Origin of the sequence: Candidatus Accumulibacter sp. ACC012 (assembly GCF_907163155.1) — a bacterium.
Classification (GTDB): Bacteria; Pseudomonadota; Gammaproteobacteria; order Burkholderiales; family Rhodocyclaceae; genus Accumulibacter; species Accumulibacter delftensis.
In genome coordinates this window covers 1-56,690 of the sequence record NZ_CAJQUC010000001.1, presented here as the reverse complement: position 1 = coordinate 56,690, position 56,690 = coordinate 1, and the positions used below count along the sequence as shown (strand labels likewise).

The 56,690-nt window shown below is 62.0% G+C and carries 49 protein-coding genes, 1 rRNA gene and 4 pseudogenes (1 of these 54 running past the window's edge); 20 read left to right on the top strand and 34 right to left on the bottom strand.

Features of this window, described 5'->3' with window-relative positions; all coding sequences use genetic code 11:
• Nucleotides 1–1,155: the 5' portion of an IS4 family transposase gene (locus tag QZ648_RS00270; protein WP_291995780.1), read on the bottom strand. Its footprint begins 174 nt before the window's first position; 1,155 of the gene's 1,329 nt are visible here — the first part of the coding sequence; it begins with the start codon at nt 1,153–1,155; the stop codon falls past the left edge of the window.
• A 99-nt stretch (nt 1,156–1,254) separates the two neighbouring features.
• Here QZ648_RS00270 and QZ648_RS00265 point away from each other — a divergent pair, with 99 nt between their 5' ends.
• A complete protein-coding gene (locus QZ648_RS00265; RefSeq protein ID WP_291995779.1) occupies nt 1,255–1,497 on the top strand; it encodes a hypothetical protein in 243 nt (80 codons plus the stop codon).
• Between the two features lie 739 nt (nt 1,498–2,236).
• On the opposite strand, the gene QZ648_RS00260 is transcribed toward QZ648_RS00265, so the two are convergent.
• Nucleotides 2,237–2,716, bottom strand: a complete 480-nt coding sequence (locus tag QZ648_RS00260; protein ID WP_169065601.1) for a PEP-CTERM sorting domain-containing protein — start codon at nt 2,714–2,716, stop codon at nt 2,237–2,239.
• Nucleotides 2,717–3,177: 461 nt separating this feature from the next.
• Here QZ648_RS00260 and QZ648_RS00255 point away from each other — a divergent pair.
• From QZ648_RS00255 to djlA, 3 genes and pseudogenes are all read left to right on the top strand, one after another.
• Nucleotides 3,178–3,900, top strand: a pseudogene (locus QZ648_RS00255) (ribonucleoside-diphosphate reductase, adenosylcobalamin-dependent); the annotation flags it as partial.
• 355 nt (nt 3,901–4,255) lie between these two features.
• Nucleotides 4,256–4,825, top strand: coding sequence for a PEP-CTERM sorting domain-containing protein (locus tag QZ648_RS00250; RefSeq protein WP_291995778.1), 570 nt, complete (start codon nt 4,256–4,258; stop codon nt 4,823–4,825).
• Between the two features lie 648 nt (nt 4,826–5,473).
• Entirely contained in the window at nt 5,474–6,247 is a 774-nt protein-coding gene (djlA, locus tag QZ648_RS00245; RefSeq protein ID WP_169065602.1) for a co-chaperone DjlA, read from the top strand.
• Between the two features lie 60 nt (nt 6,248–6,307).
• Here the strand turns inward: djlA and QZ648_RS00240 are convergent, their stop codons facing one another.
• The 3 genes from QZ648_RS00240 to QZ648_RS00230 form a co-directional block, all read right to left on the bottom strand.
• A complete protein-coding gene (locus QZ648_RS00240) occupies nt 6,308–6,433 on the bottom strand; it encodes a hypothetical protein (protein WP_272873632.1) in 126 nt (41 codons plus the stop codon).
• 53 nt (nt 6,434–6,486) lie between these two features.
• On the bottom strand, nt 6,487–7,263 hold the full coding sequence (locus QZ648_RS00235) for a DUF4239 domain-containing protein (protein WP_169065603.1): 777 nt from the start codon (nt 7,261–7,263) through the stop codon (nt 6,487–6,489).
• Between the two features lie 96 nt (nt 7,264–7,359).
• Nucleotides 7,360–7,551, bottom strand: coding sequence for a hypothetical protein (locus QZ648_RS00230; protein WP_291995777.1), 192 nt, complete (start codon nt 7,549–7,551; stop codon nt 7,360–7,362).
• A gap of 391 nt (nt 7,552–7,942) precedes the next feature.
• On the opposite strand from QZ648_RS00230, the gene QZ648_RS00225 reads away from it, so the two are divergent.
• The 6 genes from QZ648_RS00225 to QZ648_RS00200 all read left to right on the top strand — a co-directional run bounded on the left by QZ648_RS00225 (nt 7,943) and on the right by QZ648_RS00200 (nt 15,730).
• Nucleotides 7,943–9,301, top strand: coding sequence for an outer membrane protein transport protein (locus QZ648_RS00225; RefSeq protein ID WP_291995776.1), 1,359 nt, complete (start codon nt 7,943–7,945; stop codon nt 9,299–9,301).
• 134 nt (nt 9,302–9,435) lie between these two features.
• Nucleotides 9,436–11,664 (top strand): DUF3604 domain-containing protein, encoded by a 2,229-nt coding sequence (locus QZ648_RS00220; RefSeq protein WP_291995775.1) that lies wholly within the window; start codon nt 9,436–9,438, stop codon nt 11,662–11,664.
• Complete coding sequence (locus tag QZ648_RS00215; protein ID WP_169065608.1) at nt 11,661–12,599, top strand: peptidylprolyl isomerase; 939 nt, start codon at nt 11,661–11,663, stop codon at nt 12,597–12,599. The genes QZ648_RS00220 and QZ648_RS00215 overlap by 4 nt, the downstream gene beginning before the upstream one ends.
• Entirely contained in the window at nt 12,596–13,618 is a 1,023-nt protein-coding gene (locus QZ648_RS00210; protein ID WP_291995774.1) for a HupE/UreJ family protein, read from the top strand. Before QZ648_RS00215 ends, QZ648_RS00210 begins: the two co-directional genes overlap by 4 nt.
• A gap of 141 nt (nt 13,619–13,759) precedes the next feature.
• Nucleotides 13,760–14,863 carry a diguanylate cyclase gene (locus tag QZ648_RS00205; RefSeq protein ID WP_169065610.1) on the top strand — a complete coding sequence of 368 codons (1,104 nt, stop codon included), beginning with the start codon at nt 13,760–13,762 and terminating at the stop codon, nt 14,861–14,863.
• 327 nt (nt 14,864–15,190) lie between these two features.
• The gene (locus QZ648_RS00200) at nt 15,191–15,730 is read left to right on the top strand and encodes a flavodoxin (protein WP_169065611.1); all 540 of its coding nucleotides are present in this window, start codon (nt 15,191–15,193) and stop codon (nt 15,728–15,730) included.
• Nucleotides 15,731–15,950: 220 nt separating this feature from the next.
• On the opposite strand, the gene QZ648_RS00195 is transcribed toward QZ648_RS00200, so the two are convergent.
• On the bottom strand, nt 15,951–17,588 hold the full coding sequence (locus QZ648_RS00195) for a DUF1254 domain-containing protein (protein WP_169065612.1): 1,638 nt from the start codon (nt 17,586–17,588) through the stop codon (nt 15,951–15,953).
• A 539-nt stretch (nt 17,589–18,127) separates the two neighbouring features.
• On the opposite strand from QZ648_RS00195, the gene QZ648_RS00190 reads away from it, so the two are divergent.
• Together QZ648_RS00190 and mepA are read left to right on the top strand one after the other, a co-directional pair.
• Nucleotides 18,128–18,757: a class I SAM-dependent methyltransferase gene (locus QZ648_RS00190; protein WP_169065613.1), complete on the top strand. Its 630-nt coding sequence runs from the start codon at nt 18,128–18,130 to the stop codon at nt 18,755–18,757.
• 162 nt (nt 18,758–18,919) lie between these two features.
• A complete protein-coding gene (gene mepA, locus QZ648_RS00185) occupies nt 18,920–19,774 on the top strand; it encodes a penicillin-insensitive murein endopeptidase (protein WP_169065614.1) in 855 nt (284 codons plus the stop codon).
• 402 nt (nt 19,775–20,176) lie between these two features.
• Here mepA and QZ648_RS00180 read toward each other — a convergent pair whose 3' ends face one another.
• The 3 genes from QZ648_RS00180 to QZ648_RS00170 all read right to left on the bottom strand — a co-directional run bounded on the left by QZ648_RS00180 (nt 20,177) and on the right by QZ648_RS00170 (nt 22,687).
• Nucleotides 20,177–20,917 (bottom strand): DUF47 family protein, encoded by a 741-nt coding sequence (locus tag QZ648_RS00180; RefSeq protein WP_291995773.1) that lies wholly within the window; start codon nt 20,915–20,917, stop codon nt 20,177–20,179.
• Nucleotides 20,918–21,021: 104 nt separating this feature from the next.
• Entirely contained in the window at nt 21,022–22,035 is a 1,014-nt protein-coding gene (locus tag QZ648_RS00175; RefSeq protein WP_169065615.1) for an inorganic phosphate transporter, read from the bottom strand.
• A 13-nt stretch (nt 22,036–22,048) separates the two neighbouring features.
• On the bottom strand, nt 22,049–22,687 hold the full coding sequence (locus QZ648_RS00170; RefSeq protein WP_169065616.1) for a DUF47 family protein: 639 nt from the start codon (nt 22,685–22,687) through the stop codon (nt 22,049–22,051).
• A 1,246-nt stretch (nt 22,688–23,933) separates the two neighbouring features.
• Between QZ648_RS00170 and QZ648_RS00165 the strand changes: the two genes are divergently transcribed.
• A complete protein-coding gene (locus QZ648_RS00165; protein WP_366144036.1) occupies nt 23,934–24,254 on the top strand; it encodes a methyltransferase domain-containing protein in 321 nt (106 codons plus the stop codon).
• 519 nt (nt 24,255–24,773) lie between these two features.
• On the opposite strand, the gene QZ648_RS00160 is transcribed toward QZ648_RS00165, so the two are convergent.
• The 8 genes and pseudogenes from QZ648_RS00160 to QZ648_RS24765 all read right to left on the bottom strand — a co-directional run.
• Nucleotides 24,774–25,064 carry a putative quinol monooxygenase gene (locus QZ648_RS00160; protein ID WP_169065618.1) on the bottom strand — a complete coding sequence of 97 codons (291 nt, stop codon included), beginning with the start codon at nt 25,062–25,064 and terminating at the stop codon, nt 24,774–24,776.
• A 73-nt stretch (nt 25,065–25,137) separates the two neighbouring features.
• Nucleotides 25,138–26,052, bottom strand: coding sequence for an oxygenase MpaB family protein (locus tag QZ648_RS00155; RefSeq protein ID WP_291995772.1), 915 nt, complete (start codon nt 26,050–26,052; stop codon nt 25,138–25,140).
• 707 nt (nt 26,053–26,759) lie between these two features.
• Nucleotides 26,760–29,453, bottom strand: coding sequence for a DEAD/DEAH box helicase family protein (locus QZ648_RS00150; protein ID WP_291995771.1), 2,694 nt, complete (start codon nt 29,451–29,453; stop codon nt 26,760–26,762).
• Nucleotides 29,450–29,629 carry a hypothetical protein gene (locus tag QZ648_RS00145; RefSeq protein WP_169065621.1) on the bottom strand — a complete coding sequence of 60 codons (180 nt, stop codon included), beginning with the start codon at nt 29,627–29,629 and terminating at the stop codon, nt 29,450–29,452. Before QZ648_RS00145 ends, QZ648_RS00150 begins: the two co-directional genes overlap by 4 nt.
• A pseudogene (locus QZ648_RS00140) lies at nt 29,626–30,156 on the bottom strand (zeta toxin family protein). The gene QZ648_RS00145 and the pseudogene QZ648_RS00140 overlap by 4 nt, the downstream one beginning before the upstream one ends.
• A gap of 103 nt (nt 30,157–30,259) precedes the next feature.
• Nucleotides 30,260–31,888: a site-specific DNA-methyltransferase gene (locus QZ648_RS00135; protein WP_291995770.1), complete on the bottom strand. Its 1,629-nt coding sequence runs from the start codon at nt 31,886–31,888 to the stop codon at nt 30,260–30,262.
• A gap of 27 nt (nt 31,889–31,915) precedes the next feature.
• On the bottom strand, nt 31,916–32,125 hold the full coding sequence (locus QZ648_RS00130) for a hypothetical protein (RefSeq protein ID WP_169065624.1): 210 nt from the start codon (nt 32,123–32,125) through the stop codon (nt 31,916–31,918).
• Between the two features lie 52 nt (nt 32,126–32,177).
• Nucleotides 32,178–32,330 (bottom strand): annotated as a pseudogene (locus QZ648_RS24765) (hypothetical protein); the annotation flags it as partial.
• Nucleotides 32,331–33,130: 800 nt separating this feature from the next.
• Between QZ648_RS24765 and QZ648_RS00120 the strand changes: the two are divergent.
• The 3 genes and pseudogenes from QZ648_RS00120 (at nt 33,131) to QZ648_RS00110 (ending at nt 35,740) form a co-directional block, all read left to right on the top strand.
• Complete coding sequence (locus QZ648_RS00120) at nt 33,131–33,787, top strand: NAD(P)H-binding protein (protein WP_291995768.1); 657 nt, start codon at nt 33,131–33,133, stop codon at nt 33,785–33,787.
• Nucleotides 33,788–33,889: 102 nt separating this feature from the next.
• Nucleotides 33,890–34,548, top strand: a pseudogene (locus QZ648_RS00115) (DUF998 domain-containing protein).
• Nucleotides 34,549–34,897: 349 nt separating this feature from the next.
• A complete protein-coding gene (locus QZ648_RS00110) occupies nt 34,898–35,740 on the top strand; it encodes a putative RNA methyltransferase (protein ID WP_291995767.1) in 843 nt (280 codons plus the stop codon).
• A 97-nt stretch (nt 35,741–35,837) separates the two neighbouring features.
• On the opposite strand, the gene QZ648_RS00105 is transcribed toward QZ648_RS00110, so the two are convergent.
• The 4 genes from QZ648_RS00105 to QZ648_RS00090 form a co-directional block, all read right to left on the bottom strand.
• Entirely contained in the window at nt 35,838–36,362 is a 525-nt protein-coding gene (locus tag QZ648_RS00105; protein WP_291995766.1) for a peroxiredoxin, read from the bottom strand.
• 114 nt (nt 36,363–36,476) lie between these two features.
• A complete protein-coding gene (gene gor / locus QZ648_RS00100) occupies nt 36,477–37,835 on the bottom strand; it encodes a glutathione-disulfide reductase (protein WP_291995765.1) in 1,359 nt (452 codons plus the stop codon).
• 96 nt (nt 37,836–37,931) lie between these two features.
• Nucleotides 37,932–39,017 (bottom strand): hypothetical protein, encoded by a 1,086-nt coding sequence (locus tag QZ648_RS00095; RefSeq protein WP_291995764.1) that lies wholly within the window; start codon nt 39,015–39,017, stop codon nt 37,932–37,934.
• A gap of 103 nt (nt 39,018–39,120) precedes the next feature.
• Nucleotides 39,121–39,597: a TerB family tellurite resistance protein gene (locus QZ648_RS00090; RefSeq protein WP_291995763.1), complete on the bottom strand. Its 477-nt coding sequence runs from the start codon at nt 39,595–39,597 to the stop codon at nt 39,121–39,123.
• A 119-nt stretch (nt 39,598–39,716) separates the two neighbouring features.
• Here QZ648_RS00090 and QZ648_RS00085 point away from each other — a divergent pair, with 119 nt between their 5' ends.
• The gene (locus QZ648_RS00085) at nt 39,717–41,954 is read left to right on the top strand and encodes a thioredoxin domain-containing protein (protein ID WP_291995762.1); all 2,238 of its coding nucleotides are present in this window, start codon (nt 39,717–39,719) and stop codon (nt 41,952–41,954) included.
• A gap of 337 nt (nt 41,955–42,291) precedes the next feature.
• Here the strand turns inward: QZ648_RS00085 and QZ648_RS00080 are convergent, their stop codons facing one another.
• From QZ648_RS00080 to QZ648_RS00030, 11 genes are all read right to left on the bottom strand, one after another.
• Nucleotides 42,292–43,188 (bottom strand): metal ABC transporter substrate-binding protein, encoded by an 897-nt coding sequence (locus tag QZ648_RS00080; RefSeq protein WP_291995808.1) that lies wholly within the window; start codon nt 43,186–43,188, stop codon nt 42,292–42,294.
• Between the two features lie 27 nt (nt 43,189–43,215).
• Nucleotides 43,216–43,809, bottom strand: coding sequence for a DUF3299 domain-containing protein (locus QZ648_RS00075; protein ID WP_291995761.1), 594 nt, complete (start codon nt 43,807–43,809; stop codon nt 43,216–43,218).
• Between the two features lie 3 nt (nt 43,810–43,812).
• Nucleotides 43,813–45,087 (bottom strand): ABC transporter permease, encoded by a 1,275-nt coding sequence (locus QZ648_RS00070; RefSeq protein ID WP_291995760.1) that lies wholly within the window; start codon nt 45,085–45,087, stop codon nt 43,813–43,815.
• A complete protein-coding gene (locus QZ648_RS00065; RefSeq protein ID WP_291995759.1) occupies nt 45,084–45,797 on the bottom strand; it encodes an ABC transporter ATP-binding protein in 714 nt (237 codons plus the stop codon). The genes QZ648_RS00070 and QZ648_RS00065 overlap by 4 nt, the downstream gene beginning before the upstream one ends.
• Before the next feature lie 2 nt (nt 45,798–45,799).
• A complete protein-coding gene (locus QZ648_RS00060; protein WP_291995758.1) occupies nt 45,800–46,342 on the bottom strand; it encodes a DUF2796 domain-containing protein in 543 nt (180 codons plus the stop codon).
• 191 nt (nt 46,343–46,533) lie between these two features.
• On the bottom strand, nt 46,534–47,316 hold the full coding sequence (locus QZ648_RS00055) for a metal ABC transporter permease (protein ID WP_291995757.1): 783 nt from the start codon (nt 47,314–47,316) through the stop codon (nt 46,534–46,536).
• Nucleotides 47,313–48,218: a zinc ABC transporter substrate-binding protein gene (locus QZ648_RS00050; protein WP_291995756.1), complete on the bottom strand. Its 906-nt coding sequence runs from the start codon at nt 48,216–48,218 to the stop codon at nt 47,313–47,315. Before QZ648_RS00050 ends, QZ648_RS00055 begins: the two co-directional genes overlap by 4 nt.
• A gap of 24 nt (nt 48,219–48,242) precedes the next feature.
• Nucleotides 48,243–49,646, bottom strand: coding sequence for a hypothetical protein (locus QZ648_RS00045; RefSeq protein ID WP_291995755.1), 1,404 nt, complete (start codon nt 49,644–49,646; stop codon nt 48,243–48,245).
• A gap of 73 nt (nt 49,647–49,719) precedes the next feature.
• Nucleotides 49,720–50,001 (bottom strand): hypothetical protein, encoded by a 282-nt coding sequence (locus QZ648_RS00040; protein ID WP_291995754.1) that lies wholly within the window; start codon nt 49,999–50,001, stop codon nt 49,720–49,722.
• An 85-nt stretch (nt 50,002–50,086) separates the two neighbouring features.
• Nucleotides 50,087–50,542, bottom strand: a complete 456-nt coding sequence (locus tag QZ648_RS00035) for a transcriptional repressor (protein ID WP_291995753.1) — start codon at nt 50,540–50,542, stop codon at nt 50,087–50,089.
• Between the two features lie 522 nt (nt 50,543–51,064).
• Entirely contained in the window at nt 51,065–52,681 is a 1,617-nt protein-coding gene (locus QZ648_RS00030; protein ID WP_291995752.1) for a 4-hydroxyphenylacetate 3-hydroxylase N-terminal domain-containing protein, read from the bottom strand.
• 93 nt (nt 52,682–52,774) lie between these two features.
• On the opposite strand from QZ648_RS00030, the gene QZ648_RS00025 reads away from it, so the two are divergent.
• From QZ648_RS00025 to QZ648_RS00015, 3 genes are all read left to right on the top strand, one after another.
• Nucleotides 52,775–53,455 carry a TetR/AcrR family transcriptional regulator gene (locus tag QZ648_RS00025; RefSeq protein WP_169065634.1) on the top strand — a complete coding sequence of 227 codons (681 nt, stop codon included), beginning with the start codon at nt 52,775–52,777 and terminating at the stop codon, nt 53,453–53,455.
• Nucleotides 53,456–53,557: 102 nt separating this feature from the next.
• Nucleotides 53,558–54,211, top strand: a complete 654-nt coding sequence (locus QZ648_RS00020) for a DsbA family oxidoreductase (RefSeq protein ID WP_291995751.1) — start codon at nt 53,558–53,560, stop codon at nt 54,209–54,211.
• Nucleotides 54,212–54,234: 23 nt separating this feature from the next.
• A complete protein-coding gene (locus QZ648_RS00015; protein WP_169065636.1) occupies nt 54,235–55,155 on the top strand; it encodes a transglutaminase family protein in 921 nt (306 codons plus the stop codon).
• A 58-nt stretch (nt 55,156–55,213) separates the two neighbouring features.
• Here the strand turns inward: QZ648_RS00015 and QZ648_RS00010 are convergent, their stop codons facing one another.
• Nucleotides 55,214–55,987, bottom strand: coding sequence for a hypothetical protein (locus QZ648_RS00010; protein WP_169065637.1), 774 nt, complete (start codon nt 55,985–55,987; stop codon nt 55,214–55,216).
• A gap of 422 nt (nt 55,988–56,409) precedes the next feature.
• Nucleotides 56,410–56,523 (bottom strand): 5S ribosomal RNA (gene rrf, locus QZ648_RS00005).
• Nucleotides 56,524–56,690 lie beyond the last annotated feature (167 nt).

The window sequence follows — 56,690 nt, the reverse complement described above, 5'->3', positions numbered from 1 at the left end:
TGGTTTCTTCTTGTGAAGGAGGTAGGCGGCATGCCATTCATCTTCGTGGAAGAACAAGTCGGCGGGCAATTCGGGGCAGGTTCGGCCGAATCGCATCAGCACAGCAATCCGCCAGGAGACCATGAGGTAGAGTGCGATGGCACGTTGCAGACCAGCGATGGTTCCCAGTTGCAGAGCCTCAATGCGGCAGCCGTTCTTGAGGATGTGGAAGAGGATCTCGATTTCCCAGCGTGCGCGATACCAGTCAATCAGTTCCGTCACCTGTTCGAGCGTCTCGGCGGGGCGATTGGTCAGCAAGCGCCACTCGACCGGGCGACTGCCGGCCGGTGGATCGATCTCCTTGGCCACCACACAGGTGGCCCGGATTGTCTGGTTCTTGCCATGAGGAAGATCGACGACACGCGCCCAAAGCTGCTGACGTACCGGACGCGCCTTTTGGCCCTGCCTCGCGGGCATCGTGAAGGCGATTCCCCCGAGCGCTTCGTCGGACGTCACCGTCTGCCACAGCTTCTGACCGTCGGGCAGCGCTCGATCGTGCTGAGCACGCAGCAGCCAGTCAGCTGGCTGGCCCATTTCGCTGGCCCGAGCCATCAATTCGATCATGTCCGACTCGCGGTCGGCCACGTAGACCAGCCGGGTCGTTGGCAACTCCGTCGCCAGTTCGGCGACCCGTTCATAGCCCTCGATCCAGCGCGTACTCTCTTTGATCCCCGGGCGCCGGCCGTCGGCGTCCTTCGGTTCGCGCGCCCACATCCAAGCATCCAGAACGCCCAACGGCTCGCGATCGACGCTGACCGCATACGTCGGATGCACGTACAGGCCCCGCTGAGCTTCGTAGCTCAGCGGCCCCAAGCCAGAGATGCTCTGCCCGTTGAAGTCCAGTTCGGTGGTGTCCTGCAGCATCAGCACCACTTTGTGCTGCGCGATCCGTCTTCGGGAGCAAGACCAATGGGGCGTGAGGATCGCCTCCCAGGTAATGTCATCGTTGCCGAAGAAGCGGTAAGCCGCCATCGTCTCCGACCAGTCCGAACACGCCCCCGGGATACTCGCCGTCGGTCTCGCAGAAAGCGTATCCAGCAACGCGATCGCTCGTTTGTCCCGACGGCGATCACCCAGGTTGATTCCATTCAGTTCCTCCTCAGCCCACCTCGCCATGATACCTTCTCAAGGAAAAACGACAGCTTACAGACGAAACCTAAAGTTGTGTATAAGGCTATGCCCCTAGGGATAGACTCAAGCAAAGGAGTCTTGGCCATGACCGACAACGTAGAAAATCTGATTCTTGAACACCTGCGCGCCTTGCGAGCCGGACAAGACCGCCTTGAGAGCGAAATGCGAGAGGTTGGTGCTCGCCTCACCAGCCTGGAAGCAGGCATGGCTGCCGGCCGGCGCGACGGCGCGCATAACTACGAAGAAATCATCCGGCAGCAGTCGAGTATCGACCAGATAAAGACACGCATCGACCGGATCGAGAGACGGTTGGAGATCGCCGGTTGAAATCTTACGGAGAGGGCAAAAGGAAAGACCTGACCACTTCCTGTTCAGTACGAAAAGCTCAAAGAATGTCGAGTCCAATGACCCGCTTGTGGATCGGAACCAGTTCCATACCGTCTCCTTTCGCAATAAACTTGAAAGCGGGAGGCGGTGGGTGCCAGAACCGAAGTTGCCTGAAGGCGACAGGTCGCCAACGGCCCTTTTAATGTGTGCGCTCGATGGCAGCAATCCGGGGTACGAGTCGGTTCAGCAGGTCACGTTAAAGTTCGGGGTCGAGCCGCCAAAGCTTTGCGCGACCTCTACCCATCGCTTCCCAACTCGAATTTTCTTTCATGATCCGGGGCGGCCGCAACTGCAATGACCGTTAATGTGAAAGTCGCGTATGCGACTCACGAACCTCCCTTCTCCCCCTGCGGGAGAAGGGGCAGGGGAAGAGGGAAACGGTCATGACTTTCATGATTTGGGGTGTCTCCACGTGTCATGACCGTTAATGTGAAAGTCGCGTATGCGACTCACGAACCTCCCTTCTCCCCTCGCGGGAGAAGGGCCGGGGGAAGGGGGGGCGGTCATGACTTTCATGATCAGGGGTGTCTCGACATGTCACGACCGCTAGAACAGGAGGGCCGGTGCGCTTACGTGAGATACCGCACGCCTGTCCTCTACCCGTGTCCGTGCGTGTCCGTGGCGCAAAAGCAAAAAGGCCCCGCCGGGGCGGGGCCTGTAACGGGCCTTGCTCGGGACCTCAGGCCGCCTTGCGGCGGCCCAGCGCTGCCAGCAGCGCCGCGCCCACCAGTGCCAAAGACCCCGGCTCGGGCACGCTGATCGAGCTCAGCGTGATGTTGCCCGGCCCCTGAATCTCGGTACTGTAGGCTCCGAAGTCGCTGTTGCTGAATCCGGTCTGAACGAGGAAGTAGTTGACCCCTGCCACCAGGCTGTAGGTGAAGCCGGCGAGGCCGATTGAGGGGTTGTCGTCGTTGCCGATGAGCACGTTCAGAAGCTGCTGCGTTTGGTCGAACGCGAGCTGGTACAGGAAGCTGTAGTTATCCCAGCCGAGGGGGTTGGTCGCCGTGCTCTGAAAGGTGTACGAGCCGCTCTGGTCCACAAAAAACCCATTCACGTCGTATGGCGTGTTGGTGCCGACGCCAGACAACACGGTTGGCGGGTTGCCGGCGATGGGCCGATTCCAAGTGGGAGCACCGGCCGTAGTGTCGTTGAAGCTCACGACGCCAGCTGAGGCCAAGCCGCAGCTAAGCATGGCAACCGCTGCAACGGCGCCGCGCGCCGCTAGGTGGGACGCAAATTTCTGAAAAGCCGTACGCATTGTGACTCCGTGAAGTTATGAATTGAACTGCCAAGCACGTGGCCTGCAAGATTCGCACCAAACCGTGATACTGATCGTTTGCGGGCGCCGGGATGACCGGGTTCATTAGAACGGGGGCGCCGGTTCGCTTACGTGAGATACCGCACGCCTTGCCAGAATTGTCCGCGCCGGGGCGAAATCGGCGTCCACGAGCCGACATATATCTGCTGCGAGCAAGGCGGGACTGGGGCCTGGAACCTTTGGTTTGAGCGTGAAGAAAAGTGGGCCGAGCCACCGAAGAGAGGGCGATTGGCGCAGGCTGGCAGCGGACGGGCCTCGACGCTCACGAAACCTGACCCTTTTTCGCTCACTGAAACGAATCCATGAGATCCACGGAAGTTGGCGATCTGCGCGACGCCGCCTACCTGGCGTCGGTCAAACTGGCCAGGGAGCGCGGCCACTTCCCGCTGTTCAACGCCGAACTTTATCTCTCCGGCAGCAACTTCGCCTCACGGCTGCCGAACGACATCAAGAACCAGATCCGCAAGCACGGCCTGCGCAACTCGCACCTGTTGTCGATCGCACCCACCGGCACCATCTCCCTGGCCTTCGCCGACAACGCCTCGAACGGCATCGAACCGCCGTTCTCCTGGACCTACAGCCGCAAGAAGCGCATGACCGACGGCACGCTCAAGGAATACGCCGTCGAAGACTACGCCTGGCGGCTCTACAAGCACCTCGGCGGCGACGTTGAAAAACTGCCCGATTACTTCGTCACGGCGCTGGAAATCTCGGCCAAGGCGCACAAGGACATGGTCGCCGCCGTCGCCCCGTACATCGACACCTCGATCTCGAAGACGGTCAACGTCCCCGCCGACTACCCCTGCGAGGAATTCCAGGGCCTCTACATGAGCGCCTGGAAAGCCGGCCTCAAGGGCCTGGCCACCTACCGCCCGAATAGCGTCATGGGCTCGGTGCTCTCGGTCGAATCGAAGAAGCAGGCCGAAGAGAAGAAGCAGCCGCAGGACTTCGTCAGCGGCGACGCCAACCGCCGCCTGTCGATCAAGACCCTGCCGGCGCCGGTGCTGGCCAGCCGGTGCTGGCCAGCACCGGCCGCGGCTAGCGGCTACCGGGACGGGAGTTCCACCCGCTAAACTACACAACATTGCCAAGCCGCAACCAAGACCTGGCCCCGATTCTCGATTCCGTTCCTGATCGCTGCAAAGGATTCGTGCGGCCTTGCTGGCGGCGCTGGAGTGTCGACTTTTTTTACACTGGCCGACCGACGAAATACCGTAACGATCGTTAACAAACTGTTTTAAAAAGACAAACAGAATCTGGCATAAATCTTGCTTTTGTCTCTCTGGGCCCGCCGGAACGTCGGGCCAACAAGTGCGAACTGCCCGTTTAACAACACGGGCAGAGGTTTTTTTAGTTTAGCTCCCAATGAAGGAATTAATAATGATAAAGAAAACCCTGATCGCGGCTGGACTTGCTGCCGTCTTAGCCGGCCCGGCTTCCGCAATACCCATCGAAGTTACTTTCAACGTCGCTGCTCTCGGCACCTTCACGGCCAATACTGGCGACGTCACGACTGCGAGCACCATTTCCAGTGGCGCTCCTGACTTGGTTGCCGCGATCATCGCGAACAACATCGGCCTGATCAGCGGAACCACCGTCCTGTTACTTCCGGACCCGCTGCCCGTGAGCGTTGGCGGAGTGTTCACGAAGCAGTTTGAGACTCCCTTCGGGACTTTTCTTGAAACCCTGACAGTGACGTCGACCACCCCTGGGATGAACTCTTTGGGCGTGTTGGCCGTAGGCACGATCAGCCAGATCGTCGGAGTTGGATTCGATCCGACGCCGGTCTACTGGTCAGCCGCCTACACGCAGAATGCTGGTCCCGGCGGACAGATCAACGGGTCGTACAACAACTCCACCACGCCGCCGCCGGGGGACGTTCCGGAACCCGCTACACTCGCCCTCCTCGGCATTGGTTTGGTGGGTATGGCTCTCCGCCGCCGCGGCTAACCCACGGTGGGCAGTATGTAGTTACGATCGGGTTGCCGGTTTTTCGGCATCCTGATCGCTGGGGCAGGTCCTGATCGAATTGCCGGCAAGCGTTGCCAAACAAGCGGATCAGAACCTGCCCCAGTCTTTTCCAGTTTGCCAGCGAAACGTGCGTTAGACGACTACGGTCGTGCCCCCTGGCAGATCGAGGAGAGCCATGGGGTAGAGTGGAGGACAGGCTTTCGCCTGCCCTGCCCATCAAACCGTGCATGCCGTTTCCCGCATACGGCTTTCCGAGGGTTTAGGTCGTTTCGTGTGGGACCGACCCCGGTAAGGGGGATGCCCCTGCCGAGCCCTGCAGGCGCTTCCACCCCTAGCCCCGCCCCCGCGGGCGGTGAAGTCCTTTCCGCCGGACGAGCTCGGGCGCCGGCCGCGTAGTCGCAACCCATTTGCCCTGTACTATATAGTGACGGGCGAAGGAGCTGGCAGAATGCGGGGAGGTGGGCTGAAGCACCGTGCCTGCGTACTGCGAACGGTCGGACTTTCCCTTGGCCTCCACAAGCGGATCTTTCGCAGCCATCGGATATCGCCCGATGAATCGGGCGGTCGAAGGCTGTTTTTGAGGGTAAGTACGCCCTGCCGTTTTCTTGAATGTTATCGGGAGTCGCCTTGTTCAAGCTAATTGGCGTCGTTGCAGGGTTCTACTTTTTCGGGTTCTTCGGAGCGCTTCTCGGCCTTTTTCTCGGGTCGATCATCGATCGTGCGCGCGCCTATGGTGCGGGCGGCATAAACCCGCTGCAGAATGCGCTTCGCCAAGCCGTTTTCCTCGAGACGATGTTCATCTCGATGGGCAAACTGGCCAAGGCCGATGGCCATGTCTCGCCAGCCGAGATCGAGCATGTCGAGCTATTGATGCAGAAACTGGGCATGACCCCGGAACATCGCGTTCAGGCGATCGCCTTGTTCAAACGGGGCGCCGACCCAGCGTTCGCCATCGACTCGACCTACGCCAGGTTCATGTCGGTTTGTGGTCACACCCGGCATTTGAAGCAGGTCTTGCTGGTCTATCTGATCTCGATGGCGACGGCTGACGGAGATATCAATCCGCCCGAAGAGGGCGTCCTTGCCGACATCGCCCACCGTCTTGGCTTTGATCAGACCACGTTCAAGCAATTGATCGACATGGTCCTGAATCAATCCCACTTCGCCGCGGGCCAACCCAGTACGGAAGCGGCGCTGGATGACGCCTACAGGGCTCTGGGCGTGACCAAAGACCATACGGACCAGGAAATCAAGCGCGCCTATCGCAAGCTGATCAGCCAGTACCATCCGGACAAGTTGATCGGACAAGGCCTGCCGGAAGACATGATCGCGCTGGCCAGTGAAAAGGCCAAGGAGATCCAGTTGGCGCACGATCTGATCGAGCGGCACCGGAAGATTTGAATTAGCGAGAAAACTGAGCCAGCCTCTTGTTCAGAAGAATGACTGCGTCGCAGCTTTGGACTAGCTTTCCTTGTGCGCGACGACGACCTGGCGGCGAGCACGCGTCGCCAGCTCATAGGTATTGACGTCATCCATCGTGTGACCATCGAAATGCATGCTGACGGCACGGGATCGCTCAGCCGGCACGCCAGCGCGCCGGTACCAGTCGTGCGCCTGCCGGGCAGGAGAAAGTTCATTGCTTACTTCATGCTGGCGCGGAGATCCTTCATCACCTGGTCGGTGGCCGTCACCCGGATGAGGCCCAGCCGAGGATATTCGATGTCCCGGATGACATAGACGCAGAGCGCAATCGCTGCGGCGAAGCCCAAGATATGCAGCCAACTCCGCTTCGGGTTGGCGGCCATTCCGAATCCTGCGAGCAGCGCGCTGCAAAGTCCCATGGCGAACAGCAGCCCGAAGATCGTCGGCGGCGGATGGATGCGGGTGGCGGCAGTGCGCGACGTGGTGATGTTGTTCATCTCGTTCAACGCACCCAGCACCAGGTTGGTGGTGGCGGTGTCCTTCTTCGCTTCGCAAAGTGCGATGGCCTGCTTCCAGATTTCATCCTGCAAGGCGATCGAGCGGGCGAGTTCCGCCTCCGCCGCGGCGACGTCCGGGAGCTTCTCAAAAGTGGCGATACGTGCATCGGTATAAGCGCGGAACAGGTCGCGCAATCGCCCCTGCTCATTCACCGGGAGCAGATCGAGATAGCTCCAGGCCGTGCCGATGTCATTGGCCTCGTCGATGATCAAATGGCGGCGATCGTCGAAACGCGATGCCGCCCCGGAGAAGGTGAAGGCGAGGAGCAAGCCGAACAGGGCGAAGACCGCCCCCTCGACGGCACCCACACCCGTCGGGGCGCGTTCCGGAGTATCCGCGTGCATGCGTCGGCCGATGCGCCGACCGAGTTCGAGAAAAAGGACCATGCCCAGGAAAAAGGCAATGGCGAAGGGAGCAGATTCCGGATCCATGAGCATGGCTAGATGAATGTCTCGTTGATTGTGACGACGTTTCGCTGATGAAGTCGCGGGCCGCAATTTGGCAGATACGGCGCGCGTGTTTCACAATTGAAGCTAGGGCTTCGTGCGCTTGAACACAGTCTGCGGGAGAGTGTGGACGACGATGGTAGTGGTGTCGGGCGCCACTTCACGAACCACCTCGATGCTGCGCCCGATGATGCAATCCATTTCCAGTATCGAATCCGAGTAGCTGCCGAGGTGAGACATGCCCGGAAACGCCTTGTTCGGACTGGTCGGTTGGTGCATCTTCATGACTGCGAACGAACGTGAATGGATTTTCGCGAAATGTAACTTACACCGGGAGAAGCCGTCAATCGCCAATTTTTAGCCGGCATGCGAGCCCATACCGGCATAGCGGCTGGGGGCGTCTAACGGTCATGACAGTCGAAACACCCCGGATGATGAAAGTCGTGACCGTCCCCCCTTCCCCTGCCCCTTCTCCCGCAAGGGGAGAAGGGAGTTTCGTGAGCCGCTTGCGCGACTTGCACATTAACGCGATTGCCGTGTCGCTTGCCGTGCCCAGGCGCGCTGCCGTAAGATCGCCAGGGGCAGACCTTCGCCATCGTTTGTCGCGCGTGCGACCCCTGACGAGAACCCAGCGAGGTAATGCAGCCGCAGACATTTCATGGAGGTCAGCATGTTATTCCAGCGTCGCTTCAAATCTACCCCCACCGACTGGCGCAGCGAAGTTCCCGGGCACTACTGTTCGCTCGTCGCCCTCGCTGTCGCCACCTTGGCAACTGGTCAGGCGTTCGCTGGCGGCATGCTTGCCTACGAAGTCGGGACGGCCGATGTCGGCCTCGCTTCGGCGGGTTACAGCGCGCGTGCGCAAGACGCGTCGACCGTCTTTACCAATCCCGCCGGCATGACCCGTCTGGAAGGCACGCAGGCCCTGGCCTCGGGGCAGCTGCTTTGGGCCAACACCAAATACTCGATCGGCTCGGGGACTTCGCCCCTGCTGGGCAACGACAATGGCGGCTACGCGGTTGGATCGGGCGGCTGGTTTCCTGGCGGCGGCGCTTTTTTCAGCTACAGCGTGTCACCTGAACTGAAACTCGGCTTCGCCCTGGCCGGCAATTTCGGCGCACCCTTGAAATACGACAACGACTGGGCAGGCCGTTACTACGTCCAGAGCACGACGATGCTCGGCCTCTCCTTGCTGCCCAGCATCGCCTTCAAGGTCAACGACAAGCTTTCTCTCGGTGCGAGCCTGAATGCCATGTACGGGATGTATACGAACCAGGTGGCAATCAACAACCCTGCGCCGATCTTCGGCGACGGCAAGCTGAAGCTGGATGACAGGACCTGGGGCTGGGGCGCCAACCTCGGTCTTCTCTACGAGATCGACGAGGGGACCCGAATCGGGCTGACCTGGAATTCGCAGGTCGATCTCGACTTCGAGGGGCCGGCAAAGTTCTCCAAGCTCTCGCCTGGTGTCGCAACGGCATTGAACAACGCCGGTCTGCTGAACTCGACGATCAAGGTCGGCATCAAGGTTCCGCAACAGGTGATGGCCAGCGTATTCACGCAACTTGACCCGCGATGGGCGCTGCTCGGCAGCGTCGGCTGGCAGCAGTGGTCAAAATTCGGGGCCATCCACATCGGTATCGACGACACCTCGAATCCGGTCAGCCTGACCACGGACATTCCCTTCAAGGACACCTGGCACGTCGCCACCGGCGCGCAGTATCGCTTGAGCGATCCGTGGCTGCTCAACTTCGGAGTGGCCTACGACTCGGGTTTCCAGCCGGATGGTTCGACGGTCTCGCCGCTGATGCCCTTGAACACCGCCTGGCGTTTCGGCGCCGGTGGCCAGCAACAGCTGAGCAAGACAACCGTATGGGGCGTCGCCGCGGAATACATTTATGGCGGGACGCTGAAGACGGATTTGCAGGGCACCGCGCCGGTCGCCCTTGGCGGTCGTGGCAACCTGATCGGCTCGTACGACAACACCGGCACGCTGGTGATGAGCGTTTACGGCAGCTGGAAGTTCTAGCGTCTGTCAGCAATGGACTCGGTGTGCCCAAAGCCAGCCAAGGTGCTGGTCGCGGAGCGACACCGTTCCATGCTCTGGCGCAGCTGGCGCGCAACATGAAACTGAAGCACTTCCCCGTGAGGAGGAAAAAAACCATGCGAAACAGACCGACAAGCATCGTCCCTGCCTTGCTCGCCATCGGACTCGTGGGTCTGACGTCAGCACCGAGCTTCGCACAGCAGAAAAACCCCGAACGCAATGTCTACTACGGCGAAACCCATTTACATACCAGCTGGTCGTTCGACGCCTACGCATTTGGCGACACGCAGACCGGGCCCGAGTCGTTCTATCAGTACGCGACGGGCAAACCGACCTTGCATCCGGGCGGCTACCAGGTGCAGATCACCAAACCGCTCGACTGGGGCGCAGTCACCGAGCATGCCGAGTACATGGGCATGGTCCAGGAAGCCATGGATCCCGAGTCGCCGCTGCGCAAGAGTTCGCCGCTGCTGGCCCGGGCCTTCGAGGACGGCGTCAGGGCCGATGGGCTGCTGGCTTTCAAAGTGCTGTCGCTGGCGATTGCCAAGGGACTGCCGATCAAGGAATTCAGCGATCCGGCCGTCGTCGCGCCGGTCTGGAAGCGGGTCATCGACATCGCCGACAGGTACAACAAGCCGGGCAAGTTCACGACCTTCGCCGCCTACGAGTGGACTTCCACCCCGGATTCCAAGAACCTGCATCGCAACATCTTCTTCCGCGATTCGAAAAAAGTACCGCAAGTGCCGTTCACGCCCCTGGACTCGCCCGATCCGCGTCATCTCTGGAGCTGGATGGACCAGCAACGCGCGGCAGGCAACGACTTGCTGGCCATCTCGCACAACGCGAACCTGAGCAACGGCACGATGTTCCCGACCGAAGTCGATCACACCGGCCGACCGATCGACCGCGCCTGGGCGGAGGCTCGCCTGCGCAACGAGCCGCTGACCGAGATGAAGCAGGTCAAGGGGCAATCGGAGACGACGCCGGGGCTTTCGCCCAACGACGAGTTCGCCAACTACGAAGTCTTCGTCTGGCATCTGCTCGGCAAGAAAGGCCCGCCGCCGAGCGAATACGGCAGCTACGTACGCCATGCCTACAAGGACGGCCTGGCCATGGAGCAGGCACGCGGCTTCAATCCCTACAAGCCCGGCGTCGTCGGCGGCTCCGATTCGCACGTCAGCGTCGTCCCCTACCGTCAGAAGAACTTCTTTGGCGTGCACGGTACGGTCGACGACACCATCGAGAAACGCATCAACGGCGCCACGGTGCTCGGACTGAACAGCCTCTGGGTCACCCCTGCCGGTCTGAGTGCGGTGTGGGCCGAGGAGAACACGCGCGACGCACTCTTCGACGCGATGCGACGCAAGGAGACCTACTCGACCAGCGGCGTGCGCATTCCGCTGCGTTTCTTCGGCGGCTGGGGGCTGGATGCCGGCATGCTCAAGCAGAAGGAGTGGCTGAAGACAGCCTACGCCACAGGCGTCCCGATGGGATCCGATCTGCTGCAGCCGACAAGCAAGGCGCCCTCCTTCGTGGTCTGGGCGGCGAAGGATCCCGACAGTGCCAATCTCGACCGCGTCCAGGTCGTCAAGGGCTGGAGCATCAACGGACAATCGTTCGAGAAGATTTACGACATCGCCTGGGCGGGGGCGCGCAAGCCCGATGCGAGCACCGGCAAGGTGCCGGCGATCGGGTCGACGGTGGATCTCACGAAAGGCACGTACACCAACACCATCGGTGCGGTGGAGCTGAAAACAGTGTGGACGGACCCCGACTTCGACGCAGCCCTTGATGCTTTCTATTATGTCCGCGTGCTCGAGATTCCGACGCCGCGCTGGAGCAGCATGCAGGCCGTGAAACTGGGCAGGGTTCCCCCGAGCGGCAGCGGGTTCACGGCAGTGATCCAGGAACGGGCATGGAGTTCGCCGATTTGGTATACGCCCAGTGCAGAGGCGCGCAAGGCCAGCAAGCCAGGGTTGACCATCGCTGAGCTGAGCAAGCAGGGCGCGCAGATGCTCGGCGACGCGCAGCTCAAGGAACTGCTCGTCGGCAAGACGGTGAAAGTGCGCAACTCGGTGACCGGCCAGCACTTCGAGATCCTGCACGGCGCCACCGGCCGGCGCCTGATAGCGTCGGTCGACGGCAAGGCAGCGGACTTGCGCGAAGTAGGCGAGATGATGCACGGTGGTGACCCTGACTACGAGATTCGCGACGGGCGCCTGCGCACGGACATCAACGGTAGCGAATTCGATGTCGCGGTCTACCGGCTCGGCGACAAGTACCTGGCGGCGCGCAGCAACGAGTTCGGTTACGCGAACTACGAGGTCGAGCCGGTAAAGGAATGAGCAGCGCTCCCGCTGCAGCCAGCGTTCCGCAGCCATCACGCGTGCAGCGCTGGCTGCGAGAGCCACTGCTGCAGTTTCTGGTCATCGGCGGTGCGCTGTTCGCGGTCTATGGCGCACTCAACCCGCAGACTGTTGTCCCATCCCAGGCCAATCAGATCCGGCTCACGCGCGACGATCTGCGCCAGATGGCAATGGTGTGGGCGGCAAAGTGGCAGCGCCCGCCGACGCCGGAGGAACTGCACAGCCTGATCGAAAACAAGATTCGCGAAGAAATCCTCTATCGCGAGTCGCTCGCACTCGGCCTCGACCAGAACGACACCATCGTCCGCCGCCGCTTGGCGCAGAAGATGGAATTCCTTGCCGAAGACACGTCCTCGATCCGCGATCCCGCTGCCGCGCAACTGAAGCTGTGGTTCGCAGAGAACCGGGCGAGCTTCACTTTGCCGGACCGGATGTCGTTTCGCCATGTGTACTTTTCACCCGACCAGCGCGGCCTCGGGGCGCGGGATGCGGCCGTCGAAGCACTGGGAAAGCTCGTCGGCAAGCCCGCCGACTCGCCGCTAGTCGCCGAGATTGGCGATCGTTTCATGTTCCAGGATTACTACGCCGAGCGCGTAGCGGAGCAGGTGGCCAGTGTGTTTGGAACGGCATTTTCCCAGTCGCTGTCCGGGCTTACGCCAGGCGCCTGGATCGGGCCCATCGAATCGGGACTGGGCTGGCATCTGGTGTTCATCGATTCGATCACACCGGGACGGGTGCCGACATTTGACGAGATCGAGCCGGAAGTGAAAGCCGAATGGATCAACGTGCAACGCGCCGAAGCCAAGCGCAAGGTGTTCGCCGCGATGCGCGCGCGCTACGAAGTCGTGCTGCCGCCGCCGGATGAAAAGGATGCTCCCGTCGCCGGAACGGAATCGACCACAAACACTCGATGAACAGCGGCATGCGGATGTTGGCGCTGTTGCGCTGGGCATTGCTCAGCGCGATGCTATCGATCCTCCTCGCGTCGGCTGGCGCCTGGGCGCACGAAACGCGTCCCGCCTATCTCGAAATCAACGCCACCGCGCCGGGCCGCTACGACGTGCTGTGGCGGACGCCGGTGCTATCGGGAAGGCCGCTGCCAATTGCGCTGAAATTCGCTGAGGGCACGTACAACGTCACCGAACCCGCTCTGCGCGAACTGTCCGATTCTCTGCTCGAGCGTCGCGTGATCGAAGCTCCCGGCGGCCTTGCCGGCACGCGTATCGACATCGTCGGCCTACAAGCGACGATCACCGATGTCCTGGTGCGTGTGCAGATGCACGATGGCAGCCATTCGACCACTCTCGTCCATCCCTCGCAGCCGTGGCTGGAAATCGCCGCGGAGCGCGGCTGGCTGTCGGTCAGCGGCGCTTACCTGCGGCATGGCATCGATCATATCCTGTTCGGCTACGACCACCTGCTGTTTGTCCTGGCACTGATGCTTATCGTGCGTCAGACTCGCATGTTGCTGTGGACGATCACAGCATTCACGGTCGCGCACTCGATCACGCTGGCACTCGCAACGCTTGGACTGGTGCACCTGGCGGGCCCGCCGCTTGAGGCCAGCATCGCACTTTCCATTCTGCTGCTGGCCAGCGAGGTCGTTCGCTTGCAGCGCGGCGAAGCGAACTTGACGGCGCGCTTGCCATGGCTGGTCGCGTTCTCTTTCGGCTTGCTGCATGGACTCGGATTCGCCAGCGCGCTGGCCAGCATCGGCCTGCCGCGCGGCGACATTCCGCTCGCCCTGGTGGCCTTCAACATCGGCGTTGAACTCGGTCAGCTCGCTTTCGTTCTCGTCGTGCTGGCGTGTTTGGCGTTAGCCAGGCGAATCAAGCTGGCGACGTCATTGGTGCGCTACGGCCGCGCCACCACGCCCTATGTGATCGGGATTCTGGCATCGTTTTGGTTCTTCGAGAGGCTGGCGACGTTCTGAGCAACTGATGCCCTTCAGCAGCTTGGCGACGTCGCAACTTGCGCGACCTGCGCGCGTCGCGAGGCGCTACACTGCGTTCTCGTAAGCACCAGACAAGACGTCATCCACCCACCCGGATATGCCACGCCAATGCGCCGCAATATGTCCGTAAATCAGTACCTTGGCGAGCTGTTGCTCGGCACCGACCCGGCCATGCGCTTGCGCGTGGCGCAGACCGGACTGGGCCTCTTGCTGATGCTCACCGGCATGGCGGTCGTACTGTGGGCAGCTTGGGCGCTGCACTTGCCGCGTGCTCCGCTGCATCTCTGGACGCTGAGTTCGTTGTTCGCCATCGTCATGGTCTATATGACTATTCGCTGCGGTTGGTCACAGCACTTCAAGGACCCCTCTCTTACCTTGCCGCAGATGGCCATTGCCATTATCTGTAGCGCCAGCGGTTATGCGCTGATGGGCCCGGTGCGCGCAATTGCGTTCCCTAACTTGCTGATCATTCTGATGTTCGGCATGTTCGGCCTACGCGCGGCCAGCGCCTTTGGGATCAGCATTTTTGCTTTATTGGCCTTTGGCCTGAGCATGGCTTTGATGACTTCGATCGATCCCGATAGCTACCCGCCGACCGTTGAATTGGCGCATTTCATGATGCTGAGTATCGTCGTTCCCGCGGTTTCGGTCCTGGCCGGGCGTTTGAGCCGCATTCGCCGCCGCCTGGGCCAGCAAAAGCAAGAGCTGACGGTGGCACTCGAACAGATCAAGCTCATGGCCGCACACGATGACTTGACTGGCTTGTTGAATCGCCGCCACATGCAGGTCCTGCTCGAGCAGGAGACTCAGCGCAGTCTGCGCTCCGGACGGGGCTTTTGCTTGGCCCTGCTCGACATGGATCATTTCAAGCGCGTCAATGACCGGCATGGCCACGCCGCGGGTGATGCCGTACTGCGCGCCTTTGCCAATAGCGCGCAGGCGGTCTTGCGCCGCTCGGACGTACTGGCGCGCTGGGGTGGTGAAGAGTTCGTCTTGATGCAGGCGGACACCAGCATCGAGTTTTCTAGAGCCACCATGGAGCGGCTGCGTGAGCAGGTGACGAAGCTGGAACTCACTTTTGGCGAAAAGCGCTTGCACGTCAGCTTTTCGGCCGGACTGACCGAACACCGTGCCGGTGAGAGCGTGACCCAGACCCTGGAGCGCGCCGACCGCTTGCTCTACGACGCCAAGGCACAGGGCCGCAACCGCGTGCTGGCGGACTGACCGAGCCAGCAGGCCAGGGAGGCAAGGCGAGCAGCGAGCCTGCTCGGTGCGCGCCACGGAATCCCCCCCTCTCGCCTGCGCCAAGCTGAGCACTCCGGAGGAGACTTCGATGCCGGCCCTGCCCGCGCCGCCAGCCGGCAAAGCGTGGAATCGGACGCCCTCGAACACGGCACGCTCCTTGCTTAGGGATCTTCATCGACAAGGAGATCACATGGAAAACATTCACTATCCGACGCCCTATCTGCTCTACACCGCCGACGCCATCGTCAGCGATGCCTGCCTGCCGAAGGCAGCGAAGCACAATCGAACCCTGGCGGCGTGACGATCATGACCAAGATCGGCATTTTCTTCGGTACCGAGAGCGGCCGTACGCATCTGGTCGCCAAATACATCGCCAAGAGTCTGGGTGACGCAGCGAGCACGCCGATCGATATCGGCCGCGCAACGCTGGCCGACTTCCTCGCCTACGACGCCCTGATCCTTGGTAGCCCGACGCACGGCGGCGGCCAGCTGCCAGACCGCTCCGTCGCCGCGTGCCCGCCAAGTTGGCAGGCATTTCTGCCGCAACTGGCGGGCGCCGACCTGTCCGGAAAGGTAGCTGCCATCTACGGTGTCGGCGACCAGAAACAATATCCTGGCGCTTTCGTCGACGCGATCGCTGTTATCCAGAGCACCCTATTGGCAAGCGGAGCCCGCGTCGTCGGGCGCTGGCCGACCACCGGCTACGATTTCGCTGCTTCTCGGGCAGTCGCCGGCGAGCATTTCCTTGGCCTGGCGCTTGACCAGATCAACCAGCCGGGATTGACCGGACAACGCGTCGAAAGCTGGCTGGCGCAGGTCCGACCGGCCCTGCTGCCGGGTGTGTGATGACGACGCTTGGCGTTTTGGCAAGTCTGCAAGCTTGCCGCGCCTTGCTGATCGTCGGCGCGCCCGCCCCGGAAAGCGGCGGCAGGAGGGCGCAGTCCGGTCCCTGCAGCGATCGGCTGAGGTCTCCCGGAATGCCCGCAGATGGTGCCCTCCCAGCTCGGTTTTGCACCACCACCGAGCACCTGCCGCAGAGAAGTGACGCTGCTCGGGCAGAAATCGCCTACGACTTGCTGCCCCCCTTGACCAATTCGATCTCGCTCGGGCGCCAGGCCTTGGTAAAGAAGGATTCAAGCGGACTGTAGAGACGCAGGATGGTGAACCAGCCTTTCCCCGGCAGGGTCTGGATCCAGTTGCCGCGCTTGATGCCTTCCGGCTGGGTAGGAGCGAAGTAGATCGTCGTCGAGCCATCGGCGTTGGCTTCGGCTGCGGGTGACGGGTAAGTCTGGCTGCCGGCGCGCGGGTAGCGCTGCGGCGTGTCGAGCATCGAACGTGTCTGATTGTCGTAGACGGTGAACGACCAGAAGGCACGCGCGGGGATATCCTTCGGCAGGGTCAGCTTGTAAGTCTTGCCGCCGTCGAAGGGCTCGCTGTTGGCGTCGAGAAAACCCATCAGGTACTGCGAACCAACGTCCGGGATGCGCATGATCATGCCCGGGGAGTCGAGGGTGTAGCCATAGTAGAACGCCGTCCGCGAGTCCAGCGTGCGCGCCCCGGTCGGCGGTAGCGGCTTGAACATGCCCTCCTTGGTCAATTGCGGCGGCGGCGTCTCGAAGTTCGCCCCGCCCTCCCACAGCATGTTGCCCCACTGCGACCCCGGATAATAGTTCCAGTCATGCGCCTGGCTGTAACGCCAGTTCAGGGCGCGCCCTGCGGCGTTGCCCACGGCCGCCGCGTCGGTGAGAATCTTTTTCATCCGCTCGTCAGGATTGAAAGGCTTGCCTTTGACGATGCCGATTGCCGCCAGTTGCCCGCTGAGTTCCACGTCGTAGCTGCCGGCCGGCTCCTGCTGGACGTTTTCGTTGATCATTTCGAAGAACGAGTAGTCGTTCGGCGGAATGGTGTTCATCACCCGGCCACTGGCCTCGACAAATCTGGTCTCGGGAATCGCCGCGTTGCGTCCCAGGCGGACCTCGCCGGCGAGCGCGGTGGCAATGCTGGTACCGACGCCGCCCGCGGTGTAGGGGTAGATCTTGATGCTCTTCTTGATCAAATCGACGGCCGGCTTCGGGTCGTTGTCCACCAGGAAGGAACGCGCGGCGTAGAGTACCCGTGTCGTCTGCGCACGTGCGATGAAGAAACCACCATCCGGAAGCGGGCCGTCGTAGCCCGGTGGCAAAAGCAGGTACTTGCCGCCCTCGCCGCGGTCAGGCCCGGGGAAGCCGATATCGATGACCCAGGAGAACCACATGTCGTTGATCGTGCCCAGACCCTGCGGCGGCTGTTCGACGACCATCGGCCCTTTGCTCAGATCCACCACCGCCATATAATAGACCGTGTCGGCGTTGGCGGTGAGAAACAGCGACTTGGCATCCATCAAGTCGGGGAAGATGACCACCGTGTTGTCCTCGGCACCAATGCTGAGGAAACCCTTGCGAATCGCATACGCCGAAGCGCCACGAAAGCTGTTGTTAAAGACGTTCAGGGCACGCGTGAAGTCGAGCGTGTCATAGACCTTGCTGGCCGTTTCCACGCTCGGCGCACCATCCTTGAATTCGAGCGTGCCAATGCGCGTCTCGACCTTGTCGGGCGTCGTCAGCGAAGCCGGGATGGCGCTCTTTTCCTGTGCGCTCGCCAGTTGGGGAAGCGCCAACAGCAGGCACGAGGCGAGAGTAGTCAGCGGTTTGATGAGTGGCTGCATTGCTTTGTCTCCTTGAGTATCGGTCAGTCTGACGCGCCAGCAGCGTCGTGGTTCTGTGCCCACCGGAAGGCGATGCGGGGAGCCGCGCAGCCCACGGCCAGCCGGGAACTGGCGTCTATCTGCCGGGCCGAAAACGCCCACCTCGGTCTCAGTAGCGGGCGCTGCACGGCAGATGGGACGTGCTGGACGGGATCGCCGATGGCGATCAGCAGAGCGATTGTAGGGCGGGATCGGCCAAAGTCAATCGTTCAGCATAGAGGAAGCAAGCGTCGATCATCGCTCTACACCGAGCGCTGTTGCGAAGAACATGCCCCCTGGAAGAGCGCGCCCAGCCAGCACCGCTTCCCCTGCCGGCTGCTTCGTATTACGCTCCGTACTGGCGGTCGTGCTTCGTCCCTCCAGGGGAGCCAGGAAAACCCAGCGAGTCACGGTCGATCCCGACAAAGCACTGGGGTGGTCGCGCCGAGCGCCGAAGCGAAACGTAGCGACGACACCCGTGTACATCCTCCACTACTGGCCCAAAAGCCACTGCCCGTGACATGACAAACACAAGCGCGCCCAATTATTTCGATCTCAACGCCGCCACCTGGGATGCCGATCCCGCCAAGCAGTCCCGCGCGCTGGCGGTCGGCAAGGCCATTCAAGCCCAGATAGCCCTGTCGCCGCAGATGCAGGCGCTGGAATACGGCTGTGGAACCGGTTTGCTCAGCTTTGCCCTGCAGCCGCAGCTCGGCAACATTACCCTGGCCGACAGCTCGGAAGGAATGCTGGCGGTGTTGAACGAGAAGATCGCCGCCCACGCCATCACCAACATGCGCGCCACGAAGCTCGACCTGGTCACCGATCCCCTGCCCCCGGATCGCTATGCGCTGATCTACACCTTGATGACCTGTCATCACATCGCCGACACCGACGGCCTGCTGCGCAGCCTCTACGCCTTGCTGGCGCCTTCAGGCTACCTCTGCATCGCCGATCTCGACGCCGAGGACGGGTCTTTTCATGGTCAGGGATTCGCGGGCCACAATGGTTTTGATCGTCGCGAACTGGCGGCAAGAGCCGAAGCGGCGGGATTTGAAAAGGTGGCTTTCACGACCGCATTCAGCATGACCAAGGGCGCAGGCGCAGCGCAACGCGAGTACCCGGTCTTCCTGATGGTGGCGCGGAAGTAGGGCCGTCCACACGCGCATCGCCTGCCCGACCGGGGACGATGCCTGGTCTGCTGGTGCTCCCACCGCCCCTCCCTTGATTGCTTTATCTCCTTTGCACTGAACGCCGCCGCGCGCAGCCGCACTTTCCTCGCCAGCAAGCATCTACTACGCAGACTTTCAGCCATGAATCGAAACCTCCTGCCAGCCCCCATCACCCGCGCCCTCCTGCTCGCCACCTGGCTCACTGCCGGGGTGACCGGCACTGCCCTGGCCGGGCCCTGGGCTGAGGTAACGACCCCCAGCGCCGGCCCCACCAAGGTCATCGGCGGGGTTTCCAGCGGCTGCATTGCCGGCGCCCAAACGCTCCCCGCCGAAGGCGACGGCTACGTCAGTATCCGCCGCTACCGTAACCGCTTCTACGGACACGCAGATCTGTTGCACCTGGTCTCCGACCTCGCCCGCAAACAGGCCACGCGCGGCCCGGACCTGATTATGATCGGCGATCTGAGCCAGCCCCGAGGCGGGCTGATGTCCAGTTCGCACCGCAGCCATCAGAACGGACTGGATGTGGACATCTGGTTCCAGCTCGCCCCCTCCGCCGCCGTCGCCAACCGTGATACCGCCAACCAAGCCGACCCGCCAAGCATGGTCACCCCGGACGGCGAGGGCTTGAGCGCCCTCTGGGGCGACGATCAGCTGGCCCTGCTCCAGGCCGCAGCCGAAGATCCCCGCGTGGAGCGCATCTTCGTCAACGCCGCCATCAAGCGGGCGCTGTGCGCCAGCGATGGCGACAGGGCGTGGCTGCGCAAGCTCCGCCCGTGGTTCGGACACGACGCCCACTTCCACGCCCGCTTGCGCTGCCCGCGCGACAGCAGCGAGTGCACGCCGCAGGCCGCCATCCCGGCCGACGACGGTTGCGGCAGTGAACTGGACTGGTGGTTCAGCGCCGAGGCCCGCCAACCGGCGAAAAAAAGCTCAACTCCCAGGGCCGAGCCGGCGACGCCGGCAGCTTGCCGGCCGCTCCTCTCGATCAACTGAGAGCACGGGGCCGCGGCGCAGATCGCTGCGCCGAGAAGCGCTTTTCTCATCGCCCCCGATGGCACGCTCACAGCTTTTTTGATCACCCCCTGCTCGGGTAAATTGATGACTGACTCCGCTCTCGGACGGGCCGGCAGCGACCATCGGCCAGCTTTGTCGTGCCTCCACCTTGACCGCTTCCGGCTCAGCGATGACCGCTAAGTTTGACGAAACCAGCGTCCGTAGCAAGTCGGCGAGCCGACGCTAGGCGCAAAGACGCAGCAGCAACGAGCGCCATATTCTCGCCGACCCTTTGCTCGGCTCACACAAGGAAGCCCCCGGCAAAGCCGGAGGCTTCCTGTAGCGGAGACTGATCAATCCGGCAACGCTCGCTTGCCGTTACGCCGCCACTCCACCGTGGCCTCAGGAGTTTTCGATCAGGATCCCTTCAATGATCTGGGCTGATTCCTTGCAGCGGGCGAGCACCCTTTCCTGCTGTGAGTAAAATTGCCGCATCCGAATGGCCAGCAAAGCGGCATTGTCGTCGCCCTCATTCTCGAACAGCGTCTTGATCGCCCGCTGCATCACAGCGTCGGCCTTTTCCTCGATACGTTCGATTTCCAGGCACAGGTTGACGGTCTCTTCGCTACGCTCCTTGTCCTTCAGTGAATTGATGGCGCGATTGAGGCGGGTACAGGCGTCAACGGCCATCGAAGCCAATTCACGCGAGGCGGGCGTGGCCTCCGAAACATCGTAGATCGCCACCGACTGGGCAACATCCTGGGCTGCGTTTACCACAGCGTCGAGTTCGAGGGTCAGTGCATAGACCTGTTCCCGATTGAGCGGCGTGACGAACGCCTTGTGCAGCATGTTGAGCATGTCCTTCTTTATCTGGTCGGCGCTGGCTTCGTTCATGTTGACTTCTTCGACCAGGGCGGCGACATCGTCCTTGCTGACGCCCAGGCTGGTAACCAGGCGGAGCACGGCGTTGGCACTTGCCAGAACGCGCTCGCTATGTGCTGTGAGAAGAGAAAAAAACTCGGAACGCTTTGGTAACATGGCTAGTTCCCCTTGATAGGCATTTGTATGACAAATTTTGGTGACAGGAAGCAATGACTGCGGCAATACACCAGAAGCGAGCGGGCAATGGCGATCCGCGCTCACTATGGGCTCCGCAGCCCCCCTGACGTGGCGCTGCAGCGATGGCGCGAGCAAGGCGGGACGGCGCCCAGGCGGGGCGCCGTTCCCGACCAATACCGCGTCGGGGCCTAGAATGATTTGGTTCCGATATACCAGAAGACCGCCGCCATCAGCCCGGCAGCGGGAATCGTCAGGATCCACGCAACCAGGAGATTGGCGGTGATCGCCCAGTGCACCGCCTTGACGTCGGTCGCCGAACCAACACCGATGATGGCGCCGGTAATGGTGTGCGTCGTCGACACCGGAATGCCCCCGAGCGTCGCCAGTCCAAGGGTGATCGCGCCGCCCATCGAAGCACAGGAACCACTGACCGCATTGAGCTTGGTGATCTTGGTGCCCATGGTCTTGACGATTCGCCAGCCGCCCAGGTAGGTGCCCCAGGCGATCGCGAAGTAGCACGAGTAGATCACCCACGTCGGCAGGGTGGCCACGTCCTTGGTTGCGACCCCGGCCGTAATCAGCAGCAGCCAGATGATACCGATCGTTTTCTGCGCATCGTTGCCGCCGTGACCCAGGCTATAGGCCGCCGCCGCGAACAACTGGCCGCTCTTGAACCATTTCCCCGCCTGATGAGGTGAGTGCTTTCGGAACACCCAGGAGACCAGAACCATCAGCAGCCCCCCGATGATCACCCCGACCAGCGGTGAAATGATGATGAACGCCAGGATCTTGCCGAACCCCTCCCAGACGATGGGCGCACCCGAGCCAGACTTGGCGACCGTCGCGCCAACCAGGCCACCGACCAGGGCGTGCGAGGACGACGACGGGATTCCGTAGAACCAGGTGATGATGTTCCAGGCCAGCGCCCCCATCAAGGCACCGAAAATGACGTAGTGATCAACGAACTGCGGACTCACCGTGCCCTTGCCGATCGTGGCCGCCACCTTGAGCTCAAAAACCCATAAGGCGGCAAAGTTGAAAAAGGCGGCGAAGATTACCGCCTGCTTCGGCGTCAGCGCACCGGTGGCAACAATTGTCGATATGGCATTCGCGCCATCATGAAATCCATTCATGAAGTCAAACGCCAAGGCGATCGCGATCAGCAACCCCAGCACCCAAATGCTGATAGTCAAACCTTCCATCTTGGCCTACCTCTCAGGAGTTTTCGATCAGGATCTCTTCGATCATTTTGGCTGCGTCCTGGCAGCGATCCAGGACGCCCTCTTGAAGCGAGTAGAACTCCCGCATCTTCATGGCTTGCCAAACATTGACCCCATCCTGGAAGAGGGCGGTGATCGCCTTGCGCTGCACCCGGTCGGCCTTGCTCTCGATCTCCTCGATTTCCTTGCACAGATTGAGTGTTTCCGCGCTGCGCGTCTTGTCGGACAGGGCCATGACGGCGCGGTTGAGGCGCATGCAGGCATCGGCACTGAGAGACGCCATTTCGCGGGCTTCGACGGTCGATTGCTTGATGCTGTACATGCCCAGGGCGTTGGCGACGTCCTGCAGCGCATTCAGCGTCTTGTCGAGATCCGTGGTCAGTGCGTGAATCTGGTCACGGTTGATCGGCGTGGTAAAGGATTTGTGCAGTCGCTCGATCAAGGCGGCCTTGATCTTGTCGGCCTCTTTTTCATTGAGGTTGACCTCGGCGACCAGAGCCGGAATATCCTCGCCACCGTCACCCAGGCCGTTGATCAGGCGCAAGGTCGCGTTGGCCCCTGCCACTACTCGTTCGGAGTGTGCGGAGAGAAGTTCAAAAAATTCTTTGCGCTTCGGCATCAGACTACTAAACATACGACTAACCCCCCGTGCTATCTGCCCTCTCGGGCACCCACCAGTAAGAACCCCCACGCCGAGCGAAGCTCGGCACCCTTTGCGGCGACTATCAGATCAACCACAGACGGTTTTCGACACCTTACCGATTCCTCTCGGCCGGAAATCCACCATCTGGACGACTCCAACACATCGCCCGTACCGGAAGCTGACTCTTGTTATCAGCCCTTCTGCTTGCTCTCTTCGTTCACGACGCGCTGCTCCGGCCCTTCGCCCTGACCATGGAACCTCGAACAACGCGAGTATCTCGCCGGGTTTCTGCGCGCCAAAGCCGGCCGGTTGCGGGGCGGAATCGCCGCACAAACGGCTGGCCATGCAAGCTCGCCGACCGAGCACGCCATTTGCGGCGTGCCTGGTTCGGCGACAACGTCACTGCGCAATGGATGGCCTTGCGCCACCCGCATGGACCTCTCCTGCGGACTCCCGAGCACCGCGAACTGGTCTTCGAGGGCCTCGCCAGAGTCCGAAAAGCTAGCCCTCCCGACCAAGAAGCACGCGCCGGGTGCCATCTCCTGCGAAAGTACGAACTCCCGTCCTTCGCGCCGTCGCTGCTGGTGGAAGCGCAACACCCCGTGCTGCCCTGGCGAGCGCCTGAACCGGAATTCGACGCATGGCCTGGGGGCTAAGCTTGCCGTTGCCTTGGCGGTAGAGATGGCGATGTGCGCCCGCGCTGGTGCGGCAGCCGCACTGACGGGGGAGGAACGATCACCATCGGAAAACGCGGTCCCGGACACGCCGAAGAGCGATGCTTTGGCTCCTGCCAGGCAATCGCTCAACGTATCGCGGGAAGGCGTGGCGAAGGCACAGATGCACGACAGACGCAGACAGGCTGCACGGACACGCACACCTTTTATTCGAGCGTTACGAACGTGATCGCCATTCACCTGACAAGAAATACGTGGCACTCGCGGCAAAGACAAAGGCATCAACGTTCTCAAAAAACCAGTTTTGTAAGCGAAGCGAAAAGTGACCGCAATTATGCCACCCACGAAAGAAGAAAACAGTAAATATGTAAAGTTGTTTTTTGTATTTTTTTAGCCTTCGGAGTGGAGATTTCTGCTCGGCGCCAAAGACATCCCCCTAAGGAGGAAACTTGCCGCAGCAGAGCATCGTCGAGCACGGGGAAGCTCCACACGACCAATCTATCGCCGATGGTTCGCCGCGGCCACGCCGTGAGGCGGTCGATTGAACGTGACCCGCCGGCCGCATACTCGATCTGGTCTCCGATCCCCCGCCCCCAGAACGCTATGCGCCGATCTACACCTTTATGACCTGTCATCACATCGCGGACACCGACGGCCTGCTGCGCAGCCTCTACGCCTTGCTGGCGCCTTCAGGCTACCTCTGCATCGCCGATCTCGACACCGACGGCGGGTCTTTTCATGGTCAGGAATTCGCGGACCACAATGGTTTTGATCGTCGCGAACTGGCGGCAAAAGCCGAAGCGGCGGGATTTGAACAGCCAGGTTTGACGACCGCGTTCAGCATGACCAAGGGCGAAGGCGAAGGCGCGGCGAACCGCGAGTAGCCGGTTTTCCTGATGGTGGCGCAGAAGTAGGGCCGTCCACCAGGAGTCCCCAGGCCACGGCCTGTCTGACCGAAGCTGCAGCATTTTCCGCTGCGGCCACCATACCCACCCTCCCCACCCTCCGTCATTGCGAGGAGGCGCAGCCGACGCGGCAAACTAGAGGTTTGGCTTTTTGCATGGCCACTGTATCAATGTGCCAATCTGTCACTGCGGCGGAAAAGAGTGAGGCGATGAAACTGGATTGCCACGTCGGCTGCGCCTCCCCGCAATGACCTGCGGGCAGATTGCCGCGCCGAGAAGCGCTGTTCTCACCGCCCGGGATGGCACGCTCACAGCTGTTTTGATCACGCCCTGGTCGGGTATCTGATGACTGCCCCGCTCTCGGACGGGAGGCCCGTCGGCAGGCCGCCAGCAACCTGCTATGTCGTGCCCCCCTTGGCCCGACGAGCGCAATGCGAAGCATGACCGCGCTTTCCGCCACGACGATGGTCGCCGATGGTCGCCGATCGTGCGCCGCCGTCAGGCGAGCTGCCTGAAGCGGTGAATCAAGGGTGGCTGCGCCAGCAGCGCGCTGGCCAGCCTGACAGCCTCGGCGACATGCGGCGTCGCCAGGTGCGCGTCGGCGGCGGCCTGATCGCTCCACTGCTCGACCGTCACGAACTCGCATGGGTCGTCCTGATTGTGGAACAGGTCGTAGCCAAGGCAGCCGCCTTCGTCACGACTCGGGCCGCACAAGTCGCGCAAGATCGTTGCCAGCACTGCCTCACTGCCTGCCCGGGCTGTCAGCCGGGCCATGATCCTGATCGCCATTACCTCGTCCTCCTTGGTCCTGCTTCGATCCTTGCTCCTGGGCGCGGCGTGCAATGGCCATGCCGCAGCTTGATTATCTCTCCGTAGCCCTTCCCACGACCCTGTTCTCGCCGGAAAACGGGCAGCGCAGCGTCGCCGCCCCGTCCGCCGGACCCGAGGGTGGCGGCCCCAGCCCTTCGATCCGATAGCCACCGGGATAGTCGCGTCGTGGCACTTGCGTGCGCAGCTTCGGCTGCCGGCGCTTTGGCAGCCAGCGCAGCACCCGGGCGCGTGTGCGCAGCGCGTTTTCCGCGAGCCATGCCAGCCAGCGCGGAGCCGGGCGCAAAGCGAGCGCGGCAAGCAATGGCGGATCGAGCAGGGCGTGAATGCTGTTGCGGACCAGTGGCCGCAGTAGCGCGGGAAACCAGGCGGCAAAGAGTTCACGCGTCGCCAGGGCGACGCGCTGGCTGGCGGCCGTGCAGTGAAAATTGTCGGCTTCGTATTGGCGGCTATAGCCTTCGAATTCCGCATAGTCGTCGGGAATGTCATGGATCGACATGTGCTCGCCGACCTGCCGCCAGAACCAGAACCAGAACCAGAACCAGGCCAGCTTTTCGGTTTCAGTCATGCGCCGCCAGCCAAAACGCGCGTTCCAGCGGATGGGCTCGAAGACGAAGCTTGACAGCACGTACAGATAATCATCGTTGGCGATCCGAAAACGTCCATGCAGGGCGTTGATTCGCGCGATGGCTCGCGAGCCGCGCGGACTGTCGCAACCGTGCTCAATGATCTCGCTCACCAACAGATCGGTGTCGTCGTAACGTTTCTGGGCACGCCTCTCGAATTCCCCGCTGCCGTGCAGCAAACCGCCAATGCGCGCTGCCGCAAAGGTGCGGAACAGGGCCAGTTCGAGCGCCCGCGTGGTGTCCCAGGGAAAGGTAATGGTTGCCAGCCGACGGGCAATCGTCTGGCAGTCTCTGCGGGGATCGGGTTCCTGCTCGGTGGCCATCGGCTTCGCCTCGCGACCTTATGTACGCACATCATTATAGGCGGCACCGGGTCGGCGCGGCGCTGCCATGGGAATGGCCCGCACTTCTCGCCGCCACGGCCTGGACGGCGAGAGCCGGAAGGTCCCGGTTGAGGAGTCGATGGAAGCACTACACGAAGTTTCAACGGCCCAACAGGGCGAGCGCCTGAGGACAACTCCACAAACTGAATCGTCGTCCGCCAGCTTTCTGGTGTCTGGCGGTCATCGGAAAGGGTTCGCTTGCCGGCAGGTCATCGCCCAGAACTGACGGTGATGGCCTATTGCGCCTACGACGGGTATCGAGTCGTTCAGCGCCTGCAACGGGGGACGGCGTTAGCGGCGGCGTCGAAGCGCACGGATTTGGCGGCGATGAATGCACGCAAACGCAGTCGGAGCGACGACAATCAGCGTCCGGTACTTGCTGCGAAGCGGGCATTCCGAGAGGAACGGTCTTCATCTGGTCGTCTGCCTGAACGGACCTTGGCTACTCAAGCCGGTTCAGGCCGCGATGAATCGCGTGGCGGACGCTTTACGAGCGTAGGGCTTGCCTCAGCAGCGCCGATCGTTAATGTGAAAGTCGCGCAAGCGACTCACGAAACTCCCTTCTCCCCTCGCGGGAGAAGGGTCAGGGGAAGAGGGAAAACGGTCATGGCTTTCATCATCAGGGGTGTCTCGACATGTCATGACCGTTAGCTTCTGCCACCGAACCGCAGCGCCAAACCATCCAAGGTCATGTTCTCCACAATCTCGTCATGCGGTATCAGTAGATATCGCCACGGCTTGCCGACATGGTTCGCCGCATGATCTGAGGCATTAGTGCACCACTTGACGGCGGCCTCCTTCTTGGCAATGACAATCGGGTCGTCAAGCTCTATGCGCTTCTTGGGTTCCAGCACGTAGATCGTGGCCGTCGTTTCAGCAACGAAGTCGGGCTGGTATTCGAAGTCCTCCGCGCCGTTCCGGTAGTAGATCTGGAACTGGCCCTTGGCCGCCTTGAACCACTTGAAAGCATCGCGTTCCAGAATCACGGCCAGTTTACGTTCCGAGTCGGAGTCGAATTTCTGCACCGGGTACAGGCATTTCGAAAAGCCGCCGAACAGGTATTTCGCCATGTTGCTCTTGTCCGCCGGCTCCACCCGGTAATTGGCAGGCGGTTCCTGCACCGAATAGGTGTAGGCGCTCTGCTTAAGCTCGGTATAGCCCTTGCTGATCTTCACTTCGTAGCCAGCCACGTCTTCCCAGTAATGCGCCTGCATGTGGGCATGGATGAAGCGCGCAATGTCGCGCTGGTAGCAGCGCAGCACCTTGCGGGTATCGTCCTCGGACAGGTAACCCTTGAAATGCTGCACCGTTTGCGTCGCCAGTTCGTAGAGCAAGTCGGCGTGTTTGTCGTAGGAAATGTCGTCGAAGTCCACCAGGCCACTGACCACATAGTCTTCGACGCGGGCTTCCTCGAAACCATCACGGCGCAAGGAAACGACATCCAACTGATTGGTGCGCAAGTGCTGAATCCATAGCTCGTCAGATACCGCCGGATATTTCAGCGTGGCCAGCTCCAGGGTAAACGGTTTGAACCCGGATTTAACTTCGCCTTTTGGCACCACCAGGATGCGCGGAATGTCGATGGTTTGCTGCGTCACCAACTCGACGGTCATTGCCACCACAGCCGCAAAGTCCGGCTTCTCGGTCACACCCTCCAGCTCCAATTGGGTCGGCTGATGCTGTTCCTCGACCGCTTTGACGATGGCGGCCTGAATTTCCGGTTTCTTCAGATACTCGATGGTGGGCACAGTCTGCGGCTGGTTTTCCAGCTGGCGGATGATCTCATAGGTGATCTGCGCCACTTTCTGCTCTGCCGGCTTGGTGAACACAGGCGCCTGATCCCGCCCGGCCACCGTCGTGCTGCTCGTCGCGTGGGCTGGCCTTAAGCCCAGCTTGGTGGCCAGTTGCGATTGCGACACCAGCGTGGTCGTCTTCTGCCCAAGGGTATCCGTATCCAGTACCACCGCTTGCAAGTGAATCGCCGAGTCGGGCTTGTTGGCCTCGCTGATGATTTCCTGGAACTTGTCATGGGCAACGATGTTCAGCCGATCCACAACCGTTACGCCGGTGCGTTTGCCATAGGGCAGGCGCAGGCCGCGCCCGATGGATTGCTCGATGAGGATGCGGGCGTTGGCCGCCCGCAGCGGCACGATGGTGTAGAGGTTGGTCACGTCCCAGCCTTCCTTGAGCATGTTGACGTGAATCACCATCTCCGTTGGCTCGTCGGTGCGCTCGACCTTGAGCAGGCGGCCAATCATCGCCTCTTCTTCCGCACCGGTCTTGCTCGAATCCACCTGGATGACCTTGTCGCGGTAGCGCCCCGCGAAAAAGTTGTCCGACTTGATCAGCTCGGTCAGTTGCCCGGCGTGGGTGGTATCGCGCGCAATCACCAGCAGAAAGGGTTTGACGATGGCGTTGTCGCTCTCGCGGGCGTACGTCTCCAGCTCGACCTTCACGCTTTCATGCAGCCGAACGCCGTCTTCCAGCTTCAGCCGCTCTATCTCCTCAACCGACATGCCCGCAGGATTGAAGTTCTTGCGCGTTACCACGGCCGGTTCCTTGACGAAACCATCCTTCATTGCCTGACCCAGTGGATAGTCGACAATCACGTTCTTGAACGCCACGGCACCTCGCGGGGTCTCGACAAACGGCGTGGCGGTCAGCTCCAGCCCCAGGATCGGCTTCAGCTCGTTAATGGCGCGAATACCGGCGCTGGCCCGATAGCGGTGTGATTCGTCCATCAACATCACCAGATCGGGCAAGCCGGCCAGATAGTCGAAGTAACTTTCGCCGATGTACTCGGAAAGCCGCTTGATACGCGGCGACTTGCCGCCGCGTACCTCGGAATTGATCTTCGAGATGTTGAAGATGTTGATCCGGACGCCGCCGAAGAGCGTACCGCTGCGCGGGTCACGCTGATCGTAGTTGTCGCCGGTGATGATCGAAGGTGCATCGATGGCGAATTCCGCGATACCCCGGAACACGTATTTGGGATGATTGCGGTCGCTGAAGTCGGCGATCAGCTTGTTGTAGATGGTCAGGTTCGGCGCCAGCACGAAGAAGTTGTCGATGCCGTGCGCCAGGTGCAGATAGCTGATGAAAGCCCCCATCAGCCGCGTCTTGCCGACGCCGGTGGCGAGCGCGAAGCAGAGCGAGGGAAAATCGCGCTCGAAGTCCGTCACCGAAGGAAACTCGCTGCGGATGGCTTCCAGCGTTGCCGCGACATCGGCGCCCTTTGCGGGCGGAGCAATCTCCGTAATGCGGTCGAGAATCTCCAGCGAGCGGCGCTGCGGATGGCGCAGGCTCAGGCGGCCGGCAATGGCGTTGACGTGGCGGTTCATCGGGGCATTGGCTTTGCGTTCGGCTTCACATGCACGCACTCGCCGTTGCGCTGGACGACAAGCTCGGTATTCGTACTCAGCGCCACTTGCTCCGCCCGTTTTGCAGCACGGCGGATGGCAACCCAGGAAGCCGCCGAATCAGGGTCTTTCGCGAGTTCGATTTTTTTCTGGTTCATGGTTTTTCTCCCCAATTGCTCAGCACCGGCTCATCGCCCGCATTGTCATAGATGGCCCAGGCATCCACTGCATCGCGCTAGACCTGCTCAAGATTCCGTAGCCCCGCCACAAAACGCCTGCGGATACCATCATCGGGCACGTCATGCCCACCCTGGCGCACGCGCTCTGCCACCCGGTCAATCGCCATTTCCGAGTTTGGCAATGACAGGAAAAACAGCGTGACGTGATAGCCGGCCTCGCGCCAAAGGCGAACGCGGCGCGCATAAGCCACACCGGAAAGTGTCGTCTCGAAGGCAAAACTCGCGCCACGTCGTTCAAGCTGAGCCATGCTTTCCAGCATGATGCGCGCCGCCTTCAGCGCCGCCACCTCCGGCGCAAACGGCGATAATCCGGCCGCAATCAGATCGGCATTGATGAACTGCGGACATTCCGCCTCATTGGGCAGAAACTCGCGCGCGAAGGTCGTTTTCCCCGCACCGTTCGGCCCGGCAATGATGATGATTTTCTTCATGGCAGCATCCAGCACCTTCCGAGAGATTTCCGACACGCTGCGTCGGAATTCGCCGCCAGCATCAGTTGCAGACAGGCCCGGCATGTGCGGCGGCGCAGCGCCACTTTGTACACGCCAATCATGTCTCGTCCCCGTCAAAAAGGCTCCGCTGGCCGGGTTTGGGTGGTTCCTTGGGCAGGTTTTCCACCTGCAAGGAATAATCGTCGTGCCCCCACTCGCAGCGAGCGAGCACCTGGTTGGGAATCTTCTTCACCGTCAGATTGGGGTAGGCATCGGCTGCATTTATCCCCATCACGCGGAATGACGTGCAAAGGACAAGCAGCGACCGATCCGGTCCGACCGCGTCGGAGAGTTGCTGCAATTGCTCGTGGGTCAGGCTGGCGGTAGTGACATAGACGAAGTCCCGCTCGGTGGAACGGCCGTGCTGCCAATACACCGCGTCCGAAGGCGCATAGGTGAATCCTTCGAGCTTGCACAACGCCTCGGCCAGCATGGCGGCGTTGTAGTCGTGGTTGATGACCCAGTTGCCCCACTTGTCCTTTTCCAGCAGCGATGGCGCCAGACGGTAATAGCGGAAACCGCCGCCGCCTTTCCAGATCACTGCCTTGCTGATACCGCCGGTGTCCTCGCCGTCGATGACCTTTTTCAGGCGCGGAATGATGTGCGTATGGCAGTGCTCGCCCAGTTCGACCATGATCCAGCGCCGGCCCATCTTGTGAGCAACGGCGCCGGTGGTGCCGGAGCCGGCGAAGGAGTCGAGGACAAGGTCGCCGGGGTTGGTGGCGATCTCTATAACGCGCTTCAAGAGGCGCTCGGGTTTGGGAGTGCCAAAAGATTCGTCCTCTGGGAACAGCGAACGCATTTCATTTTTCGAGGTGCGATTGCTTCCCACATCGTCCTTTGACCACAAGGTCCGTGGAACCAAGTCGCCAACTTCCGACAGATACCGTTTTATACTCGGCCGAGCATTTCCGGTCGGGCCCCACCAGACTCGCCCATCCTTGTCCAGCTCACGAAGTTTCTCTTCCGAAATTCGCCAAAACCGGCCTGCCGGCGGCGAAAACTCCCGACCAGTCGGTCCTGTTATCTTGTATTGACCTTTGGAGTACGGCTTGTTGGCATATGGGTCTCCCGGTAACCAAGCCCCTCGTGGGTCGTTGTCTTGATTTGCATAGATCGAATTTGCCGCATCAGTGCGCGCAAGCTTTCTAGGAATCCAATCTGGAAGTTTTGAGTAAACCAACAAGTGGTCATGGTCAGTTGAAAACTGTCGGGCAGAGTTTCGAGGTGAGTCTGCTTTCTCCCAAATAACATTGCAGACGAAGTTCGCGCGCCCAAACACTTCATCGCACAACACCTTCAGGTAATGCGCCTCGTTGTCGTCAATGGTGATCCATAGCGAGCCGTCCTCCGACAACAGCCGCCGGATGATCTCCAAACGATCCCGCATCAGCGACAGCCAGATCGAATGCTCGACGCCGTCGTCGTAGTGCGTGAAGGCGCTGCCGGTGTTGTAGGGCGGGTCGATGAAGACGCATTTCACCTTGCTTGAAAACTCGGCCTCCAGCGCCTTCAACGCCAGCAGGTTGTCGCCGAAGATCAGCCGGTTGTCGAAGATGTCCTTGTCGCTCATTCGATGGGCGGCGTGATAACACCGGGCCGGGTCTTCCAGCAGGATGCGCGGCTCCAGCTGCGGCCGGTTCTCCTTGCCGATCCAGGTGAGTTCGAGTTTTTGTTTTTTGCTCATTGCATTGCTCTTCTCGATATTTTTTGGTCAAGCACCTTGAGGCGGCGCCTGAACCTGCTGCTGGGCATCCTGCTCGGCCAGTCGGCGCAACACATGGTTGGCGCGTGGCTGAAAATCCGTGCGATTGCTCTTGGCGCTCACCACGAAGTCGATGGCGCTGGTCGGCCTGGGGTGCTGCCGAAGTTCGGCGGCACTTCTGACCTTGAAGCCCTGGCAGGCCAAGGCGACGGCGGGCACGGGTGATTTTCAGGCCGATTTCGTCCGCACCGTTAGCGATCTCGATGCGGGTCACCAGCAGCTTGGCATCCGGCGAGATTGCGCCAGCCAAGGTCGCGTTGAAAATAGCCCCCGCCGTCTGTGCACCGTTGACGATGGAGAGCTTCTTGAAGCCGAAAGTGCACCTTTCCGGGGCTCCTGCCGCCGGCGTGATGGTTTCGGCCACGGCCGTGATGCCGTTGTTGAGATAGAAGAAGTCGCCGGGGCGCCTGCGTACTGTCTAGCACCCAGCACCTCGTCGCTGGCGCCGAAAACGCCTTCGAAGAGCTGGAACTTTTCTGATAGCAAGTCGAAGACGCGTTGGTCGGCGAGCAGGGCGCCCTTCGATAACGGCGAATTGAATGTGAACAGAGCGCCATCCACCTGGTGCGGCTTGAGATCGACTTGAGCATCGACCAACACTCCGGCCAGCTTTTCGCCGCTGTCCGGCGGGCAGCGGCGCGTCAGCTCGCAGGCAAGATATTGGGGGTGGTAGGCGGAAATCACTAGCCGGGTTCTATGGGTATTTTGGGGATTGTCCTGCAACGCAGAGGAAAATCCAAAATAATCTCGAAGGGAAGTGTAGCGCTGCTTTCCTGAAGATGGAGACGCTTTCGGCAGACGTGGAATCGGCGCTGAATCCTGGCGCTGCTGCAATTCATAGTTGCCGGTGGGGCAGGTTTCAGAATTCAGCCGACGCTCAAGGCGCATACCCCCAATGACCGCAGTGGCCGACCAGTGGTCGTTGGAAGCGAGCTTGACCGTCCACAGCGTCCAAGCTCGCCCTTGTGCGCGCATCGATCCGCCCGGCAACGATGCAAAGCGATTGACCTCTAGCGAAGCGGCCTTAAAATCCGAATGACGACCGCCATCCTGGCGATTCAATCTGTCCACCAGGAGTCATTTGCCACCAGCCGCCGGCGGTCAGGCTGAGCGCTTTTGGCGCGACAGATCAACACTATCAGGCCGCAGATCGCAGAGGCACCGATGATGCTCCGCTCCGTCTTCGTTACGGGTGCTACCGGGTATATGGGGAGCGCTCTCGTTGCGGCCCTGTTGGCGCGTGGTCATCGGGTTCAGGCGCTCGCCCGAAAGGAAAGCGCACACCGCATCCCGCCTGGCGCGGAGACGGTATTGGGAGACGCCCTGGATTCGGCGTCCTTCGCAAGTGCCATCGCGGCCGACACCCTGGTGCACTTGATCGGTACACGCCACCCCAGTCCGGCGAAAGCCGCCAGTTTCCAGGCCGTGGATCTGGCCTCGGTCGACGCCGCACTGGATGCTGCTCGTGACGCAGGCATTCGGCACCTGGTCTATGTCAGCGTGGCCCATCCCGCGCCGCTGATGCAGGCCTACATCGCCGCGCGGCAAGCTGCCGAAGACCGTATTCGCTCGAACGGAATCAGTGCCTCCATCCTCCGTCCGTGGTACGTGCTGGGTCCCGGCCACCGCTGGCCGGTTCTTCTTGTTCCCTGCTACGCAATCCTGGAACGACTGCCGGCGACCCGAGAAGCGGCTCTGCGCCTCGGCCTGGTCACGCGCGAGCAGATGCTGCGCGCGTTGGTCGCCTGCGTCGAGCAGGGGCCGTCCGGGATACGCGTGCTCGACGTTGCGGCAATCCGGAGCGCGCGTGAAACCGCCTGAGCTATTGCTGCCGTTCGCTTTACTGCCTTGCGCCGGCTGTGCCACCGGGCACCCCGTTAACACCGTCCTCCGTCTTGACCGAGGAAGCGTTGCGCTGCGGCCATGAGCCTGCGAAAACTTGGCCTCATTTGCGGCATCCTGAGCCCGCTCCTTTGGCTGACACTGATCGGGGTGGCAGGAGCGATGCGCCCGGAGTTCAGTCACCGCACGCACTACATCAGCGAACTCGCGGAACATGGCAGCTCCACGGAATTCATGATGCGTATCGCGGCCTTCGGATTCACCGGCTTTCTCTACGTCTGTTTCGCCCTGGCTTTACTGGCGACCTTTCGGGACGGGGAGTGGGGATGGCGCACACTGACGGCCGTGCTCATCGCGCTGGATGGCGTCGGGCGGATAGGGGCCGGCGTGTTCGCCTGCGACCCGGGCTGTGGGGGTTCTCGATGAGCCAGGAACTACACCGGCTGTTCGCCACGCTGGGCTTCCTCGCGGGCATCCTGGCTACCCTCGCCTGGGGCATCGCTTGCCGACGCCACGCCTGGTCGCCGGCCCTGAGCGGGTACTCTGTCGGCAGCGGAGCCCTGGCGCTGACTTGCCTCCTGCTCATGTCGTGGGCGCGAAATCCGGTGCCTGCTCCCGGCCTGTTTGAGCACCTCGCCACCTTGATTCTTTCCTTGTGGGTCCTGGTTCTCGCCGTGCGCTTGCTGCGCTCCCCGGAGCGGTCCTGCCAGGGCAGCTCCCGCAGCCGCGGGGCTGACTGATCGGCTCACCGGCGGTCTCTCTCCGGCAGCCCCAACGCCACAGCGAGTGCCCGCCTGAGCCTGAGGTGGCGCCGAATCTGCGCGACGAGGCGATCAGCAGCTCTTGTAGGGCAGGAACTTGCCCTACATGACGATTCTGACGCGGTCACTCGCTGGTGAAATAGGGGCGGCGGCCGATCGAATACGCATCCGCCGGGCGTAGAATGGCCGGCGTAAGCCGCTCTCCATCGCGGCCCGGCTCGAGGGCGCCTCACTTCATCAATGCGCACCGCGAGTTCCCTCGCCGACACCAAGCCCACTTGCCGCGACGGGCGAACCTCCTTCCTCACGCTTGCAGACCCCACCGTTCATGAACATCACCCCCTTCCAGGCGCTGGCCTGCCCGCTCGACGGCGTACCGCTGCAGCGGTGCGGCTCGACCTGGCGTTGCCAGGCCGGGCACAGCTTCGACATCGCCAGCCAGGGCTATGCCCACTTGCTGCCGGTGCAGCACAAGCGCTCGCGCGACCCGGGCGACAGCAAGGAGATGGTCGCCGCGCGCCGCCGTTTTCTGACTGCTGGCTACTACCAGCCGATTGCAGCCGCAGTCAGCGAGGCCGCATTGGCGGATCTGCCCCCTATGGCAAGGGCTAGTTGCCTCGATGCCGGCTGTGGGGAAGGCTACTACCTGCGCCAGTTGGCGGCGGCGACCGGGAAGGGACAAACGCTGGCCCTGCTCGGGCTGGACATTTCCAAGTGGGCGGTCCTGGCGGCAGCGAAACAGGAGCCGCGGCCGAACTGGGTCGTCGGCAGCAACGCCCGCTTGCCCGTGCAGACGGGCAGCATCGACCGCCTGCTGTGCCTGTTCGGCTTTCCCGCCCATGCCGAATTCGCCCGCGTCCTCAAGCCGAACGGCCAGTTGCTGCAGGTGGATGCCGGCCCGGATCACCTGCGCCAACTGCGCGAAATCATCTACCCAAGGCTGAAACCGGAAGCGACGGCCAAGGTGCAGCCACCGCCCGGCTTTGCCAGCCTGGCGAGCGAAAACCTACGCTACGCGCTGCACCTCGCTGGCCAGGAGACGATTGCCGATCTGCTGGCGATGACCCCGCACCTCTACCGGGCCAGTACCGAGCGCCGTGCGCTGGCGGCAGAACTGACGACGCTGTCACTCACCGTGGATGTGCGCCTGACGCGCTTTGTCGTAACGTAGAGGTCGCGCACACGACACAGCAGGGGCAAGGAAGGACGACGACGCTTGCCGCTGCGTCACAAAACCTCCCTATCCTCCCTATCCCCGGCGCTGGTGATCAGCGGCTTTTCAGATACTTGAGCATGGTGTCGGCATCGGACACTTCGAAGGGGTCGGTCGAGCAGTTGTCGGCGAAGCCTTCTTCGGCAAGCAGGCGCTTGATTTCACCGTCTTCGACATACATCGAGTAGCGCCAGCTACGCTGGCCAAAGCCCAGATTGTGCTTGTCGACCAGCATCCCCATCTTGCGGGTGAACTCGCCATTGCCATCCGGCAGCAGGAAGACATGCTCCGCATTCTGGCTCTTGCCCCACTGGTACATGACGAAGGCGTCGTTCACCGATATGCAGACGATGGCATCGACACCCTGCGCCTTGAACTCGTCATAGAGTGCCTCATAGCGCGGCAGATGCGAGGTCGAGCAGGTCGGCGTGAATGCGCCGGGCAGTGAAAAGACGACGACGTTCTTGCCCTTGAAGATCTCGTCGCTGGTCAGATCCTTCCATTCGAACGGGTTCGGCCCACCCAGGGCATCATTGCGTACGCGAGTCTTGAAAATAACGCTAGGGACAGCATGCGACATCTTGTTTCTCCTTCGTTGAGTTTGAAAATCAGCAGTTTTTGCGGGTCGGACGAAAATTATTGTATGCCATATTCGGCTTCGACCAAGGGTCGGCAAGGCATTAAACAGCCACCATCAGTCTTCCCGCCAGGCTTCACGCATGGTGACGAACTCCTCGGCCGCGGTCGGATGGATGCCGATCGTGGTATCGAAAACGGCTTTCGTGGCCCCGGCGCGCATGGCGATGGCGATTCCCTGCATGATCTCGCCGGCGTCCGGACCCATCATGTGCGCACCGACGACCCGGTCGCTGGCCTTATCGACAATCAGCTTCATGAACGTCTTCTCTTCCCGCCCACTGATGGTGTGCTTCATGGGCTTGAAGGTGGACTTGAACAAGCGAATATGGCCGAACCTGGCGTGCGCTTCCTCTTCGGTAAAGCCGACCGTGCCGATATTCGGCTGGCAGAACACGGCCGTCGGGATGAAGTCATAGTCGACCGTGTTTTCCAGCCCGCCAAACTGGCGCCTGGCGAAAGCCATGCCTTCGGCCAGAGCCACCGGCGTCAGCTCGATGCCGCCGGTAACGTCGCCAAGAGCGAAAATGCTCGGCTCGGAAGTGCGGAAATCCTCGTCGACCTTGATCGTGCCATCATCGTTGAGGGCCACGTTCACGCTTTCCAGACCCAGGTCTTGCAGATTCGCTTTGCGCCCGGTCGCGTAGAGCACGGCATCGACTTCGATGACCGTATCGTCGCTCAGACTGAGCTGCAGGCCACCGGGTCCCGGGGTGATGGACTCGACATTGACTTCGAAACGCAGGTCTACGCCGGTCCTGGCGATCTCCTGCGCAGCATGCGCACGGATATCGGCATCGAAGCCGCGCAGGAACAGGGGGCCGCGGTACAACTGCGTGACGCGCGCCCCCAGGCTGTTGAAAATGCCGGCGAATTCCACCGCGATGTAGCCGCCGCCGACGATGGCCAGGCGCTCGGGAAAAGTCTCCAGGTCAAAAACCTCGTTGGAGCTGATGGCGTGCTCGCTGCCCGGGAAGTCCGGGATATGCGGCCAGCCGCCAGTGGCAATCAGGATCTTGCCTGCCGTGTAGCGCCGCTCGCCGACGGCCACGCCATGCGCGTCGACGATGCGCGCACGGCCGTTGATTACCTCGGCCTGTACCCCGGACAACAATTTGTCATAGATCCCGTTGAGGCGCGAGATTTCTGCTTTCTTGTTGTCGCGCAGGGTTGCCCAGTCAAAAGCGGGGGTTTCACTGGCCCAGCCGAAATTGCGCGCGTCCTTGAAGGACTTGCCGAATTCGGCCGCGTAAACGTAGAGTTTCTTGGGCACGCAACCGACATTGACGCAGGTGCCTCCCAGGTAGCGATCTTCGGCGACCGCCACCCTGGCGCCAAAACCGGCCGCCATGCGCGCAGATCTTACCCCGCCCGAGCCGGCGCCGATCACGAATAGATCATAGTCATAGTTCTGCACAGGTATTTCCTCCTGATTTGTGCACTCCAGCCTGCTGGTTCCGGCGACCTCGCCAGGCACCCGACAAGGCGTTTAAATCCAGGGCAGCGCAAGCACTCAATCGGCCCGCACACCCTTGATCGCAAAGTCTACCCTGAACGATTTTCCCGCCAGGCACGACACCCTCTCGTTGCTGTCCTCGTAGAGCCAATTTGGCCCCAGAGGCCCGACGCGAAACTCCTGATTCCCGGGCACATTCGGAAAACTGTAGCTTCCTTGCGCATCGACTCGCGTGCTGAGTGCCGGTTGCCGCTCGCCGGGAACGAAGACCCCTACGTGCGTCAGCTTGAAGGTTTCCAGGGGCCCCGCGGGAGAGAGGCGAATGCGCACCGGCGTTCCGCTCACTTTCCCGAAGATCCGGCAGCTGACTGACTGCCCATTGAGCAGCCGAACCGTCGTCGTCGCCGCCACCCGCCGCCCCTGACGATCCACCGCCAGCAGCCTGAAGGTCGTTGCCTTGTCGATCGACAGGGACTCTGAACCCGAGATCGACAGCGGCCGGCCGCGCGGACCGCCAGGAACCAGGTTCCTGGTCTCGACCTCGCCGGAATCGTCGAACAGGCGAACGCCGTCCGCGTCCTGCACTTCCCAGGATAGGGTTACCGAGCCGCCGCGCTGGACACGATCAGGGGTCACTTTGAACGACAGGATCTGCGGTGGTCCCGCTTTTTTTTCCGGCTCGTTCGCAGCCTCTTTCGCTGGCTCTTTCGCTGGATTTCTCGCTGCTTCTTTCGCTGCTTGTTTCGCTGCATCGCTGTCGCAGGTGCTGATCTTTTCCAGGCGGATCCCGGCCGGAAACGGCAAAGCCTTGCGGTAGGCAACAGTCGTCTGCGAGCCCAGATCTTTCACTTCCACAGAAAGCATTCCGAGACGCTGCGACGGCTGCCCGGGAGCCTTCTGATCGAAGCGCGTGAATAGGCCGAAGTCGAGAAAGACGCAGGAGAAGTCGTGCCTGGCCGCCTTGCCCACCTTGCTGACCTCACCGACGACAATACCGGCGCCTTTCTCGCTACCTTCAGTCGAGAAGCTCACGTGCACGTCGCGCTGCGGCTCAAGCTCGGCCGCCAGCGCCTGAGCGACAGGCAGGACGCAGACCGAAACCAGTAGAAGTGCGCGACTGACAAGCTTGGCTGATCCGGGCATGACTGTTGACCTCCACAAAGAGTGAGCGGTGACGGCTTGCCGCGCCGCACCTCTGCTGCACGCTGCACGCTGCACTCCGACCAGATAGCGGGCGAAATCGGGCCTACCTTGCCGGTGGCACACCCATCGCCTCGCGCGCCCGTTGTTTGGCAGCGATATAGTCGCCGTGACCGACGTAAAGCAGGTTGGCAATCTTGCGCATCAGGTGCGCTTCGTGGGCGTCCAGGTGGCCGTCGGCCAGCGCGACCTGCCACATATTTTCGATGATGCGGATCTTCTGTTCCGCACCGCAACTGGCATTGATCAGCGACGTGAACTGATAGTAGCCGCTGGCCCCACGGGCTTCCTGATCGGCAAGGGCCATCAAGGTCTCGAGCTCTGCGGCATCAAGCTTGAACTGCACATGCAAGGCGCTGGCGATGGCCGCCTGTTCTTCATCGGTGATGCGATCGTTCATGCGCATCATTTCCAGGAGCAAGGCGGCCGTGGCCACCTGCAGGCCATGTGCGGCGCCCGCCGCGCCCTGCCGCGTGCCGGGTTCGATGAACTGGTTGAAGAATTCCTTGATGGTGGCGATCATGTCTGTTTTGTCGCGTGGCTGGCAAGCGGCGTATTCTAGCAGCCTGCTCGCTTGCGCGTTTTTTCGGGTCGGCTGCCGGACAGTGAACCACTGCTTGACCCATCGACTGGAGAAAGACAATGACTGACGGAACCCCGCCTGGAAGCGCGCCTTTTTCCGACCAACTGGCGAAGACGCTCGGCGCAGCGATTGCCCAGCGCGGCCCGGACTATGTGCCACGCACGCATCACCTCGACGACGCAGGCCGGCCCCGCTTCAGCAACCGCCTGGCACTGGAGAGCAGCCCCTACCTGTTGCAGCACGCGCACAACCCGGTCAACTGGTTTCCCTGGGGAGACGAGGCCTTTGCTGAAGCGCGGCGACTCGGCCGACCGGTATTCCTGTCGATTGGCTATTCGACCTGCCACTGGTGCCATGTGATGGAAGCCGAGTCCTTCGAAGACGAGGAGATCGCCCGCTTCCTCAACCAGCATTACGTAGCCGTCAAGGTCGATCGCGAGGAGCGTCCCGACATCGACGCGGTGTACATGAGCGCTGTGCAGCAACTGACCGGGTCCGGCGGCTGGCCGATGAGCGTCTGGCTGACCGCCGCGCGCGAACCGTTTTTTGCCGGCACCTATTTCCCGCCGCGTGACGGCGTCCGCGGTGGCTCGCGCGGCTTCCTGTCGCTGCTCGGCGCCTTGTCCGAGACTTTTCATCGCGATCCCGAGCGCGTCGGCAAAGCGTCGGCGGCACTGGTCGACGCAGTGCGCCAGGACATGCAGGGCACGGCCGCGGTGAACGGAGAGAACACAGGGAACGCCGCGAAAGACATGGCCGAGCTGCCCGCCCGTCAGCTGATAGCCGCCACCGTCGCGCATTACAAGGCCTCCTTCGACAGCGCGCACGGCGGCCTGCAGCGGGCGCCGAAATTTCCTTCACACGTTCCGCTACGCCTTCTCCTGCGGCACGTTCAGCGCACGGGCGACAGCGACGCGCTGCACATGGCGACCCTGACGCTCGAGAAAATGGCTGCCGGCGGGCTCTATGATCAGCTCGGCGGCGGCTTTCATCGCTACTCGACCGACACGCAATGGCTGCTGCCGCACTTCGAAAAAATGCTCTACGACAACGCCTTGCTGGTCGTCGCCTACGCCGAGGCCTTCCAGGTCAGCGGCCGCGCCGACTTTGCCCGCGTCGCGCGTGAGACCTGCGACTACGTCCTGCGCGAAATGACCGACGGCGGCGGCGCTTTCTATTCCGCCACCGACGCCGACTCGGAAGGTGACGAAGGACGCTTCTTCGTGTGGACCGAGGACGAGATACGCCGCGAACTGGCCCCGCTTGGCAGCGAGACGACGCGGCTGTTTCTCGCCCACTATGACGTACGAACCGGCGGCAACTGGGAGGGGCGCAGCATCCTCAACGTCCCTAGCCCCGATGAAAGCCGCTGGGCAGCGCTGGCCAAGGCGCGTGCCATCCTCTACGAGGCGCGGGCGCGGCGCCTTCCGCCCTTGCGTGACGACAAAATCCTGGCCGCCTGGAACGGCCTGATGATCTCGGCACTGGCGGTCGCCGGACGGATTCTCGACGAACCCCGCTACATCGCCGCGGCGGCACGCGCGGCCGATTTCGTGCTCGCCCATTTGCGCAGCAGCGACGGCGAACTGCAGCGCAGCTTCAAGGACGGGCAGGCGCGGCACCCCGCTTTCCTCGACGACCACGCGTTTCTGGCCGCCGGCCTGATCGACCTCTACGAGGCGAGCTTCGACGCGCGCTGGCTGGCAGAAGCGCTGACTCTCGCGCAAGCCACCGAGCGCCTGTTCGCGGACCCGACGGGCGGCTGGTTCATGAGCAGTCCCCGGCACGAAACGCTGATTGCGCGCGAAAAACCGGCCTACGACGGCGCCGAGCCGTCGGGAACCTCGGTAGCGCTGATGAACGCCCTGCGCCTGGGCGTGTTCACCGGCGACGACCACTGGCGACAAATCGCCGAACGCGGCCTGCGAGCGCACGCCCAGGTCCTCCGCGAAAGGCCGATCGCCATGACCGAAGCACTGCTGGCGCTCGATTTCCTGACCGACACGCCGCTCGAAATTGCCATCGTCTGGCCCGAGAGGGTGGCTGACACGGCCACTGCGGCCGACGCGGCGGCGCCGCTACTGTCGGTCCTGCGTCAAACCTACCTGCCGTCACGCGCCATCGCCGGCGGCCCGGAATCGGCGATCGCAGCGCTGGCCGAGACCGTCACCTTCGTGCGCGGAAAAGTGGCGCAAGGCGGTCTCCCGACGGCCTACGTCTGTCGTCAGGGTCGTTGCGAGCTGCCGGTCACCGATGCCGCAGGGCTCGCGGCGCAACTCGGGCGAGCGGCGCTCTGAACAAGCCCCGCTGCCGGCCCCCTTGCCGTTTTCCTCCTGGAATATCAAATCGGGTGATCACACTCACGCGCTGCTGATCTCGGGGATCTGCGGCCTTTCCGCTCCTCTGCGTAGGCTGTCCTAGGGAGATACGAACCATCGCGTTCATCACTGACGCCGGGTACGCAGAGGGTTGCTTCGCCGCTTGGTGAACGACCGGGCAACGTGCTGCGGGCTGCGCTGCCCGCCTCTTGTCCCAAGCAATAGAGGCCGCGGGAGAGCGAACGGGAATGTTGGGTGAAGCCAGCGCGTACCGGTTCGAGAGGTTTGCGAGGGAAGCCACGCACTCACCCCCCTCTCAGTTTTGCTTCAATCCCGAAAGAATCTGTTCCACGTTGTAGTGCATCATTTTCAGATAGGTTGGCGCAGGTCCGTCGGCCGTCGACAACGCATCGGAGTAAAGTTTGCCACTGGGAATGACGTCGGCGCCCTTGGCAAGTTGTTCGAGCAGTCTCGGATTACTCATGTTTTCCATGAATACCGCCTTGATTTTCTCATGCTTGATTTGGCGGATGAACTTGGCCATTTCCTTGGCGCTGGGCTCGCTCTCTGTGGAGACGCCCTGCGGCGCGAGAAACGCAATGTCGTAACGGGCAGCGTGATAGGCGAAAGCGTCGTGTGAGGTGATGAGCTTGCGCTTGGCGACAGGAATCGTCGCATATTGCCCGGCCGCCCAGGCATCGAGCAGCTTGAGCGCCTCGACGTAATGCTGGCTGTTTTCCTGGTAATAGGCCGCGCCGGCGGGGTCAATCTCGCCCAGGGCGCTGGCGATATTGCGCACGTAGTCGATCACATTGCGCGGATCCTGCCAGGCATGCGGATCGCTGCTGAGTTTGCTGGGGTGGTCTTCGTCCGCCATCTGCCGAGACTGGATTCCACGCGAAGCGACCACCGTGACCCCCTTGAAGTCTGCCGACCGCGTCAGGCGATCCAGCCAGCCTTCGAAACCGAGGCCGTTGACCACGAAGAGCTTTGCTTGTGCGACGAGCTTGACACCGGCAGGCCGGGGTTCGAAGACGTGGGCGTCCTGATCGGGACCGACCAGCGTGCTGACTGCCACCCGATCGCCGCCGACTACGGAAACCAAGTCACCGAGAATACTGAAGCTGGCGATGACCGGAATTCTGTCCGCAGCTAGTCCTGCGGTGGAGAGCAGCAAGGCAGCGATACCGAGCACAAAGTTGTTCACGATCATCATGGTCAAATGTTCCCTCTTGAAATATTACTTGTTGCCTGGTAACGAATACGGAGCAGTCGCTTGGGCTTGCATGCGGTAGGCTGAGCGCCCCCACGAACTGTCGCCGGCGGAGACTTCCAGGATACCGCTGACCCACATCGCATCCATGGTTTGTACGTTCTTGAGCGGCTTGTCGGAGATCACGTAGATGATCTGGTTGGCAGGAGGAGGCGGAACGTGAATGCAGGCGCCGAAGTAGGGCACGAGCAGAAACTCACGCACTTCGTCCTTGACGCGTTCGAGGGGAATGACAAAACCGGCGATGCGAACGGCTGCACCGTTAAGCGACGGCTCGACCGGTGCGTTGGCCCAGACTTCGCCCATGCGGGCGAGCGCGTCCATCGCACGCGGGTCACCATCCTGCAGGTTCGCAAGGTCGAAATCCTTGAATGCGTCCGCGGGGTTCCAGTTCGACGGAATGAGGTCGTCCCATTTGATTTCACGGAACTCCGTGGCAGGCTTGGTGGGTACGTTGGCAAGACGTTCACCCACCTTGTAAGGCACGCGTGTAAGGTCGACAGCCAACGCTGCGGAGCCGGCAACGAGTAGCAAGAGAGCAAAAAGACGAAAAGTGTGCATGGTTCAGGTCCGTGGGGAAAGGCCATCAATTAGCGAAAGACGATAGGCGCGCAAACCCGGCAACAGGCTCGCCACACTGCCGGCGAGCAGTATCCAGCCAAGCAGCGTTGCGAGAGAAACAAGATCGTCGCCAGAGAAGCACAGGCCATTCAGCGAGATTCCATAGCGGGCTTCGATCCACGGCGTGCCAAAGAACAGGAGCGCGGCCAGCAGGGCGAGGCCCGCCACCATTCCCCCGACAGTCACCGAAACGCCTTCGAGGGCCAGCAAGAGCAGCAGTTCTCGCGGACGTGCGCCCACCGAACGCAGGATCGCCAGTTCACGCCGGCGAGCGTCCAGACTGGCGAGAATGACAGCGACCAAACCGCCCAGCCCGACGAGGGCAACCATCCACGAAACCAGGAGCAGCGCCTTTTCGCCTTGCCCAACGACTTCCCAGAGCTGATCCAGCGCCACGCCCGGCATCACTCCCATCAGGGGTTCATCGACATCATTCGCCATCGCACGCTGCATGGCGAAGACATCACCACGCTGTTTCAGGCCGATGAGTTGAGCGGTAATGGTCTTGGGCGTGAGATCAAACTTCTTGACCAGCTCCGGCGGGATCGAGAAGCCCGGCACCGGGGCGCCACCCTGCCAATCGAGATGAATGGCCTCCATGCCGGTCAGGCTGATGTGTACGGTGCGATCCACCGGCGTGCCGGTGGGTGCCAGTATGCCGACGACAAAGAAAGGCTTGTCGGAATGGGCAGCGCCTTCGAGCGCAACGCTGCCATGGGCCAACACGATCTTCTGGCCAAGCTGATAAGCCAGTTTCCGGGCAACTTCTGCGCCCAGCACAGCGTCGAAGACGCCAGCAAACGGCTTGCCGGCCTGCATCCGCAGTGGCTGGCGATCGCCAAAGCGAAAATACGTGAAGTAGTCAAGGGAGGTGCCGAGCACCGGAAAGCCGTGATGCGAATCGCCCAGCGAAAGGGGGATGTTCCAGGCCACGGCCGGATGATGGGCCAGCTTTTGCGCCGAGGTCCAGCGCATGTTCTGAGTCGCTTCACCGATCCGGAAAACCGCGTACAGCATCAACTGGACAGGACTGGCGCGGGCGCCAACGACCAGATCGGTACCCGAGACGGATTGCGAGAAGCTCTCGCGCACATCGTGACGCAGGCGTTCGACGCCAACCAGCAAGCTGGTCGCAAGGGCAATCGAGAGCAGGGTAAAACTCAAGGTATAACGCCGGTTCCAGGCGCTTCGCACCGCCAGTGCAATTAGATAGTTCACGCTGTCTCTCCACTTGCTGCCCGGTTGAGCGCCGGCAATGCCAGATCGCGTAGAAAATGCGGCGCGAGGCGGCGGTCGTGGCTGACGAATAGCACTGTCGAACCGGCAGCGTTTGCCTCACGCAAGAGCAGATCAAGAAATGCTTCCTGTCGCTCGGCATCGAGCGCGGAAGTGGGTTCGTCTGCAATCAGCAGTTCGGGATGCCCGATCAGGGCGCGTGCTGCCGCCACGCGCTGTTGCTGTCCCACCGAAAGATCAGTGGCCGGACGTCGCCACAAGTCACGGGCCAGATCGAGATGGCCCAGCAAACGTTCCGCTTCGCCGCGTAGCGAGGAGCCGCTCGTCTGCGCCCGCTCACGTCGCCGCACAGAGAAACGGCAAGGCAGCAGAACGTTGTCGATCACCGGCAGGTACGGCACGAGATTGAACTGCTGAAAGACAAAACCGATGTGGTCGGCCCGCAGCCGATCGCGCTGCGTCGACCGCAGGCGCCCCAGATCCTGGCCCAGGAGATCGATGCGTCCGTTGCCGGGCGCCAGCACGCCACCGATCAGGCTAAGCAAGGTGCTCTTGCCACAGCCGCTGGGTCCGTGGAGGAAGGCGTGCTCGCCGCGCTGCAGACGTAACTCCGGCAGATCGAGGCAGGCTGTGCTCTGGCGAGGCCAGCGGAAGACCAGATCCTTGATATCGACGACCGTTTCGCTTTTCACAGCTACCAGCTCAATGTGCTGGCCGTGGGCGAAAGCTTGGCCGCCGATTGTCGTTTAGCCGTCACCACTTGCGAACGGATTTGCCGGTAGCCGGGGAAGGCGTCGAAGAGCTTTACCTCCAGACCCTGCAGTGCAGCAGGCTGGGCGCAACGGAAGATGAATTCGGCATCCAGGTCGGCGTGCTCAGGGCCAGTTCCGGGTTGATCGCCGCCCGGCGCGACTTTCGCTGCGGTCCCGGCGGCGACAGGGGCTTCGCCGAGGAGCGTGGGGTTAATGACCGCGGATTCCAGTTTCACGCTTGCGAGCTTACAGCCAGCGCCGGGAGTAGGTACAAACAGCCTCTCGGCCTGACGCAACTGGCTTGCCATGCGGCGTACCTTGTCCAGTTCCTTGTGGCCCTTCGGCGCGCGCTCGAAACCCAGCAAGCTGTCGAGCGGCGATTCGAGCGCAATGCGTAGCGTATCTCCTTCGACGCCGATGTTGAGTTCGGCAAGCCCGTGAGCATGGGCTTTTTCAGCGTGTGCGAAAGGACTGGCGATGGCCAAGGAAGCCGTAACTGCCAACAGGGAGCGAGAAAGCATGGGAGATCCTTGTGATGATGTTGATCGCAACAATGGAAGAAAAAAAGGAAGTGGGAACTTGACCAATATAAAAATGCAACACTGCTGCAGAAGCAGCAAGGCATTCCTGTTGCGGAGACAGGCAGCAGGGCCCCCGGCAGGGAGTTGCCTCAGCGTCAACCCGGCGCATTGACCGACGCGCCCTTGCTGGCAGTAGTCGCCTGCCACAGCAAGGCGAGCGCGACCAGGACCCAAACGATGACCGGCCCGGCGGGCAGGTCGAGCGCCGTCGACAGCAGTAGGCCAAAGGCATAGCCGGAGACGCCGAGCGCCCACGCGGTCGGCAAACGCTTGCGCGTCATCCGCCTCGTTGCCAGCGGCGGTACGATCAAGGTCGCGAACACTAGGTAGAGGCCAACGAGTTGCACCGACACAGTCACGGCGACAGCGAATAGCGCATAGAAGCCGATCTGCCCCAGGCGCTCGCGAACACCGAACCACAGTACCAGGATCAAGGCATAGACCGCCGCCGTCCAAAGCAGACGTGCCGGCGCCGCCCACAGGATCTGCCCGACGAGCAGGTCGCGCAGATGCTCGCTGCCATGCACGTTGCTGGCCAGCAGCAGCACGCTGCCAGTGGCGCCGAGCACGAACGTCACGCCGATCACCGCTTCCTGCACGTCAGGCCAGAGGCGTTCGGTCCATGTCAGCAGCAAGGCGCCGGCCAGCGCCGCCGACAAAGCACCGATCTGTACCGCAGCACCTTCCGGTTCGAAGCCGAGTTGATCGGCGAGGAGCACTCCGCAACCCGCGATCTGTGCGATGGCCAGATCGATGAAAACAATGCCACGGGCGAGTACCTGCATACCAAGGGGAACGTGCGTCGCCGTGACCAACAAGCCCGCGGCGAAGGCTGGCAACAGGATGGACAGTTCGGCCGCGCCGAGATTGAAAGTCATTGCGCCCCCCTCAGCAGGCGCTGGATCGTATCGTCGAACAGGCTGAACAGATCCTTCGCCGTGTCATCGCCGCCAACCGTGAACGGCAGAACGACCGCATTGATCCTGGCCCGCTCGGCGACCCACTGTGACGCACGGTCGCTCTGATAGGCGGCACGAAGCACCATCTTCACAGGCTGCTGCTGCAGCTTGGCGAGCACCTCCGACAGGTGCGCGGTGGTCGGTTCGACGCCAGGCTTCGGTTCAAGGGCGGCGACTTGTTGCAGCCCTAGCCAGTCCTCGAGGTAGGCGAACGCCTTGTGTTGCACCAGGATCGGCACACCGCGCAGCGACGAGGCCTGCTTCTCCCAACTCACGATCGCCACGTTCCAGCGCGCGGCGAACGCCTTGTAGCGTGCCTGATAGTCGGCGGCATTGCCGGGGTCGAGTTCGGCAAGGCGTGCAGCCAGCGGCGCCGCCACCCGCGCGATGTTGCGGGGATCGGTCTGGATGTGCGGATTGCCACCCGGATGCACGTCGCCGTCGGCGCGGTTGAGGCGAGCCGGTTTCTCAAGCAAGGGCACGTAGTGTGACGCTTCGAAATACCCTGACTTGCCGGGCTGCAGGGCCGGATTCCCGGCCTGTAGCAGCACCAGCGGCAGCCAGCCAACCTCCAGTTCGGCGCCGGTCGCGACGACGAGGTCGGCACTGCGCGCACGCGCGATCAGGCTGGGCTTTGCTTCGACGTGATGCGGATCCTGCACGGCATTGGTCGCCGTGTAGACCTTAACCTTGTCGCCGCCGAGCGCCTCTACCAGCGCGCCCCATTCTGGCACGGTTGCGAAAACGTTGAGCACGGCCAGCGCCGGTGCCGCGCAGACGGCAAGGGTGAACGCCGCCAGGATTTGTAGTAGACAATTCATGTCGGATCTCTCACTTCCTCAGTCTCAGTATTTGTGCCCGCCGTGCGCGCCCAGGGTCAGGATGTACTGCAGAAATACCTGATTGTCGGTCACGTCTGGTAAGAGCTTGCTCTGCTGCACCTGCATGCGAAAGCGGCTGAACTCGGACGGCGTGTAGTCGAACATCAGCGCGTAACGCTGCGGATTGAACCCTGACAAGGAGTCGAGGTAAGCGAAATTGGCGCCGTAGCTTAAGTTACCGGGGTCGAGCCGGTCATAGCGAGCGCCGGCTCGCCACGCCGGCATGAACTGGTAGACGCCGTCGAGATACCAGCCGCTCTGACGCGAAGCGTAGTTCGAGGTGTTGGTGAGGCCGAGCGTGCCGTCGCGATCGTAGGTCAGGTCGCCGCTCTCCTTGCGCCAGAAGTACTCCCCCTGCAGCTTGAAGTTCGTCTCTTGAGCATTGCCGTTGGGCGCGTATTTCCAGACGAAGTCGGCGATGCCCAAATAGCTCGTGCCACTGAATCCCAGTTGCGCATCGTTGCCGTTGCTATCGGTTTGCACATACTCGCGATCCTTTGGTCGCAGGCCGAGATACGATAGCCCCGCACGCCAACTGTGGCTCCTGCCGATGTCGCCGCCGGTGTGCACGTAGGCCGCGACATCGCCGATGCCGTTGCGGTTACGCTCACCGCCGGGGAAATTCGCTCCATCGCCGACCTCTGCGCCCACTTCGATGAAGGTGTCGGTCGGTGCAATCCATTTCAGTTGCACACCGTCGCTCTTGAACTGGCCACCGAGAAACGCCTGGTACGGCAGGGGCGCATCGTAGAAATCCCAGACATGCTGATGTTGGTCGTTGAGGTAACCGATGCTTGACAGGAAGCGTCCGAACTTCGGCGTCAGCCCGCCTGGAATGGCGGTCAACACCCCATACGCTTCCTCGACTTCGACGCTGTTGTCGGGGGCGAGCGAGAAAATCAGGTTGCCGTAGACCTTGTCGTCGACGCTGGCGCTGAAGCCCAGCTCGGATTCGACGATACTGAATCCGCGTTTGGCGGGTGCGATGTCGCCGCTCGGAACGAAGCCGTAAATTGCGTATTTGTCGGGATCCTGCGACAGGTCAGCGTAAACGCCCTGCAGCACGGCTGAGATGGCCGGATTGAAAGCGCTCGCCGAAGCGGGTGCCGCGGCCGCGGCAGTCTGTAGCGAACCGGCCTCGACCTTGGCAACGCTCTTCTCGGCCTGGATAGCGGTCTTCTCGGCCACTGCAGCCGTCTTCTCGGCCGCGGCGAGGCGGCTTTCGAGCGCCGCTATGCGTTGCTCGTAAGTCTGTTTCATTTCTTTGAGTTGGGCGCGGATCTGGGCCAGATCGGCGTCGTTGGCGGCGAGCGCCGGCAGGGTGAAGCTCAGTGCCGCAGCCAGCGCGGCGGTAACGGGGGTACGCATGATGACTCCTCAAGACGGCAGAACGCCTCCCTGGGCAGGGATTGTTGGCGGATCGACGATTCTGGTGAAGAAATCAGGCGGTGGGAGGAGCGCGGGCACACGCAGGGTGGAGCCGCAGCGAGCAGGAGAACCAAGCTTCCTGCGCCAGCGGTGCGAAACTGAGCAAAGGTCCGGCCACGGCCTCGGCAAGCGCCGGCAGCGGGGAGTCGAGACCGTGTACGGCCAAGCAGAAAGAGCAGGCATGCTCGCCACCGGCGTCGGCATCGGGCTTGAGATGATCGACGAAATGGAGCAACGCTGCCGACTGGGCAAGCACCAGCAGCAACGCGAGGAAGGCGGAGCGCAGCAGCTTCATTCGCTGTCGATCACCGCAATCACACCGCAGAACATGGCGCAAGTTTTTTTGCCGATCTCGCGATCACCGATCGGCGCGACGGTGTTCATCGGCATGCCCCGGTACACTCGGCACAACGCCCACGCAGGTCGAGTTCGATGCGCGACAGCGAGAAACCCTCGGGCAGATTCGGTGCCGCCGGCGGCGCCGCATCGAGGCAGAAGACCCGCCCGCAATCCTCGCAACGAAAATGCGTATGTGCGGCATGTTCGCCTGCGGCGGCGGCCGAAAAACGAAACACCCCCTGTGCATCGGCACTCCGGTGGGCCAAGCCGCTTTCAACCAGCCACTCGAGTACGCGGTAGAGTGTGACGCGATCAAGCGCTTGATCAGCGAGTGCCTGCTCGATCTCGTGACGCGTCAGTGCCGCCGGCGCAACCCGAAGTAGTTGTAGGACGCGGACACGCGCCGGCGTAGCGCGAGAACCGGTCCGACGAATTAGCAGCACGACGCTTTCGGTTTCCGCAGGCGTTTCAACAGAGGGCGTAACAGCAGTCATCATGGTCGCCATTTTAAGCGCAAACCAGAGCCCAATGCAATATTGTTGCAAGTGCATCAGCGCATCATCTGCAACAGCGACAATTATACCGTTAGCATCACTCTCAAACTGCAGACTGTTGTGGTGGGCGTGCGTTCTGGCCCGCCAGGAACGTCGGGAGGGATTTTGGTTGCCAGAGAAGTTGCGTTGGTCGAACGGCTAACCTGATGGCATTATTTGTCTCATTGGGGGCAACCACCGCCCTGCGTCATCGGATGCGCAGCGGTCGGAGAGCAAGCACAGGCGGTGATTCTCGTAATCGCATCACCTAGTCAGCCATCGGCGCCAGAATACCGAACATCAAGCGTGCCATCACCTTGACGTCACCCTTGACGATGATGGTGTTGCCGCCGAATTTGTCCTTGCGTCCTTGAGCCGCGCATTGCAACAAATAGCCTCGGCCGGTGCGAATTCGATCTTCTCGCTTGCAAGTGGCTCAACAGCAAACGAGACCGACATCGCGCGCATTCAGATGAGCGAGTATCGTCAGCCGCAGCCACGACCATCGCCAGCCGGCAGCGGCACCATCACCGCCTGCCCCGGCTGCGTGCAGCCGCTATCGCAGCAGCGCCCCGGCTGCCGGTTGCGGGTGATCGGCCGCGCGGGGTCGTCGACCAGGCCGCGATCGAGCAGGCGTTCGACCAGCGCCACTTTGTCGCCGACCGGGTAGTTGCGCCAGATCTCCTGCTTCATGGCTGCCGGTGAGCCGCCGCCGTGCAGGCTGATCACCGAGTACCAGCCGGCCTGATATGAGGCCGTGAGGTCTTCCATGAAACGCGCCACTTCGATGCGTTTTTCATAGGGAACGTCGGGATTGGCGCGCAAGACTTCGGCCAGGCGGGCGGCAGTAGCCGGATTATGGTCTTCGTCCGGGCCCGGCAGGGCGACGATCAGGCCGCCGGAAACTTCGTGCGCCAGGCGGTGCATGTCGTAGATTTTGGTCGCCAGCAGCAGCTTGCCGATGTTGGCGAAGACCGGGTCGGGCATGAAGCTACCGCTGGCCTCGTCGGCCTGGCCATAGACACTGGCCGCGACGCCGCAGGCGAAGAAGCTCTCGGTGATGGTAATCAACTCGACCATTGCTTCGCGCAGATTCGACTGCGCACCGGGATCAGGGAAGCCGTTGGCCTCGCACATCAGGGCGCCGGCGCCGATCAGGAGATCGCCGAAACCGGCCCGTGCGGCGATGCAGCTATGGCGGTGGTGGGTGGCGTAGTTGTAGGTCAGCACTCCCGAGTGCTCCCAGTCGCCGGCGTAGAACACCCGCTCCCAGGGGACGAAGACGCGCTCGAAGAGGACTACTGCGGTGGCCTGGCCGTAGCGACGCGAAAACAACGGCTGGCCGTGTTCGGGCTTCTCACCCGGCCGGCCGGCCGGCCGCGAGACGATGGTGACACCCGCGGCGTCGACCGGTACGGCGCAGCACACGGCAAAATCGGCGTCTTCCGCTCCCATGTTGCGACAGGGCATGACCAGGAACTCGTGCATGTATGCGGCGCCGGTGACGATCGCCTTGGCGCCGGAGATGACAATTCCCTTGCCATTGCGTTCGACGATGTGCAGGTAGGAATCCGGATTGCTCTGTTGATGCGGGCGCTTGCTGCGATCCCCTTTGGCGTCGGTCATGGCGATACCGAGCGACAGATCCTGATCCTGCACCTGCGTCAGGTATTCGGCGAAGCGCGCGCGATGCTCGCTGCTGCCACGCGCATCATCGATGCGCGCGCTGACCTGATGGATGGCATTGAGCGCGTCGTGCGCGAGATAGCGCTGCGCGCAGCCGGTTTCCTGGCACAGCAGACGCACCGCTTCGAGCTTGTTGAGTAAATCGCCGGCCGATTCATTGATGTGCAGCATGCGGTTCACCGGGCTGGCGCGCTGCGCCTGGCGGGCGATCATCAAGGGCGCTTTGGCGGTGTCGAGTGCGAAATCGTAAGTCACTGCCAGCGCGTTGATCCCTGGCTGCAGTTCCGGCGCATCGGCGACCGATGCGATCTGATGGCCATCGACATAGACGAGTGGCCGATAGCGGCGCAGCGATTCACGGTAGTCGCTGCCACTCATCAGCAGCCCGGACGAAGCTTCCTGCGTTGCGCGGTTCATGGTCCTGGCTCCTTCCATCGAGGCCACCTTTGAAGAGAAATTGAACGGCGTTCAGTTTTTTAGCAAGCGTATAATGCGCTCATGCGAAAGTCAATGAAGAGCTCGGCGGACACCACCGCAACGGCGGCACCCGGCGCGCCCGAGGCACGCAGCGACGATGCGCGTCGCCTGCGTACGGACACCATGGCGCAGCGGCGCCGCGAACTGATTCTCGATGCGGCGCGCGCCGCTTTTTTCGAGTTGGGGCTGCAAGGTGCCAGCATGCGCGAGATCGCCAAGCGCGCCGGTTATACGCCGGGGGCCATCTACAGCTATTTTGCAAGTCGGGAGGAAATCTACGCGGCCCTGCTCGGCGAGTCGCTGCTGCGCCTCAACGCGCAGGTCGCCAGCGCGCCAGGTGACGGAAACGCGGCGGAGCGAGTGCGCAGCAAAGCCAGCGCCTTCTTCGATTTCTACCGCGACAACCCGCGCGATCTCGATCTTGGCTTCTATCTGTTCCAGGGCGTGCGCCCGAACGGCCTGACTCGCGAACTCGACGCGCAGCTCAACGAGCAGTTGCGCGCCGCGCTACAGCCGACCGCCGAGGCACTGCGCGACTTCGACCTCAATGCCAGCGCCTGCGAAACCGAGGTCACTGCGCTGTTCGTCCACATGGTCGGCTTGCTGGTGCTGATCCATACCGGGCGTATCCGCATATTTCGGCAACACGCGCCGCAACTTCTGGCGCAGTATCTCGACCAACTGACGGAAAGACTGCAGCGCGCCGGGCACTGACGATGAAAAGGCATTGTGTTATGGTGCTCCGTTGCTCCCGCTCCCCTCGCCGCCCCTCCCCACGCACGTCACTGATTGCCAGGCAACTCGACACCGATCCCCATGAATGTGACCATCGACATCGTTTCCGACCTCGTCTGCCCCTGGTGCTTCGTCGGCAAACGAAGGCTGGCGCAGGCGGTCGCACTGGTCCAGGCCAGCCATCCCGAGAGCCGTTTCCAGTTCAACTGGCTACCGTATTTTCTCAACCCGAACACAGCGCCCGAAGGCGAACCCTACCGCGCTTTTCTGGACGCCAAGTTCGGCAGCTCGGCCGCGGTAGACAAGATGCACAGCGATGTCGCTGCTGCCGGACATGAGGCGGGCGTCGACTTCGACTTTGCGCGCATCGTCACCCGCCCGAACACGCTGCGTGCGCACCGCCTGGTCTATCGCGCACAGTCCATCGGCCATCGACCGGCGACCATCGAAGCGCTGGTCGAGCGGCTATTCGTGGCGCATTTCCAGCGTGGCGAAGATATCGGCGACGTCACGACACTCGCCGACATCGCCGCTGCCTGCGGCGATATCAAGAAGGACGTTGCCGATTATCTGGCCAGCAGCGAAGGCGAACGGCCGGTGCGGTCACTGGCCGACAAGGTCACCGCGCTTGGCGTAAGTGGTGTGCCGTTCTTCATCATTCAGCGCCGCCTGAGCATCTCCGGCGCGCAAAGTGGCGAAGTGCTGGCGGCGGCAATCATCGAAGCAATGCAATAGAACCGCGGGAGGCGAGGCCAGCGATGCACGTCCATTACAACATCACCCATACCACCTGCTACCGTTACAGCTCGCTGGTGACTTTCGGCGAACACCGGGTGATGTTCCGCCCGCGCGACAGTCACGACCAGCGCGTGCTGGCCACCGACCTGCGGGTCAGCCCGGAAGCGGTGGTGCGCATGATCCAGGATCCGCACTCCAATTCGGTGGCGCTAGTGACACCGCTCGGTGCCGCCACGGAACTCAAAATCGTCTGTTCATTCACCATCGAGCACGCGCTGAACCCCTACCCGGAACTGCAGCTCTCGCCAAGCGCGCAGATCTTCCCGTTTGCCTATTCGGTCGAAGAGCGTTTCGACCTCGAACACTACATGCGCCCTCACCACGACGACCCCGAGGGCGTGTTGACCCACTGGGCTCGCCAGTTCATGCGCACCGATGGTCCGACCGGAACGCGTGAACTGTTGCTGAACATGAACCAGTTCATTCGCAATTATTTTGGCTACGCCCAACGCGAACAGGAAGGCACACAGACACCCTTGCGGACCCTCGAACTGGGGACCGGAACCTGCCGTGACTTCGCACTGCTGATGATGGAGGCGGTACGCCGCCTCGGTGTCGCTGCCCGCTTCGTATCCGGCTACCTTTACGATCAGGCGCTGGACAGTGGCAACGAAAGCGGCGAAGGCGGTGGCGATGCTAGCGAAAACACCATCGGCGCCGGCACCACCCATGCTTGGCTGCAAGTCTATCTGCCGGGCGCCGGCTGGGTGACTTTCGACCCGACCAACAACCTGCTTGGCAGCAACCAGCTGATCCGCGTCGGCGTCGCACGCGACCCTGGCCAGGCGTCACCAATCTCGGGAAACTGGTTCGGGGCGGCGAACGCCTACCTCGGAATGACGGCAACGGTGCAGGTGCGGCGGGTAACGCCCGGCGACTGAGCGCGCCAACGCACGCTGCGGCTCGTTCAGGATTTCTGGACTTGCGGAGTTCAAAAGCTCAGGACGGCACTGCCGGGTCGATGCCTACGACCTTGCTGCCGTGAGTTCGTCCCGGCGAAAGAATAGCTTCGATCGCACGCCCGTCGTCATCGCCGAGCAGCCGCTCCAGACGCAGCTCGACTTCCACTTCCAGCACCAGCGTGCGCTGTGCCGGGCCAGGCGACGCGCCCGAGCTGAACCTCAGCGTCTTCAGCGTGCCGTCAGCCTGATAGCCACCGGCAGTCCAGCAAAAGGAGGCAGCACGCTGAAGTGCTTCGCGGTTCATCACTAGCACAGCAAGCGACAGGGCGAAGGCTCGCTCGGCACTCTCGGCGTCCGCGCCGGTAATCTGCAAGCCCAGCTTGTGTAGCGACTTCAGGCGTGTCCCTGCGGCGATGACGCCGTACATCACGTGCAGATAGTCGAATCCCGAGAGAACCCTGCCGGCGGCGGGAACAACCGAGAACGACGCCGCGTCAGCGACGTTCCAGACAACCTCGGTGTTGCGCAAGGCCACCAACTCGCCACTGGTCGAGCGCAGGTAGACACGTTTCGGGCCCGGATACGGCAGCCGCGTCAGCGCGTAGGGACCGGCCGGGGCTGCTGGGTCGAAGAGCAGCTCGTCGACCGCGTCCTCGGGCCCCGGTTCGCCGGCGATCGGATCGGCCGCGAGGCGATCGAAATCCCAGCTGTCGGCGGAAAAAGTCGCTGCCGCCGCGCCGCTACCCGTGAACAGCGACGGCAACGCGCTCTTCAGCAACGTGTCGATGGCGTTTTCTAGCACAAGCAGCATGAGCGTCTACTCAGCGTCTATTTGGCAACGGCAAGCGAAGGAGGCCGGAGCGATTCGCCATCAGCCTGCCGTTCGCCAAGGTCCTCCGCGACAAGCTTGACGGCAGCAGCGATGCACACACGCCTCTCGAAGGCTCGTAAGGCAAACAAAGATCAGAAACGGAGAGCGCTCAAGTGACGGTACGCGACGAATATCCCAGAAACGCCATACGCGGTCAACCGCCGTCAGCGCGGCATTCGCATAGAGTAACTGGATCAAACTGACTGGCCTTTTTGAGATTCATGGCCTCTATGGGCTTGCAGCCATGGCCAGCCGCCGTGCCGCAGCAGGAGCTGAAAGGCCGCTTGCGCCGGCCTCTTTAAACGACCGGTCAACGCACAAAGCCCCCGACGGGAAGTTGTCGGGGGCTTTGTCAATGGGGAGCCTGGCGGTGACCTACTTTCACACATGAAGTATGCACTATCATCGGCGTACCTTCGTTTCACGGTCCTGTTCGGGATGGGAAGGGGTGGGTCCAAAGGGCTATTGCCGCCAAGCATAACTGTCTCGCACACCGCGGTTGGCGGGGTGCGCAAAATGGGAAGAAGGTTATTGTGGGCGTTGTGATTGCGCTTCGTTTCTGAGTTGCTGCTTAAGGTTATAGGATCAAGCCTCACGGGCAATTAGTACTGGTTAGCTTAACGCATTGCTGCGCTTCCACACC

What these genes read in the sequence shown, in the direction of transcription:
- QZ648_RS00050 (WP_291995756.1), bottom strand. Translation starts at nt 48,218, where the DNA reads ATGAATTGTCTACTACAAATCCTGGCGGCGTTCACCCTTGCCGTCTGC.
- QZ648_RS00210 (WP_291995774.1), top strand. Translation starts at nt 12,596, where the DNA reads ATGAACAGCGGCATGCGGATGTTGGCGCTGTTGCGCTGGGCATTGCTC.
- QZ648_RS00150 (WP_291995771.1), bottom strand. Translation starts at nt 29,453, where the DNA reads ATGAACCGCCACGTCAACGCCATTGCCGGCCGCCTGAGCCTGCGCCAT.
- QZ648_RS00075 (WP_291995761.1), bottom strand. Translation starts at nt 43,809, where the DNA reads ATGCACACTTTTCGTCTTTTTGCTCTCTTGCTACTCGTTGCCGGCTCC.
- QZ648_RS00235 (WP_169065603.1), bottom strand. Translation starts at nt 7,263, where the DNA reads ATGCTCATGGATCCGGAATCTGCTCCCTTCGCCATTGCCTTTTTCCTG.
- QZ648_RS00135 (WP_291995770.1), bottom strand. Translation starts at nt 31,888, where the DNA reads ATGAGCAAAAAACAAAAACTCGAACTCACCTGGATCGGCAAGGAGAAC.
- QZ648_RS00015 (WP_169065636.1), top strand. Translation starts at nt 54,235, where the DNA reads ATGCACGTCCATTACAACATCACCCATACCACCTGCTACCGTTACAGC.
- QZ648_RS00145 (WP_169065621.1), bottom strand. Translation starts at nt 29,629, where the DNA reads ATGAACCAGAAAAAAATCGAACTCGCGAAAGACCCTGATTCGGCGGCT.
- mepA (WP_169065614.1), top strand. Translation starts at nt 18,920, where the DNA reads ATGAATCGAAACCTCCTGCCAGCCCCCATCACCCGCGCCCTCCTGCTC.
- QZ648_RS00095 (WP_291995764.1), bottom strand. Translation starts at nt 39,017, where the DNA reads ATGCCCGGATCAGCCAAGCTTGTCAGTCGCGCACTTCTACTGGTTTCG.
- QZ648_RS00025 (WP_169065634.1), top strand. Translation starts at nt 52,775, where the DNA reads ATGAAGAGCTCGGCGGACACCACCGCAACGGCGGCACCCGGCGCGCCC.
- QZ648_RS00055 (WP_291995757.1), bottom strand. Translation starts at nt 47,316, where the DNA reads ATGACTTTCAATCTCGGCGCGGCCGAACTGTCCATCCTGTTGCCAGCC.
- QZ648_RS00045 (WP_291995755.1), bottom strand. Translation starts at nt 49,646, where the DNA reads ATGCGTACCCCCGTTACCGCCGCGCTGGCTGCGGCACTGAGCTTCACC.
- QZ648_RS00040 (WP_291995754.1), bottom strand. Translation starts at nt 50,001, where the DNA reads ATGAAGCTGCTGCGCTCCGCCTTCCTCGCGTTGCTGCTGGTGCTTGCC.
- QZ648_RS00110 (WP_291995767.1), top strand. Translation starts at nt 34,898, where the DNA reads ATGAACATCACCCCCTTCCAGGCGCTGGCCTGCCCGCTCGACGGCGTA.
- QZ648_RS00190 (WP_169065613.1), top strand. Translation starts at nt 18,128, where the DNA reads ATGACAAACACAAGCGCGCCCAATTATTTCGATCTCAACGCCGCCACC.
- QZ648_RS00175 (WP_169065615.1), bottom strand. Translation starts at nt 22,035, where the DNA reads ATGGAAGGTTTGACTATCAGCATTTGGGTGCTGGGGTTGCTGATCGCG.
- QZ648_RS00200 (WP_169065611.1), top strand. Translation starts at nt 15,191, where the DNA reads ATGACCAAGATCGGCATTTTCTTCGGTACCGAGAGCGGCCGTACGCAT.
- QZ648_RS00220 (WP_291995775.1), top strand. Translation starts at nt 9,436, where the DNA reads ATGCGAAACAGACCGACAAGCATCGTCCCTGCCTTGCTCGCCATCGGA.
- QZ648_RS00225 (WP_291995776.1), top strand. Translation starts at nt 7,943, where the DNA reads ATGTTATTCCAGCGTCGCTTCAAATCTACCCCCACCGACTGGCGCAGC.
- QZ648_RS00035 (WP_291995753.1), bottom strand. Translation starts at nt 50,542, where the DNA reads ATGATGACTGCTGTTACGCCCTCTGTTGAAACGCCTGCGGAAACCGAA.
- QZ648_RS00080 (WP_291995808.1), bottom strand. Translation starts at nt 43,188, where the DNA reads ATGATCGTGAACAACTTTGTGCTCGGTATCGCTGCCTTGCTGCTCTCC.
- QZ648_RS00205 (WP_169065610.1), top strand. Translation starts at nt 13,760, where the DNA reads ATGTCCGTAAATCAGTACCTTGGCGAGCTGTTGCTCGGCACCGACCCG.
- QZ648_RS00155 (WP_291995772.1), bottom strand. Translation starts at nt 26,052, where the DNA reads ATGGCCACCGAGCAGGAACCCGATCCCCGCAGAGACTGCCAGACGATT.
- QZ648_RS00250 (WP_291995778.1), top strand. Translation starts at nt 4,256, where the DNA reads ATGATAAAGAAAACCCTGATCGCGGCTGGACTTGCTGCCGTCTTAGCC.
- QZ648_RS00265 (WP_291995779.1), top strand. Translation starts at nt 1,255, where the DNA reads ATGACCGACAACGTAGAAAATCTGATTCTTGAACACCTGCGCGCCTTG.
- QZ648_RS00120 (WP_291995768.1), top strand. Translation starts at nt 33,131, where the DNA reads ATGATGCTCCGCTCCGTCTTCGTTACGGGTGCTACCGGGTATATGGGG.
- QZ648_RS00030 (WP_291995752.1), bottom strand. Translation starts at nt 52,681, where the DNA reads ATGAACCGCGCAACGCAGGAAGCTTCGTCCGGGCTGCTGATGAGTGGC.
- QZ648_RS00195 (WP_169065612.1), bottom strand. Translation starts at nt 17,588, where the DNA reads ATGCAGCCACTCATCAAACCGCTGACTACTCTCGCCTCGTGCCTGCTG.
- QZ648_RS00105 (WP_291995766.1), bottom strand. Translation starts at nt 36,362, where the DNA reads ATGTCGCATGCTGTCCCTAGCGTTATTTTCAAGACTCGCGTACGCAAT.
- QZ648_RS00230 (WP_291995777.1), bottom strand. Translation starts at nt 7,551, where the DNA reads ATGCACCAACCGACCAGTCCGAACAAGGCGTTTCCGGGCATGTCTCAC.
- QZ648_RS00085 (WP_291995762.1), top strand. Translation starts at nt 39,717, where the DNA reads ATGACTGACGGAACCCCGCCTGGAAGCGCGCCTTTTTCCGACCAACTG.
- QZ648_RS00160 (WP_169065618.1), bottom strand. Translation starts at nt 25,064, where the DNA reads ATGGCGATCAGGATCATGGCCCGGCTGACAGCCCGGGCAGGCAGTGAG.
- QZ648_RS00020 (WP_291995751.1), top strand. Translation starts at nt 53,558, where the DNA reads ATGAATGTGACCATCGACATCGTTTCCGACCTCGTCTGCCCCTGGTGC.
- QZ648_RS00170 (WP_169065616.1), bottom strand. Translation starts at nt 22,687, where the DNA reads ATGTTTAGTAGTCTGATGCCGAAGCGCAAAGAATTTTTTGAACTTCTC.
- QZ648_RS00215 (WP_169065608.1), top strand. Translation starts at nt 11,661, where the DNA reads ATGAGCAGCGCTCCCGCTGCAGCCAGCGTTCCGCAGCCATCACGCGTG.
- QZ648_RS00010 (WP_169065637.1), bottom strand. Translation starts at nt 55,987, where the DNA reads ATGCTGCTTGTGCTAGAAAACGCCATCGACACGTTGCTGAAGAGCGCG.
- QZ648_RS00090 (WP_291995763.1), bottom strand. Translation starts at nt 39,597, where the DNA reads ATGATCGCCACCATCAAGGAATTCTTCAACCAGTTCATCGAACCCGGC.